The sequence below is a fragment of the Neobacillus sp. SM06 genome (genome assembly GCF_050496765.1).
In the GTDB taxonomy this organism is placed as follows: domain Bacteria; phylum Bacillota; class Bacilli; order Bacillales; family Cytobacillaceae; genus JAEVLT01.
The window spans coordinates 173015-230685 of sequence record NZ_JBNWEO010000013.1 but is presented as its reverse complement, the minus strand read 5'-3'; the positions used below and the strand labels follow the sequence as shown (position 1 = coordinate 230685).

General features: G+C 41.9%; 60 protein-coding genes, 2 pseudogenes and 1 other annotated feature (2 of these 63 running past the window's edge). Of the genes and pseudogenes, 56 read left to right on the top strand and 6 right to left on the bottom strand.

Annotation, left to right across the window (positions count from 1 at the left end):
* A protein-coding gene (locus tag ACQYAD_RS06220; RefSeq protein WP_430235185.1) for an IS630 family transposase occupies positions 1–871 on the top strand; the annotation gives its coding sequence in 2 pieces (ribosomal slippage) (positions 1–317 and positions 316–871; 1029 coding nt in all) (it extends 156 nt beyond the left edge of the window).
* Between the two features lie 176 nt (positions 872–1047).
* Here ACQYAD_RS06220 and ACQYAD_RS06215 read toward each other — a convergent pair.
* Positions 1048–1281: pseudogene (locus ACQYAD_RS06215) on the bottom strand (YugN family protein); the annotation flags it as partial.
* A gap of 218 nt (positions 1282–1499) precedes the next feature.
* Between ACQYAD_RS06215 and ACQYAD_RS06210 the strand changes: the two are divergent.
* Positions 1500–1934 carry a CBS domain-containing protein gene (locus tag ACQYAD_RS06210; RefSeq protein WP_430236406.1) on the top strand — a complete coding sequence of 145 codons (435 nt, stop codon included), beginning with the start codon at positions 1500–1502 and terminating at the stop codon, positions 1932–1934.
* 151 nt (positions 1935–2085) lie between these two features.
* Positions 2086–3162, top strand: a complete 1077-nt coding sequence (locus tag ACQYAD_RS06205; RefSeq protein ID WP_430236404.1) for a CAP domain-containing protein — start codon at positions 2086–2088, stop codon at positions 3160–3162.
* Between the two features lie 54 nt (positions 3163–3216).
* Here ACQYAD_RS06205 and ACQYAD_RS06200 read toward each other — a convergent pair whose 3' ends face one another.
* Positions 3217–3576, bottom strand: coding sequence for a hypothetical protein (locus ACQYAD_RS06200; protein WP_430236403.1), 360 nt, complete (start codon positions 3574–3576; stop codon positions 3217–3219).
* Between the two features lie 158 nt (positions 3577–3734).
* Between ACQYAD_RS06200 and ACQYAD_RS06195 the strand changes: the two genes are divergently transcribed.
* Positions 3735–4133 (top strand): YlbD family protein, encoded by a 399-nt coding sequence (locus tag ACQYAD_RS06195; protein ID WP_430236401.1) that lies wholly within the window; start codon positions 3735–3737, stop codon positions 4131–4133.
* 18 nt (positions 4134–4151) lie between these two features.
* Entirely contained in the window at positions 4152–4391 is a 240-nt protein-coding gene (locus ACQYAD_RS06190) for a YlbE-like family protein (protein ID WP_430236400.1), read from the top strand.
* Positions 4392–4628: 237 nt separating this feature from the next.
* Here the strand turns inward: ACQYAD_RS06190 and ACQYAD_RS06185 are convergent, their stop codons facing one another.
* On the bottom strand, positions 4629–6080 hold the full coding sequence (locus ACQYAD_RS06185; protein WP_430235218.1) for a transposase: 1452 nt from the start codon (positions 6078–6080) through the stop codon (positions 4629–4631).
* A gap of 345 nt (positions 6081–6425) precedes the next feature.
* Here ACQYAD_RS06185 and ACQYAD_RS06180 point away from each other — a divergent pair, with 345 nt between their 5' ends.
* The 6 genes from ACQYAD_RS06180 (at position 6426) to coaD (ending at position 10674) form a co-directional block, all read left to right on the top strand.
* Positions 6426–6866 (top strand): hypothetical protein, encoded by a 441-nt coding sequence (locus tag ACQYAD_RS06180; RefSeq protein ID WP_430236399.1) that lies wholly within the window; start codon positions 6426–6428, stop codon positions 6864–6866.
* 55 nt (positions 6867–6921) lie between these two features.
* Positions 6922–7368 (top strand): YlbF family regulator, encoded by a 447-nt coding sequence (locus ACQYAD_RS06175; protein WP_430236397.1) that lies wholly within the window; start codon positions 6922–6924, stop codon positions 7366–7368.
* Between the two features lie 83 nt (positions 7369–7451).
* Positions 7452–7727 carry a YlbG family protein gene (locus ACQYAD_RS06170; RefSeq protein WP_430236396.1) on the top strand — a complete coding sequence of 92 codons (276 nt, stop codon included), beginning with the start codon at positions 7452–7454 and terminating at the stop codon, positions 7725–7727.
* 148 nt (positions 7728–7875) lie between these two features.
* On the top strand, positions 7876–9300 hold the full coding sequence (locus ACQYAD_RS06165; protein WP_430236394.1) for a stalk domain-containing protein: 1425 nt from the start codon (positions 7876–7878) through the stop codon (positions 9298–9300).
* Between the two features lie 315 nt (positions 9301–9615).
* Positions 9616–10176 carry a 16S rRNA (guanine(966)-N(2))-methyltransferase RsmD gene (gene rsmD, locus ACQYAD_RS06160; RefSeq protein ID WP_430236393.1) on the top strand — a complete coding sequence of 187 codons (561 nt, stop codon included), beginning with the start codon at positions 9616–9618 and terminating at the stop codon, positions 10174–10176.
* Between the two features lie 12 nt (positions 10177–10188).
* A complete protein-coding gene (gene coaD / locus ACQYAD_RS06155; protein WP_430236391.1) occupies positions 10189–10674 on the top strand; it encodes a pantetheine-phosphate adenylyltransferase in 486 nt (161 codons plus the stop codon).
* Between the two features lie 40 nt (positions 10675–10714).
* Here the strand turns inward: coaD and ylbJ are convergent, their stop codons facing one another.
* Positions 10715–11929: a sporulation integral membrane protein YlbJ gene (gene ylbJ, locus ACQYAD_RS06150; RefSeq protein WP_430236390.1), complete on the bottom strand. Its 1215-nt coding sequence runs from the start codon at positions 11927–11929 to the stop codon at positions 10715–10717.
* A gap of 167 nt (positions 11930–12096) precedes the next feature.
* Between ylbJ and ACQYAD_RS06145 the strand changes: the two genes are divergently transcribed.
* Positions 12097–12879, top strand: a complete 783-nt coding sequence (locus tag ACQYAD_RS06145) for a patatin-like phospholipase family protein (RefSeq protein WP_430236389.1) — start codon at positions 12097–12099, stop codon at positions 12877–12879.
* Positions 12880–12886: 7 nt separating this feature from the next.
* Positions 12887–13906: a SepM family pheromone-processing serine protease gene (locus tag ACQYAD_RS06140; protein ID WP_430236387.1), complete on the top strand. Its 1020-nt coding sequence runs from the start codon at positions 12887–12889 to the stop codon at positions 13904–13906.
* An 87-nt stretch (positions 13907–13993) separates the two neighbouring features.
* On the opposite strand, the gene ACQYAD_RS06135 is transcribed toward ACQYAD_RS06140, so the two are convergent.
* Positions 13994–15199: a nucleotidyltransferase gene (locus tag ACQYAD_RS06135; RefSeq protein WP_430236385.1), complete on the bottom strand. Its 1206-nt coding sequence runs from the start codon at positions 15197–15199 to the stop codon at positions 13994–13996.
* Positions 15200–15428: 229 nt separating this feature from the next.
* On the opposite strand from ACQYAD_RS06135, the gene ACQYAD_RS06130 reads away from it, so the two are divergent.
* The 3 genes from ACQYAD_RS06130 (at position 15429) to ACQYAD_RS06120 (ending at position 17065) form a co-directional block, all read left to right on the top strand.
* Complete coding sequence (locus ACQYAD_RS06130) at positions 15429–15956, top strand: YceD family protein (RefSeq protein WP_430236383.1); 528 nt, start codon at positions 15429–15431, stop codon at positions 15954–15956.
* An 80-nt stretch (positions 15957–16036) separates the two neighbouring features.
* The gene (gene rpmF, locus ACQYAD_RS06125; RefSeq protein ID WP_007086250.1) at positions 16037–16210 is read left to right on the top strand and encodes a 50S ribosomal protein L32; all 174 of its coding nucleotides are present in this window, start codon (positions 16037–16039) and stop codon (positions 16208–16210) included.
* Between the two features lie 255 nt (positions 16211–16465).
* Entirely contained in the window at positions 16466–17065 is a 600-nt protein-coding gene (locus ACQYAD_RS06120) for an RsfA family transcriptional regulator (RefSeq protein WP_430236380.1), read from the top strand.
* Positions 17066–17131: 66 nt separating this feature from the next.
* Here ACQYAD_RS06120 and ACQYAD_RS06115 read toward each other — a convergent pair whose 3' ends face one another.
* Complete coding sequence (locus tag ACQYAD_RS06115) at positions 17132–17605, bottom strand: N-acetyltransferase (protein WP_430236379.1); 474 nt, start codon at positions 17603–17605, stop codon at positions 17132–17134.
* A gap of 192 nt (positions 17606–17797) precedes the next feature.
* Here ACQYAD_RS06115 and ACQYAD_RS06110 point away from each other — a divergent pair.
* The 40 genes and pseudogenes from ACQYAD_RS06110 to ACQYAD_RS05915 form a co-directional block, all read left to right on the top strand.
* Positions 17798–18270: pseudogene (locus ACQYAD_RS06110) on the top strand (carboxyl transferase domain-containing protein); the annotation flags it as partial.
* Positions 18259–18522, top strand: a complete 264-nt coding sequence (locus tag ACQYAD_RS06105) for a carboxyl transferase domain-containing protein (protein ID WP_430237216.1) — start codon at positions 18259–18261, stop codon at positions 18520–18522. The pseudogene ACQYAD_RS06110 and the gene ACQYAD_RS06105, both read left to right, overlap by 12 nt.
* A gap of 85 nt (positions 18523–18607) precedes the next feature.
* Positions 18608–19507 carry a 2-dehydropantoate 2-reductase gene (locus ACQYAD_RS06100; RefSeq protein WP_430236377.1) on the top strand — a complete coding sequence of 300 codons (900 nt, stop codon included), beginning with the start codon at positions 18608–18610 and terminating at the stop codon, positions 19505–19507.
* A 109-nt stretch (positions 19508–19616) separates the two neighbouring features.
* On the top strand, positions 19617–21251 hold the full coding sequence (bshC, locus tag ACQYAD_RS06095) for a bacillithiol biosynthesis cysteine-adding enzyme BshC (RefSeq protein ID WP_430236375.1): 1635 nt from the start codon (positions 19617–19619) through the stop codon (positions 21249–21251).
* A gap of 142 nt (positions 21252–21393) precedes the next feature.
* Positions 21394–21825: a division/cell wall cluster transcriptional repressor MraZ gene (gene mraZ / locus ACQYAD_RS06090; RefSeq protein WP_430237214.1), complete on the top strand. Its 432-nt coding sequence runs from the start codon at positions 21394–21396 to the stop codon at positions 21823–21825.
* A 70-nt stretch (positions 21826–21895) separates the two neighbouring features.
* Positions 21896–22828: a 16S rRNA (cytosine(1402)-N(4))-methyltransferase RsmH gene (gene rsmH / locus ACQYAD_RS06085; RefSeq protein ID WP_430236374.1), complete on the top strand. Its 933-nt coding sequence runs from the start codon at positions 21896–21898 to the stop codon at positions 22826–22828.
* A 23-nt stretch (positions 22829–22851) separates the two neighbouring features.
* The gene (gene ftsL / locus ACQYAD_RS06080; protein ID WP_430236373.1) at positions 22852–23217 is read left to right on the top strand and encodes a cell division protein FtsL; all 366 of its coding nucleotides are present in this window, start codon (positions 22852–22854) and stop codon (positions 23215–23217) included.
* Positions 23214–25364 carry a penicillin-binding protein gene (locus ACQYAD_RS06075; RefSeq protein WP_430236372.1) on the top strand — a complete coding sequence of 717 codons (2151 nt, stop codon included), beginning with the start codon at positions 23214–23216 and terminating at the stop codon, positions 25362–25364. The genes ftsL and ACQYAD_RS06075 overlap by 4 nt, the downstream gene beginning before the upstream one ends.
* Before the next feature lie 148 nt (positions 25365–25512).
* Entirely contained in the window at positions 25513–27432 is a 1920-nt protein-coding gene (locus ACQYAD_RS06070) for a stage V sporulation protein D (protein WP_430236370.1), read from the top strand.
* A 152-nt stretch (positions 27433–27584) separates the two neighbouring features.
* Positions 27585–29045, top strand: a complete 1461-nt coding sequence (locus tag ACQYAD_RS06065; protein ID WP_430236369.1) for a UDP-N-acetylmuramoyl-L-alanyl-D-glutamate--2,6-diaminopimelate ligase — start codon at positions 27585–27587, stop codon at positions 29043–29045.
* Positions 29046–29176: 131 nt separating this feature from the next.
* Positions 29177–30151, top strand: a complete 975-nt coding sequence (gene mraY / locus ACQYAD_RS06060) for a phospho-N-acetylmuramoyl-pentapeptide-transferase (RefSeq protein ID WP_430236367.1) — start codon at positions 29177–29179, stop codon at positions 30149–30151.
* Complete coding sequence (gene murD, locus ACQYAD_RS06055; protein ID WP_430236365.1) at positions 30152–31504, top strand: UDP-N-acetylmuramoyl-L-alanine--D-glutamate ligase; 1353 nt, start codon at positions 30152–30154, stop codon at positions 31502–31504.
* A 75-nt stretch (positions 31505–31579) separates the two neighbouring features.
* Positions 31580–32680 carry a stage V sporulation protein E gene (gene spoVE / locus ACQYAD_RS06050; protein WP_430236363.1) on the top strand — a complete coding sequence of 367 codons (1101 nt, stop codon included), beginning with the start codon at positions 31580–31582 and terminating at the stop codon, positions 32678–32680.
* A 156-nt stretch (positions 32681–32836) separates the two neighbouring features.
* A complete protein-coding gene (murG, locus tag ACQYAD_RS06045; RefSeq protein ID WP_430236361.1) occupies positions 32837–33940 on the top strand; it encodes an undecaprenyldiphospho-muramoylpentapeptide beta-N-acetylglucosaminyltransferase in 1104 nt (367 codons plus the stop codon).
* A 64-nt stretch (positions 33941–34004) separates the two neighbouring features.
* On the top strand, positions 34005–34913 hold the full coding sequence (gene murB, locus ACQYAD_RS06040; protein WP_430236359.1) for a UDP-N-acetylmuramate dehydrogenase: 909 nt from the start codon (positions 34005–34007) through the stop codon (positions 34911–34913).
* 174 nt (positions 34914–35087) lie between these two features.
* Entirely contained in the window at positions 35088–35876 is a 789-nt protein-coding gene (locus tag ACQYAD_RS06035; protein ID WP_430236357.1) for a cell division protein FtsQ/DivIB, read from the top strand.
* On the top strand, positions 35848–36561 hold the full coding sequence (locus ACQYAD_RS06030) for a DUF881 domain-containing protein (RefSeq protein WP_430236356.1): 714 nt from the start codon (positions 35848–35850) through the stop codon (positions 36559–36561). The genes ACQYAD_RS06035 and ACQYAD_RS06030 overlap by 29 nt, the downstream gene beginning before the upstream one ends.
* 102 nt (positions 36562–36663) lie before the next feature.
* Positions 36664–37344, top strand: a complete 681-nt coding sequence (locus tag ACQYAD_RS06025) for a DUF881 domain-containing protein (protein WP_430237212.1) — start codon at positions 36664–36666, stop codon at positions 37342–37344.
* Entirely contained in the window at positions 37344–37706 is a 363-nt protein-coding gene (locus tag ACQYAD_RS06020; protein WP_430236355.1) for a small basic family protein, read from the top strand. Before ACQYAD_RS06025 ends, ACQYAD_RS06020 begins: the two co-directional genes overlap by 1 nt.
* Positions 37707–37862: 156 nt before the next feature.
* Positions 37863–39146, top strand: a complete 1284-nt coding sequence (ftsA, locus tag ACQYAD_RS06015) for a cell division protein FtsA (RefSeq protein WP_430236353.1) — start codon at positions 37863–37865, stop codon at positions 39144–39146.
* A 40-nt stretch (positions 39147–39186) separates the two neighbouring features.
* The gene (gene ftsZ, locus ACQYAD_RS06010; protein ID WP_430236351.1) at positions 39187–40326 is read left to right on the top strand and encodes a cell division protein FtsZ; all 1140 of its coding nucleotides are present in this window, start codon (positions 39187–39189) and stop codon (positions 40324–40326) included.
* Positions 40327–40981: 655 nt separating this feature from the next.
* Positions 40982–41920 carry a sigma-E processing peptidase SpoIIGA gene (spoIIGA, locus tag ACQYAD_RS06005; RefSeq protein ID WP_430236350.1) on the top strand — a complete coding sequence of 313 codons (939 nt, stop codon included), beginning with the start codon at positions 40982–40984 and terminating at the stop codon, positions 41918–41920.
* 45 nt (positions 41921–41965) lie between these two features.
* Positions 41966–42685 carry an RNA polymerase sporulation sigma factor SigE gene (sigE, locus tag ACQYAD_RS06000; protein ID WP_430236348.1) on the top strand — a complete coding sequence of 240 codons (720 nt, stop codon included), beginning with the start codon at positions 41966–41968 and terminating at the stop codon, positions 42683–42685.
* A 168-nt stretch (positions 42686–42853) separates the two neighbouring features.
* The gene (sigG, locus tag ACQYAD_RS05995) at positions 42854–43633 is read left to right on the top strand and encodes an RNA polymerase sporulation sigma factor SigG (RefSeq protein ID WP_430236346.1); all 780 of its coding nucleotides are present in this window, start codon (positions 42854–42856) and stop codon (positions 43631–43633) included.
* Positions 43634–43736: 103 nt separating this feature from the next.
* Positions 43737–44003 (top strand): YlmC/YmxH family sporulation protein, encoded by a 267-nt coding sequence (locus tag ACQYAD_RS05990; protein WP_430236344.1) that lies wholly within the window; start codon positions 43737–43739, stop codon positions 44001–44003.
* A gap of 69 nt (positions 44004–44072) precedes the next feature.
* Positions 44073–44903, top strand: a complete 831-nt coding sequence (gene pgeF / locus ACQYAD_RS05985; RefSeq protein WP_430236343.1) for a peptidoglycan editing factor PgeF — start codon at positions 44073–44075, stop codon at positions 44901–44903.
* Positions 44900–45592, top strand: coding sequence for a YggS family pyridoxal phosphate-dependent enzyme (locus ACQYAD_RS05980; RefSeq protein ID WP_430236342.1), 693 nt, complete (start codon positions 44900–44902; stop codon positions 45590–45592). The genes pgeF and ACQYAD_RS05980 overlap by 4 nt, the downstream gene beginning before the upstream one ends.
* Entirely contained in the window at positions 45589–46029 is a 441-nt protein-coding gene (locus ACQYAD_RS05975) for a cell division protein SepF (protein ID WP_430236340.1), read from the top strand. The genes ACQYAD_RS05980 and ACQYAD_RS05975 overlap by 4 nt, the downstream gene beginning before the upstream one ends.
* 6 nt (positions 46030–46035) lie before the next feature.
* A complete protein-coding gene (locus tag ACQYAD_RS05970; protein WP_430236339.1) occupies positions 46036–46299 on the top strand; it encodes a YggT family protein in 264 nt (87 codons plus the stop codon).
* 14 nt (positions 46300–46313) lie between these two features.
* The gene (locus tag ACQYAD_RS05965; RefSeq protein ID WP_430236337.1) at positions 46314–47087 is read left to right on the top strand and encodes an RNA-binding protein; all 774 of its coding nucleotides are present in this window, start codon (positions 46314–46316) and stop codon (positions 47085–47087) included.
* Between the two features lie 86 nt (positions 47088–47173).
* Positions 47174–47689: a DivIVA domain-containing protein gene (locus tag ACQYAD_RS05960; RefSeq protein ID WP_430236336.1), complete on the top strand. Its 516-nt coding sequence runs from the start codon at positions 47174–47176 to the stop codon at positions 47687–47689.
* Positions 47690–47743: 54 nt separating this feature from the next.
* Positions 47744–47982, top strand: a binding site (T-box leader).
* Positions 47983–48032: 50 nt separating this feature from the next.
* Positions 48033–50804, top strand: a complete 2772-nt coding sequence (ileS, locus tag ACQYAD_RS05955) for an isoleucine--tRNA ligase (protein WP_430236334.1) — start codon at positions 48033–48035, stop codon at positions 50802–50804.
* A 140-nt stretch (positions 50805–50944) separates the two neighbouring features.
* Complete coding sequence (locus ACQYAD_RS05950) at positions 50945–51214, top strand: hypothetical protein (protein WP_430236333.1); 270 nt, start codon at positions 50945–50947, stop codon at positions 51212–51214.
* An 89-nt stretch (positions 51215–51303) separates the two neighbouring features.
* A protein-coding gene (locus tag ACQYAD_RS05945) for an IS630 family transposase (RefSeq protein ID WP_430235185.1) occupies positions 51304–52330 on the top strand; the annotation gives its coding sequence in 2 pieces (ribosomal slippage) (positions 51304–51776 and positions 51775–52330; 1029 coding nt in all).
* 293 nt (positions 52331–52623) lie between these two features.
* Positions 52624–53115, top strand: coding sequence for a signal peptidase II (lspA, locus tag ACQYAD_RS05940; protein ID WP_430236331.1), 492 nt, complete (start codon positions 52624–52626; stop codon positions 53113–53115).
* Positions 53087–53992, top strand: a complete 906-nt coding sequence (locus ACQYAD_RS05935; protein WP_430236330.1) for an RluA family pseudouridine synthase — start codon at positions 53087–53089, stop codon at positions 53990–53992. The genes lspA and ACQYAD_RS05935 overlap by 29 nt, the downstream gene beginning before the upstream one ends.
* A 217-nt stretch (positions 53993–54209) precedes the next feature.
* Positions 54210–54746, top strand: coding sequence for a bifunctional pyr operon transcriptional regulator/uracil phosphoribosyltransferase PyrR (gene pyrR / locus ACQYAD_RS05930; protein WP_430237210.1), 537 nt, complete (start codon positions 54210–54212; stop codon positions 54744–54746).
* A gap of 166 nt (positions 54747–54912) precedes the next feature.
* Positions 54913–56244: a solute carrier family 23 protein gene (locus tag ACQYAD_RS05925; RefSeq protein WP_430236329.1), complete on the top strand. Its 1332-nt coding sequence runs from the start codon at positions 54913–54915 to the stop codon at positions 56242–56244.
* Between the two features lie 262 nt (positions 56245–56506).
* Positions 56507–57445: an aspartate carbamoyltransferase catalytic subunit gene (locus ACQYAD_RS05920; RefSeq protein WP_430236327.1), complete on the top strand. Its 939-nt coding sequence runs from the start codon at positions 56507–56509 to the stop codon at positions 57443–57445.
* Positions 57408–57671 carry the beginning of a dihydroorotase gene (locus ACQYAD_RS05915; protein ID WP_430236326.1) on the top strand. Its footprint extends 1023 nt past the window's final position, so only the first 264 of its 1287 coding nucleotides appear in the window; its start codon is at positions 57408–57410; the stop codon falls past the right edge of the window. The genes ACQYAD_RS05920 and ACQYAD_RS05915 overlap by 38 nt, the downstream gene beginning before the upstream one ends.

Sequence of the window (57671 nt, the reverse complement as noted above, 5' to 3'; positions counted from 1 at the left end):
GTTCGAGCCTATAAAACTAACGGTTTGGAGGGATTAGTTCCCGGACAATCTCCCGGACGCCCTTGTCAACTAACAGAGGAACAAGAAAAGGAACTCTATCAGTTAATTGTTGAAAAAAAGCCAGCTGCTGTTGGATTTCCCGCAGAAATGAATTGGACTTCATTTCTTGTTCGCGATTGGATTAAGCAAACATTTGACATTGTTTATACGGACCGGGGTGTAAGGAGATTGTTGACTCGTTTGGGATTTAGTTACACAAAACCAACGTATACCCTAGCAAAGGCTGACCCCGAGAAACAGGAAGCGTTCAAACAAGAATTTGAAACGATTAAAAAAAATGATGAATGACGAAATTGATCGAATTCTGTTTCAAGATGAATCCATGATCAGGGACTACCAAGCTTTAGCCAATACATGGTTTCCTAAAGGGCAACAAAAAGTGATACCTACTTATGGAAAACATCACGGGGTTAAATTAATTGGTACCCTCGATTACGAAACAGGCGAAGTGTTTGTCACAGAAGAAGAACACTATGATGCTCAAGTTTTCCTATCTTTTCTTGAAAAAGTTGTAGTCAGATACAAGGGTGAGAAGATTGTAATGATACTGGATAATGCTAGAATCCACCACTCGAAACTGATTCAACCTTTTCTCGAAGCCCATAAAGATCATCTGCAACTTGTTTTTCTCCCACCATACAGCCCAGAGTTAAACCTAATTGAAGGACTGTGGGGATGGTTAAAAAAATCAATTATTTATAATGTTTTTTATAAAACGGTAGAAGAAATTAGAGTGGCTGTCCAGACATTCATTACACAAATCAATAAAGACCCTATGAAAATCGTTAATCGTCTATGTCTTAAGCTTTAACTATTGACTCAATTACACCTTTAGCCAGATTGCCAGGATCGGATTGAGCAATAAATAGCCTAAAACGATATTCGACAAACTCCGATGATTGCAGGTATATTGTGCTTAAATTTTGTAGAATATTGTCATTAATCTAGGAAATCGTTACAGAACCAAATTGTTTAGTTCCATATATATAGAATCGGCACCATTAACTGAATGGTCGCTTGATCTGCTCCTACATCTCCTTCAATAGCAAACCCTTGTACACGCAGGTAGTATACACCTTCTTTTAGCTCGAATTTGCGGTCATATGTAACCCGTTCATAATCCCATTGGCCTTCGCGAACAAGTCCGAACTCCAGCATGGTTTCATCAAGGCGGTTTAAGTCTGCTTTTACGAATTCAATCCCCGTTGCTTCAAATTTCAATCCCATTTCCCTCCCTAAAGCAATCACGCATTTTTGACATGAAGGCGTTACCATTTCCCTAATTTAATAATAGTTGAATTTTCAGTAACTTGCAATTAATTCTGTCGTCATGTTTTTGAATAAATTTTCCAAGGTTGGAAACGATAAATGTATAGTGATTCCGTTGCCCTGAGGTTTTGATTGGATGGCCAAAAGGATTGAAAAAAGGAGAATGGAAAATGGGAACTATTCGCGAAATAATGACAGATGATGTAGAATGTTGCTCTTTGTTGGACAATGTTTATGAGGTTGCTGTTAAAATGAAAGAATTAAACGTAGGAGCCATACCAATCGTCGACCAAGGCAAACTGGTCGGAATGATTACGGACAGAGATATTGTTATTCGCGGCATTGCCGAAAAACGGCCGGCTTCATCAAAAGTTGAAACCGTGATGAGCAAGCAGCTGATATCGATTACTCCTGATGCTTCGACACAGGAAGCTGTCAGATTGATGGCAGATCACCAAATCAGACGTCTGCCGGTAGTAGAAGGGGACCAATTAGTTGGAATTGTCTCACTTGGTGATTTTGCGGTTCGGGAATTGACGGATGACCAGGCAAAAGCGGCTTTATCGGAAATATCTGAAGCGACTTTTGATGAACTTCAACACTAATCGTATATTCTGTTAAAAACAGGTGCAGACAAACAGCGCCTGTTTTTCCGTTCTTCTCAAAAATGGTTTAAAACTATTAAATTGAATGATATAGGTGATATAATTAATTTTAGAGGACATATGATGATAGAAAGGGATTTGAAGGGGGGAAATGCCTCTGCGAATACTTACAAAAATTCTGATCCTTTTAGCCATTTTCCTTACGATTGGTTTTTATTCGGGTTTAAATGGGAAGGGCGGAAAGGAAGTTTTAATAAAGGACCATTCAACTCCGAAAATAAAAAAACAAGAAGTGAACAATGACACTCCCCAGACTAAAGCTCCGGTCTCTGTAAAAGCAAAGGAAGGTCTGTCGCTGTTAATAGGGAAAGATGTACAAACACTTGAAAAAGAGCTGGGTCAGCCCAAGCGGATAGACCCATCGATCTACGGTTATGATTGGTATATTTATAATCAAAGCTACAACAGTTATGTTCAGATAGGGGTACAAGATGGCCGTGTTGTGACAGTTTATGCTATTGGTCAAAATTTAGATGTTGCTCCGTTTGAAATTGGACAGTCAGTAGAGGAAATTTTTAACACCCATTATATTGATGCCAATGTCGATATTAAGCTGGATGGAAATACGTATCGTTTTGAATTGAATGATACCGATTTAAACTTGCGACCCTTGATTCAATTGGGGGACATATATGTGCAACTGTATATTGATAAGTTTACAGGGAGTCTTTCCAGTGTCCGCTTTCTGGATGCCGAAACGATTATCAAACAACGTCCATACGGGCTTGTATACCGCGGACAGTTAATCGAGATGCCAACACCAACTGACAGCTTGTGGAGAAGTGTGGAAAAGGGAGAAGAACAAGAAATTTTTGACTTGACAAATATTTTGCGGGTCAGACATAATTTAAAGCCGCTTAAATGGGATCAAAAAACAGCGAATGTCGCATATGAACACAGCAAGGATATGGTCGTTAATAATGATTTTTCCCACACTTCAAAGAAATTTGGAAGTCTCTCCGACCGGCTTAATACCGCCAAAGTTGTCTTTCAGTCTGCCGGTGAAAATATCGCTGCAAATTACAGCGATGCTCCTGCAGTTGTTGAGGGTTGGCTAAATAGCAAGGGTCACCGCGATGCGCTTCTGAACAAAGAGTTTAGCTACCTTGGCGTTGGAGTCTACCAAAAATATTATACGCAGAATTTTATTCAGAAATGGGAACAGTAACTTCGGATGAAACCCCCAAAAAGTGAGGAAATGGCCTTGCTTTTTGGGGGATTTTCACAGCACCATTTTCTCAACCCGGTTTACATAAAATTCGTCTCCAACAAATCCTCCGTATACCCGCACTTTTTCACCAATTTCAAAATGCTCTGGGATAAACGGTTTTCTTAATGGCGTTATTTTCTTTACCGTCATTCTTCCTGTATCTGTTTGTAATTTGAGCTCTTGAACGAAAAGATATCGGTTGTAATAGAACCGTTGTTTCTCATTTGTAATCTCTTTTATTTCGCCAGCAAAAACGGCCTCCTCTATGACATCGCCTGCTTTGAGCCATTTTTGCTCCTGCACTTTCATTTCTTTCCGGGTGATCCAAAAAAAGTAGATGCATAGAATTGGGATAATAACTGCGGTAACCATGGAACCTGTCCCTTCTTCAATCTTTCATTTGGGCTGCACAGTGAATCTGGTAACATCTTATCACTAAAAAGGCATTTTTTCACCAGGATTGCACTTCACCAAATGAACAAAAAGGCATATCGTAATATAGGCGAGGGAATTGGCAGAGGTGAGAAGAGATGACAAGCAAAAAATTGCATCCTTCCGTGCTAAAGTTCAAGGAATTTGTAAAAAATAATCCAAAGGTAATCCAGGAAGTGCGGAATGGAAATGCAACATGGCAGGAATTGTATGAAGATTGGTATTTACTAGGCGAAGATGACGAGCGTTGGAATTTGATTGGCACGGAAAAAAAAGCCGAGGCTGGTGTCTCGGATCAGAAAAATGATTGGATGGCCAATATTATGGGAATGTTGAAAAAAATGGATCCGAACCAAGTCCAGCATCATATGAATAATCTTAGCCAGGCAATCGGCGCGGTTCAAGGACTGCTTGCACAATTTCAAAACAGCAATCAGCAAAATGCGCCAAGAGGAAATGACGGACCCGCAAATCCTTTTTCTTTTCGAAAAGATTAACGGGAAGGATGAGAAAATGTGAGGAAAGATGTTGCTGAATATCTTGAACAGCGAAAGGATCTAAAGCAATTTATCCGGGAACAGCCACTGTGGTATCGAAAATTAACAAGAAATCCATATGATTTGCAATCATTAGAAATTGCTTCATTGCATTATTATCAAAGAACCATTCCCCACCAGGTTGAAAAGTTCTCCAATGGCGTCCAAATGGCATCCATGATGTTCCATATGTTTCAATCCATGCAAAATCAAAATTAACAAAGGCTCAAAATCAACAGGATTGAGCCTTTTTTTCTTGAGAGCAACAGGACTAAATTAAAATTGGGATAAAGCAACTTGAAATTTTTGGGATGGAGGAGAAGGCCTTAGATGATTTTTCTTAGTTTCTCGACTTCTTATTTATCTTTTTTGTAAATGGAACCTAAAAAAGGGCATACTTATCCCGTCATCAGTTTTCGCACTTACAATAACTGGTAGTTACGTTATTAAAAATTTCTATGCGGATAGTTTTGTCCACCCTCGATAGAGCTGTCCAGTTTCTTGAACGGACATATAAGCCAAGACGTGTGAGGTTATGATGCATCGATCTACATGGGCCTCTACTGCTACACGTCCCCGTTTGTGGACTCTACGTAAGCTAAGTCCTTCTTTGGCTTGTGCGTTAACTCGCTCGATGGCCGTTCTTTCCGAAAATTTTGTTTTAAATGATTGAAGATGTTGCGGAAATTCCGGATCTATTTGCGGCGTTTGCGATTGTTGAATCCGAATTGTTCTGCCTGTTTGGGCTCCGCTACAACATTGAATATGGCAGGCTTCCGAACAAGTGAGCCCTTCTTGTTTATACTTTGGATCAAATACGGGACATGTCCAAACGTATTGCTTTTTTGTTTCATCCAGCCCTTTCAATTTTAACTTATGTCCACTAATACAATGTGGAACACCATACTTATCGAGTTTTGCCATTCCACGGGCATCCAGTTCTTGATCCTTGATTTTTCGTGGATTAATCGGAGCCAATAGTTTGGTCTGAAGAATGTTTTTTGCATATTGTTGATTATCTTTACTTTGATAGATTCCATCTGCGCTTACGTATTGCACGTTTTCCAGAAATTTTTCAGGAAGATCTTGCTTTACCTTTTCCAAAGTCGGTTCGAGAGTTATGGCATCACTTTCTCCACCTTTAAAAACACATCTAGATAATGGGAGTTCCGATTTAACACCGCATACAAGCGCTACTTTATGGGCTATGTAAGAAACAGTATTGCTTTTTCTCATAAGTCCAACATTGTCATCCGTAGGGATTTTCGGACAATCGCATGGTTCAGAATGGCCACATTTGCGAACTGCATTTAAAGTGGCTTCGGCTTCGACATGTGTAGTATCGACGGCCAATTGTTCTTCTTTCTCTATAATTCCTTGTTGGATGTTGAAATTCACCATAAGCTGACGAGCCTTTTCCCATAATCCGTTTTCGATCATAATCTGATCAAAACGTTCAAAGGTCCTAAGGCACGGAGTGCTGGTAAAACCGCAAACCATTCGAAAATCAGAGTTCCCCACCACTTGGAAATGAACACTTGTGACCATGACTTCCACATAAAGAAGTGGGGCTAAGAGAAACGATTTTAACAGTACATAAAAGTCAATTCCCTCTCGTCCTCTAGACGATTTTTTTGGCTTCGCACTCACGTCCCTTGGCAAATGTGGAAATAATTCGACTTGAGATTCATCAGAATTCCTTTGATTCCTCTTGTCCCAATTTCGCTGAAACCTTGCATTAATGTACTCTTGTTCAATGGGAGCGAAAACCTCTTCCCAAGGGAAATCAAGCGCCAATTTTACATAAGGAAGGTGGCGCAAAGAGGAGAAGTTGTCTTGCGCAAATGAAAATGAGGGTTGAAGGTAGATTACATTTGAATATGATTTTGGTATAATAGAATCAGTCATAATGAATTCCTTTCGTAATGGTTGTGTTGGTACTTCTATTTTACCAAAGGAGATTCATTATGGCTTTTCTTTTTGTCTAAATAGGCAAAGTTTCTATCTTCCATTAAACCCCTGTAAAAAATTAGGGTAAAAAAATTATAAAACGACCGAATTTGGTCCTATTTCGTCTAAAGTGAGATTTGACAACTCGAAAGGCATTCGTTCCACGCAGTGACCGTGGAAACACTTTTTCAATTAATAATCAAATAAAGTCAATACTATCAAGGGTTCAGGATTTTTGTCCTGTGGCTCTGAGTAAAATCAAGTATTCTGGCAAACAATACAGGCATAGAAGGAGTGATTTGTTTGAAACGGAAAATTCCAATCATTGCGATACTGCTATTGTTTGCGGCGGGATGCCAGAAAGATAGTCTAAATCCTGAGATAAAAGCGAAAATTTTTCCATTGGCAGCAGATTTCATCCAGACAAGAACGGTTCAGGCAGAAAAACCACTAGCAGCTGTTTCTCCTTCCTTGTCCGTTCAATACGTGATAAAAGGGCAAAATGTGTTTGTCGAATGTATTGTGACCGGTATAAGTTTTCGTGAGAGTGACCGGGCGACACAGAAAATTGGCAAGATGCTTGTATGGGTAGACGGCCGCCAAAAACAGGAGGCAGACGGAGCAGCTTTTATTATTAAAGGTTTAACGGCCGGCAGTCATCATGTAAAGCTAGAAGTGGTAAACTTGAAGAATGAGCCATATGGCATAAGCAAAGAATTTACGGTTACAATCCCAACAATCTAGAAAATTTCGCATTCCCTCTTTATTCATGTTAAAATAATGGATGGAGGTGAGCGGTTTGCTTGCTACAACGGAAAGAGTGGAACTGCTAGAGTATGCGGAAGACTTGGCAAAAAAAATTTTGCAGTCTGATTTGGCCGAACAATACCACATTTGTTTATATAAACTTCAATCAAGTGACGAAGCGCAGCGGAAAATTCGTCATTTTGTCCGTCTAAAAGATCAATATGATGAAGTCCAGCGTTTCGGGAAGTATCACCCCGATTATAAGCGGGTTATGAGTCAAATTCGGGAGGCCAAACGGGAAATGGATTTGGATCCCTATGTAGCTGCTTTTAAGATGGCAGAAAACGATCTGCAATCCTTGCTTGATCAAGTAAGCGTCCTGGTCGGCGGTGCAGTATCGAAACATATCAAAGTACCGACCGGAAATCCCTTTTTTGATACATCGTCAAGTTGCAGCAGCGGCTGTGGGAGCGGCGGGGCATGTGGCTGTTCCGCCTAAAAGTCTTCCTTATTTTAAATTGAAAAACGTCATTTTGATATGGTAGACTAGGGTAAAATGATTCGGTTTGAAGGGGAAAAAATATGTTCAAGGAAAGACAGGGACTGGTTGTTTGGCTGTATTCTCTAAAGCAGGCTAAAATGCTCAGGCGTTTTGGCAATGTACATTACGTCTCCAAAAAATTAAAATACGCGGTTCTCTATTGCGATCAAGAAGATATCGGGACAACGATTGAAAAACTCAGTTCTTACTCTTTTGTGAAAAAAGTAGAACCATCCTATAAGCCGTTTTTGAAAGTAGAATTTGAAAATGCTGCACCCGATAAAGCGAAAGAATACGATTATAAAATGGGAATTTAAGGTGAGGGAGACGAAACCCTCACCTTTTATATGGCATAAGGCAAGATTGCTTACAATGCAGAGCAGAGCGTTAACGAAACCATTCATTCTATCTTAAAAAGCGTGTATTGAAATACTGGTAAAACAGGGATTAATGAGGAGATACAGTATGGCGAGGCATTTTTCAATGTGGTTTGTTTCAGCATTGGCTCTTATCATTGCAAGTGTTTTAGTGTGGCAATGGTATTTATATGCTGGACAGAAGCCGGTTGCGAAACAAGCGGCGATTGAATCAAATCAGGAAATTATCGTGAAAACCGAGGCGGATTCACTAAAGATCACACAAATATTCCGCGATTTGCCGGATACTTCTTCCTATAAAGTGATGGTTCCAGCTACCATTCAAAAATGGACTTGTGTCGATAAACAAGGGAAACCGTGCAAGTCTACTAAGGCAGATACCACATCATTACAACCGAAAAATGGTGAATTGCGGATTCAATATGTGCTTCCTCATCCCCTTAATCAAGACAATCTTTTGTTATCCGATTGGACAGCAGCACTTGCGAACGTGAGCATTGCTTCCACAAAAATCGAAATTGTTGACTCAGTTTACCGAAAAGGCACCTGGGTAACAGCTTTTCCGCAAATCGGGCATAAAGAGCTGATGTATATTGATTATACTGTTTTTGAAGGAGAGGGCAGCGCTACTTCGCTTTATTGGCAAAAAGAACCATTGTTTCTTGTAGGAAAAGACCGTCAATTGCAGCTTTTTTCTGAAAATCGGAGCGAGAAGCTGTCCTCGATTCTGTCGAAATCCAATGTAAAAAATGATGTACCGGTGTCCATTGTCAAAACCAATCGTGCCGTTTCACAATTTCTTGATGGATTGGTACTAACCGATCAAAACCTTTCTTTGGAAGCGATCCGAAAAATTGCATTGAAAAATGAATTGAACCATCGTTTTAGACAAAATGGTCAGGCATGCGATTGGCTTGTTGATGTATTTCTTTCATTGCAATTGCAGGAGCCTGCTGAAACGGAAAAGGGAAAGTTTATTTTAACAGAATTAAAGTCCAAACTAAATCAAGAACAGCTAAATGAATTAAGTGCAGAAGTTTCTCGTCGCAGTCAAATGAGCGCAGCCGATCTTGATGCAATTTTAGGCCGGCAGAAACAGATGGAGACGTTTTTTTTTAGAAGCAATTCAAAAGAAACCGCAATTTTGGCGGCGCTTATATTTTTTGACAAACGAACGCTTTATGTCGACGGAAAAAGAGCGAAGGGGATTCACGCGCTGATAATAGACAAAGAGTTATACTTTCCTTTTGTTAAAATAATGGAGCTGTTAGCCTTTCAAGTTCAGTCAAATCCGCCGGCAAACACCATTACACTAAAAAAAACCGGGAAAGATTATTCCTTTTATCTTAATGAAAATCGCTTTCAGCTGAATGGGGAGAAATACGGTTTGTTAAGCAATCCATTCCTTGTAAACGATGGAACGCTCTACATTAGCCAAGCAGGCTTTCAAAGCATATTTAAAACAGCAGTGAACAAATCCGGCAAGACTATTACAATAACAAGCAAAAATTAAAAAAAAGAAAAAACCCTGCAGAATTCTGCAGGGCCCTTCTATATCCTTTTACCGGATAGAAGGCAAAGGGAGAGGAGAAACCGGAGGAAGAACTTATGGGGAAACGTAAGTCTTCTCCGCGGTTGGCAACAACATCCTCGAATTGATGTTGTTACTTTCATTATCTCCATAAACAACTGTCTTATACACGCATGACAAATAAATTTTTTCGGCGTCCAAAATTCAAATCAAGCGTAAGAATATGTTTGGCGGATGGAACTGATTATGATAGGATAGGAAAGAAAAAGGATAATGTGAATTTGTGGTGATGTGGCAATGAGAGTCGTATCAGGCAACTGCAAGGGAAAGGCCCTTAAAGGAGTCCCTGGAAATACAACAAGGCCGACAACAGATAAAGTGAAAGAAGCCATCTTTAACATGATTGGCCCCTATTTCAATGGCGGCACGGCCCTTGATTTATTTGCCGGAAGCGGCGGTCTTGGGATTGAGGCACTGAGCCGCGGTGTGGATCGGGCTATTTTTGTGGATCGTGATGCAAAAGCGATTCAAATCATTCACGAGAACATAAAAAGCTGCCAGCTTGAAAACCGGTCAGAGGTGTATCGAAACGATGCCGATCGGGCCTTAAAGGCTGTTATGAAAAGAGGCGTCGTATTTGATTTTGTTTTTTTAGATCCGCCGTATAAAAAACAGCAATTGATCAATGTGTTGACGAAAATTGATGAATATTCCCTTTTGCATAATGGTGGAATGATTGTTTGTGAGCATAGCCGTGAGGTTGAATTGCCGGAGAGTGTCGGTCCATTTTTAAAAGCAAAATACGAAACATATGGGATGATTGCTGTGTCCATTTATCAAAATGGCGGCGAAGAATAAGGGGGAATTCATTTGGCGAGCATAGCTGTTTGCCCGGGTAGTTTTGATCCGATTACATATGGGCATTTGGACATTATCAAAAGAGGGGCAAAAGTTTTTGATCAATTGTATGTTGTGGTATTGAACAATTCCTCAAAAAATCCCCTTTTTACGGTTGAGGAACGGATTGATTTAATAAAACAAGTAACGAAAGAACTACCGAATGTAAAGGTAGACGAATTCCACGGTCTCCTTGTCGATTATGCGAAAAGTGTGAATGCGAGTGCGATTATCCGCGGTCTGCGAGCCGTTTCCGATTTTGAATACGAAATGCAGATTACTTCAATGAACCGCGTCTTGAATGAAGATATCGAGACATTTTTCATCATGACAAACAATCAATTCTCATTCTTAAGTTCAAGCATTGTTAAAGAGGTCGCTCAATACGGCGCAACTATTTCTGAACTCGTTCCCCCGCTGGTGGAACAAGCACTACATAAAAAATTTAATCGAGAATAGAGGGAAATCCGGGCGACAAAAATGAATGACCCGGATTTTTTCATTGGTTTTTATAACGATAAGAAAGAACGGCGACGTAAAGAAACAAGGAGGCAATCGTAATAATCGGTCCTGTTTGGATCATCGAGTGGTACAGTGCCGCAAGCCATGAATCGTCACCAATCAGACTTGCCGGAATCGCATTCATCGGCTGAACTGCCGCAGTTATCCGTTCTGAAAAGGGCTTCCATAGCAAAAAACTAAAAATGCTCGCCAGAAAGCCATGAATGATTCTCGCTGTAAAAAATGGCTGAAAACGAATGTCAGTTTGAGCAAGAATACTGGCAACCTGCGCTTGTACACTAAAGCCGCTGAAAGCGAGTATAAAGCTGGTAACCATCAGCTGTTGCAAAAGGGTAGCTGTTTGAACTTGGCTTGTTAACTTGCTCCCAAGTGTGATTTCGAACAGCCCCGAAATAAATGGAATGCTAAGCGTGGTTGGAAAAGATAGAGATGTAAGCAGCAATTCCACCCCTTTTCCAAGCACCGCAGTAATATGCAGATGGTACAACAGCCTGTTGACTACCGAAAACAGAATAATAAAGCCGCCAATCATCAACAATGTTTGAATTGAAGAGGTCACAGCATCGCCTAACAGCTTGCCGATCGGGCGGTTGTCTTTAATCCTTGTTTGATGAAGGGTTGAAAAAGCGTTCCGAAGATGGAAGCGCCTCTTTCTGCCACGGCGTTCTCCCAACTCTTCTTTTCCGTAAAACCTCATTATAATGCCAACGCAAATATTGCCTAAGTAATGGGACAAGGCAAGAATAATACCGATTTGCGGATTATGGAAAAAACCAACCGAAACCGCACCAAAAATAAATAACGGATTTGAGGAGTTGGTAAAGGAAACAAGCCTTTCCGCTTCAATTTGTGTTAACTGCCCTTCCTGGCGCAACCTGGCTGTTAATTTCGCTCCGGATGGATAGCCGGAGGCCATGCCCATCGCCCAGACGAATCCGCCAACTCCAGGAACTTTAAAAAGCGGCCGCATCAGTGGTTCTAACAAAACGCCGAGAAATTTCACTACACCAAATCCAATCAGCATTTCTGACACGATGAAAAATGGAAGCAGGGACGGAAATACAATTTCCCACCACATATTTAAACCGCGAATGGAAGCATCAAATGATTCTTGTGGAAAAGAGATCATCGATGCGGCCAAAACGGTAACCGAAACAGACAAAATAATTGTCTTTAATTTTGAACGAAACAAGTGTTTAAAAGCCTCCTCTCCTGCAAAATCCTTGTCCTATCCTCATATAAAACAATATACTCATAGAATGCTATTTTAGACCATATGATTGAAGGAGATTTCTGAGCCTTGGCCGAACAATGGATTGGTAAGCAATCATAACGATGGATTGGTAAGGAGGGAATGGTGTGGGACGTCGTCCGCGGATTGGCTTAGCACTTGGTTCTGGGGGAGCGCGCGGTTTTGCCCACCTCGGAATCATCAAAGTGCTGAAAGAAGAAGGAATTCCGATTGATCTTATCGCCGGCAGCAGCATGGGAGCGCTCGTTGGATGTTTCTACGGGGTGGGAATTGAGATCGATCACCTGTATAAATTATCAGGGGCATTTAAAAGAAAATATTATTTAGATTTTACAGTTCCCAAAATGGGTTTTATAATGGGCAAAAGGGTAAAAGAATTTATTCGTGTATTCACCCATGGGAAAAATATTGAAGAACTTTCCATACCAGTTGGGGTTGTTGCAACCGATTTGTTAACAGGGGAGAAGGTTGTATTTCAAAAAGGGCCGATTGCTGAGGCCGTAAGAGCAAGCATTTCGATACCGGGGATTTTTGTACCTGAAAAATACGAAGGCAGACTCCTCGTGGATGGAGGCGTTGTTGATCGTGTTCCGGTTTCGGTTGCAAGGGATATGGGTGCTGATTTTGTTATTGCTGCAGATGTATCACGGGTGAAGCGCAATGCCGAGATAACCTCCATTTATGATGTGATCATGCAGAGCATTGACATTATGCAGATCGAGATTGTCAGCCACCGCGTGATGGACTCTGATTTCATGATCTGTCCAAGCGTGGAAATGTACAGTTCCACTTCCTTTACTAATGTGGCAGAAATTATTGCAATCGGCGAAGCTGAAATGAGAGAAAAGATTGATGAATTAAAGTGTTTGATTGAGCAGTGGAAGGAGTAATAGTTGAATGCGGAAAAAAGCGTTTATCGGTTCCCTTTTCCTCATTGTTTTGCTACTGGTTGGCGGAATGTTTTATACGTTGCCATACTATGTGACAAAACCGGGAATGGCGAAGGTTTTGAAGCCGATTGTCAAAGTGAAAAATGGCTACAGTGAAAAAGGGGATTTCATGTTAACGACTGTACGAATGGGGAGAGCGAATATTTATTCATTGGCGGAAGCGAAGTTAAGCCAATTTGAAGAAATCTACCCTGCCGATCTGATATTGGCGAAAAATGAGACAGAGGAAGAATTTAACGTTCGCCAGCTGTATTTAATGGCAAATTCAAAGCAAAATGCAATTGATGTTGCCTACCATAAAGCGGGTCTTCCTGTCCGCTACAAATACAATGGGATATACGTGTTAAATGTGATGCCGGGAATGCCGGCCTATGGCAAATTGCAGGCAGGGGATCGAATTTTTAAAGTGGATGAACATTCGTTTTCCTCTTCAAAAGAATTTACCGCCTATATTGAAAAAAAACGAGTAGGTGACCAAGTCAAGTTCACGATTTTACGAAAAAAGCAAACGAAAGATGTCAAACTTACCGTACAGCGATTTAAAGATCAGCCGAACAAGGTCGGCATTGGAATTGCGCTTGTCGATGATAAAGACATTCTTGTTAAGCCGGATGTTGATGTCAAAACCGATGAGATCGGCGGGCCATCTGCCGGCTTGATGTTTTCGCTTGAAATCTACAATCAGCTAACGAAAGACGATCTGACAAAGGGTTATAAAATTGCTGGTACAGGTGAAATTGCACCAGATGGTTCTGTCGGGCCGATTGGGGGAATTGACCAAAAAATTGTCGCTGCCGACAACGCGGGCGCGGAAATCTTCTTTGCACCGAACGAACATGGCAGCCAGAAATCGAATTATCGCGATGCGGTCAAGACGGCGAAAAAGATTGGCGCAAAAATGAAAATTGTTCCCGTCGATTCGTTTAATGAAGCTGTCAACTATTTGGAGAAATTACCTGCAAAATAAGAGGATGTCCTTTTTAGGGCATCCATTTTTGATTGCATAACAAGGGTTTGTTCTATCGTTTGTTGATTTTCGCCTGCGAAGCCCTCCTTATTTTAAATAAATCGGCGGCTGCGTATATTCCTGCTGGAGGAGTGCTTTTTTGTTTTTGACTGGAAGGACGGCAGCATAAATGCGAGCAGCACGAATGTCAAGGTCAATCTCCTTGTGACGATACGAAGAAAGCTTGGAAATGACCGGAACACTGAACTTTGTTTTCTCCTTGTTTAAATAAGTTTTTCCTTTTTCACTCATACCAAGTAATCGCAGATAGGATGCCTTTTCTTCATCTTCCCGCATTTCAGATTTACTGGCGTTTGTTAAAATATGCGTGCTGATTCTCTGCAGCCTTGTCCATGTATAGCGTTTTGTTTTGACCATTTCCATAAATTCTTGGAAACTGCCTGCTTGACTGGCCGCTTTCATTAGCCGGTTTTCAATTCCTTCTTCCATCTCATAGATTTGCCTGAGTTCCGCGGGAGCGGCTTGAAGGAGGCGAAACTGGAGCAATGGCCAGTAATCTTCCCATTGATGCAGCTGGCCATACTCGTTTAAATAACTGTTTAAAAGTTCCTTTGTATAACTAGGGATAAACGAGTCGATTTTGCTTCCGTTGGAAAAAATCGCCTTCCTGATGCTCGTTGCGCTTGCAATTGTGGCCGATGCAAAATGCTCATCGTGGTAACCGGCACTTTTCCGCGCAATCGTAAAAGGATTTAAATGGCTTTTTTGTTTGCGGATCGCGCGTATGTATTGGTATCCAAGAATATTGTTTGGCATTGTTAAATTTACATAGTCAGGAGAATCGGTAACGGAATCATAGACCAAGGATAACGCTTTTGGGTAGCTAATGCCTGTTTTCATGCATTGCTTGATTTCCTTGTCAAGCTGGTTCTGCATTGTTTCAATCCTACCAGCCGTTTTTAGAAATGCATTTATATCGCCGCTTTCACTTCCAAAACAGATCGAGGCACATCCGGCTGCATCAAGTAGTGAAATGGCGCCATTGGCAAAAGTTTCTGCCTTTTGAGTTGCAAACCGGTAAGGCAGTTCAAATACAAGATCAGCACCGCCCATTAACGCCATTTTCGCGCGATACCATTTGGAAACAATGGCTGGCTCTCCTCTCTGAAGAAAGTTGCCGCTCATGACCGCAATTACAAGATCACTTCCGGAAATTTCTTTTGCTTGTTGGAGATGGTAGGCATGACCATTATGAAAGGGATTGTATTCAACAATCAGACCAACAGCTTTCATTGCGAACGCTCCTTTATATAGGCTTCATAAGTATTCACATTATAACAATATTTTTATTAAATGGTTATTCCCTAGGTGAAAAAGTCAGATTGAAATGGACATGCTAGTAAGAAGAATGATTTTGACCGTCATTTTTCATTTGGATTCACCGTCGGGGTGTAAAGAAAAACACATTGACAAAAATAATATCGAAGGCTATAATTACCTTTGTTGCCTTGAGGTGATTGAATTGAAGTGGACAATAAGCCAGTTGCAAAAATATCGAAACAAGGATTTTTATATTGATGAAACCATTCGGGTTGATGAGATCAAAGAGAGTGATCCATCGATCAGGGAAGTATCGCCGATCCGTGTAACAGGTCGGGCTGATATTGGTTCAACAAAAGTGACATTTCATTTAACAATCGAAGGTCATTTTATTCTTCCTTGTTCCCGTACACTAGTCGATGTCAATTATCCAATCCATGTCGAAACAACGGAGACCTATCTTCTCCATGTTTCTGACTACGATGTGGACGAGGAAGCACATCAGCTTAAAGGCGATATGATTGATCTAATGCCGGTCATTAGAGAGATTTTATTGCTCGAAGTTCCAATGCAAGTCTTTTGCGATGAGAACCATCGTGAAGGAGCTGCACCGCAGTCCGGTAAGGATTGGGAAGTTGTTCGTGAAGAAGAGCAATCGAAAAGGATTGATCCACGACTCGCGGGACTTGCTAAATTTTTTAATGATGATGATACTTCTTCCGATTCATAATCGGTTTTAAAAGAAGCAAAGTGAAGTCATAAGCATGACGGACTTCATTCCTTTCTTAATACTTTAAGGAGGTGGGAAGAATGGCTGTACCTTTTAGAAGAACTTCTAAAACTGCGAAAAGAAAACGTCGTACACATTTTAAATTAAATGTTCCTGGTATGGTAGCATGCCCAAACTGCGGTGAAATGAAACTTGCTCACCGTGTATGTAAAGCTTGTGGAACATACAAAGGGAAAGAAGTTGTTAACGACTAATCTCGTTCGTTTCTAAAGCACAAGGAGAGTTTTACTCCTTGTGCTTTTGCCGTTTTAAGAAGAAAATAGATTTCGTGAAAGAATAGAAAAAGAATTTCTCAACTGCTCGGGTCCAATGGGAATGTGATGCCCACCATTCATATGTGAAAAATTTTATCGGCAAACAGAATAAACTTTAAAAGTGTAAAGGGATATCAGTCTATCTTTTCTAGTAGATGCATATGTATGAATAAAAACACTAGGAGGGATTTTCTGATGTCACCAACTCGCCAAGATGCATGGTCGCAAGATGAAGATTTATTGCTTGCGGAAGTGGTGCTTCGGCATATACGGGAAGGTGGGACCCAGCTTCAAGCTTTTGAGGAAGTTGGCCGGCATCTTTCCCGTACGGCTGCGGCTTGCGGTTTCCGCTGGAATTCGTATGTCCGGAAGCAATACAAATCGGGAATTGAGCTTGCTAAAAAGCAGCGGAAAGAAGTAAAGAAGCATTCGGCTAATTCAGTGGAAGCTGTGCAATCACAAGGGGCTGAACCTGTTTCTGAATTTCCAAAAGAGGAATTTACCGAAGCAGCCGGACAGCTTGGGTTTGATGAAGTCATCCAATATTTGCAGAATTTATATCAAAAGGCGGAAGCGTCGGCTGCTGTTCTCTCGGATCAGGAGGAATCACAGGGAAAAATAAAAGAGTTAGAGACAAAGATTGCCGATCTTACAGCCGAGAATGAAAGACTTGAAAAGGAATTGCAGGCGCTAGAAGCCGATTATCGTTCCTTAATTGAAATTATGGAACGAGCCAGAAAGATGGTGGTTAAAGAAGATCGATTGCAGAAAGGAAAAGTGGAAACGGTTGAATAGGGAAAAAGCGGACACTTTTGTCCGCTTTTTATCATGTATTTACAAATTGGAATACTTCGCAAAAGTTCATTTTAAATGTTCCTGCGGGGTAACACCTTCCGGATACCAGACAAGCGGATTTTCCCCGCGATCGCGATCCATTTCATATTCGACGCTAGTAAAGCCCATCTTTTCCCAAAAACCATTTGATTTTACACGCGGGTTCGTTTTAATCGGCAATCCAAAACTTTTGGCAAATTCGACAAGCTCTTTGCCATAGCCCTTACCTTGATAATCTGGGAGTACCTCAAGCTTCCAAAGTTCCAGATAATCTTGCGGAGGATAGAAATAGCGGTCAAATTTCGCCTGGATTTGATACAAGCTCATGCGCGCGACTAATTTATCGCCAAAATAGATTCCGTAAAAGGGTGAATCGCTATCATCTTCAACAATATTTGCTTCCAAGTCTTCAAGCATGGAAAGTTCTTGAAGTCCATATTCCTTAAATTGTTTAAACTCTTCAAGCGTTTTAAAATTTACTTTTAATCTAACGACCGTCATCAAAATCCCCCCAAATAAGTTCGTATTTCTTTCATTCGTATAGATTGGCTGATGGTTGAATAAATATGAATCAGAATAGAGTAGTTTTAGCTTATTTTGATAATGAATACATTTTCATTATATAACAAATAAACAAAAAATTCTGGTATAAAGCTTAAATTCATTTTTGATTTTTAGGGAAGGGGAAAGAAAATGGCGGGTTTAAAGAATAACAGTGATCTGCTACAAGCAAAACGGAAGGAAATCGAAGCTGGAGGTCCATTGAAATATCATCAAAAATTAAAAGAACAGAATAAGGTATTTGTTCGCGACCGCTTGCGATTATTGTTTGACGAAGGTAAATACGAAGAAGACGGGATGTTTGCGAATATAACAGCTGGGGGTTTGCCAGCAGATGGAGTGGTAACGGCAATTGGAAAAATTAACGGGCAGACCGTTTGTGTAATGGCAAATGATTCAACAGTAAAAGCCGGTTCATGGGGAGCAAGGACAGTTGAAAAAATAATTCGGATCCAAGAAACAGCGGAAAAATTGCTCGTGCCGCTTTTGTATCTCGTCGATTCTGCTGGGGCGCGAATAACCGATCAGATTGAATGTTTCCGAATCGGCGCGGCGCAGGAAGAATTTTTTACAATCAGGTTAAGCTGTCAGGAATGGTTCCGCAAGCGGCAGTGAATGCCGTGTACTCCAATAAACTAAACGAAATAGAAGAGATCCATGAGCGCCAAGCGTTTATTTTGGCAAAACAACAAGAATATAAAGAGCATATTGATATTTACAAGCTTGCTTCCGAACTGATTGTCGATGAGATTGTCGATCCATCGGAACTTCGCACGGTTTTAATTGAACGTTTCCGCTTGTACGAAACGAAAGAAAGGATTTTCAGTACGAGAAAACACCCCGTCTATCCTGTTTAACCAAACCATCCCCTTTTCAAAACAAAAAAGAAAAGGGGATGGCTTTTTGTTAAAATAAAGAAAAAACAGCAAATGGGGCGGAAGTATGAAAATTGATGTTATTGGCGGAGGAGCAATTGGGCTATTGTTTGCCGCGTATTTAAGCAAATCGTTTGCTGTGACTATTTTCACAAAAACGTCACAGCAGGCAGCTGAATTGAATAAACATGGTATAGTTCTAGTGAAGGATCAGCAATCTGTGTCTTTTCGTGTACAGGCAAAAAGCATGGATGAATATGAAAAACCGGGCGATTTGGCGATTCTTGCTGTGAAGCAGTATCAATTGGAAACGGTACTGGCCAAGCTTTCGGAAATACCGGCCTGCGACAGTTTGTTGTTTTTGCAAAATGGGATGGGGCATTTAACGTTTTTGGAAAACGTCTCTGCAAACAATGTTTATGTCGGATCGGTTGAACATGGCGCGGTGAAAGAAAATTCCTATACGGTTCGCCATCATGGCGAAGGCATTACCAATGTCGCCGTATACAATGGCAGCCTTTCGCCCTTGTCCCGGTTCATGGAAAAGGCGCCAAGCGGCTTTCCATTTATCTTTCAAGACAACTACTATGAAATGCTATTAGACAAACTGATAGTGAATGCGATGGTGAATCCGTTAACAGCCATTCTTCAGATCGAAAACGGCCTGCTGATCGCAAATTCGTTTTATTATCAGACTTTAAGAATTTTTTTCAGCGAAATTGCAGGCATCGTCAAGTTGAAAGATCCCGAAGCTTCCTTTGAAAAAGTAGTCCATGTCTGTCGGCAAACAGCAAAAAATCGTTCGTCAATGCTGAAAGATATCGAGGCCGGGAGAAAAACAGAAGTGGAATCCATCCTTGGATTTTTGCTGAAAGAGGCAGAAAAACAGAAAAAGAATGCTCCGCTTTGCACCGTATTTTATCATCTTATCGAGGGAAAAGAGAGGGAAACAGAAGAAGGCAAATAATTCGGGTACCGATATTTTTTCATTTTTGTGTGCAAAGTTTTTTTTCAAATCATGCTGTTAATGCTATACTCGATAAAGTACACAATCGTTTTAGAAAGGAAGTTCATGAATGGAGATTTTCCATCTCTCTTTACCGGCTACAAACCGTTTTGCTTCAGAATATTTACAACAAACAGCTACGATTCAGCCATTTTTCCATTATCCATTTAATCAACCAAGCGCAGATGGGGAACGACTTGCTGAATTGAAAAATCGGCCATTTCCCCGAAATGAAATGGCCGAATATATTGAAAATTTTATGGCTCATTTTCCGACATCTTCAAGAGTCAAAACCTCATTAGAGAAATTGCGGCATCCGGATAGTGTAGTGGTGATCGGCGGACAGCAAGCTGGAATTTTAACAGGGCCGCTCTATACGTTACATAAAGTGATTTCCATTATAAAACTGGCGGAACAGAAAGAGAAGGAACTGAATGTTCCTGTTGTACCGGTTTTTTGGATTGCGGGTGAAGATCACGACTATCAGGAAGTGAACCATGTCTTCTTGCCAATGGATCAGAAGGTCGATAAATGGATTTACCCTGAAAAAGTACAGCACAAGAAGATGGTGTCAGACATTGATCTTTATAAAGAGACATGTCTGTCGTGGGCGAAAAATGTAATTGAAAATTTCGGTGAAACCGAGCATACGAATACATTGCTCGATTTTGTCGGAAAACAGCTTGCAATGTCCAATACATTTGTTGATTTCTTCGCTTTTATAATAATGGAGTTGTTTAAAGACTACGGGCTTTTAATTGTTGATTCGGGTGACCGCGAGCTGCGCCAGCTGGAGAAAGAGTGGTTTAAAAAACAAATCCATCATCACGACTCAATCACGCATTCTTTATTGGAACAGCAACAGAAAATAAGTCAAAAGGGATTTCCGATCACGCTCGAGGTAAGTGAAAATGCCGCCAATCTTTTTTATTATGATCAAGAACGAAATGAGCGGATTTTGCTGGAATTCGACCGCCACAATGACCGATTTATGGGCAGAAACGGCACCGTATCGTTTTCAAAAGAAGACCTGCTTCAGTTGGCAGATGAACAGCCGGAGAAATTGAGCAACAATGTTGTGACGCGGCCGCTGATGCAAGAGTGGTTGTTCCCAACGATTGCTTTTATTGCAGGCCCAGGTGAAATTTCTTATTGGGCTGAGCTCAAGCTTGTGTTTGAACATTTTGGCATCAAGCTCCCGCCAATTGTTCCCCGTTTGAATATTACTTTGCTTGATCGATCGACAGAAACGGATTTGGCAGAATTGAATTTGGATTTAGCAGCCGTTTTAGCCCGGGGAACGGAACACGAGAAGCAGCGGTTTCTTGAATCGATAAAGGATCAGGAAATTGACTCATTGTTCACGACTGCAAAAGAGCAGTTGCATCAGCAGTACAAATTAATTGAAGCAAAGACGAATGAGCTTGATAAAGGCCTATTGCCACTGCTTGAGAAAAATGAAGGGCGAATACGAAAGCAAATAGACTTTATGGAGAAAAAACTAGAAGAATCGGTCCAACTGCAGCACCAAGTCGTTCTGAATAAATTTGCCCGCGTTGATCTTGCGTTACGGCCGGACGGTTTTCCTCAAGAACGGATATGGAATGTCTTTTATTATCTCAATCTGTATGGTTTAGCACTTATCGAAGATTTGATGGAGCTGCCATTTGTCTTTGACGGAACACATAAAGTGATCAAATTGTAAAAAACTTCACCATAAGGTGAAGTTTTTTCTTTTTTTAACAGGATTTTTAGAACAAAGGGGAGAATTATAAAAAAACAGGTGGAGGAAAGTGGGGGATTGTGGTACATTTTATTTAGATGGTGGGGCAATGGGGGTTACGGGTATGTTCATGGGTGAATATCACCATAGCATTGATAATAAAGGCCGAATGATCGTGCCCTCTAAATTTCGTGAAGATTTGGGGGATGTATTTATCATGACGCGCGGTTTGGATCAATGTTTGTTTGGCTACCCACTGTCAGAGTGGAAGGTGATTGAAGAAAAACTCAAATCATTGCCGCTGACGAAAAAAGATGCCCGCGCCTTTACCCGTTTCTTTTTCTCCGGCGCTACCGAAAGCGAATTGGATAAACAAGGAAGAATCAATATCCCTGCACCATTGCTTCAATATGCAAAATTAGAGAAAGAATGTGTGATTTTAGGAGTTTCCAATCGAATTGAAATTTGGAGCAAGCCGATTTGGGAAGAATATTTTGCTCAATCTGAAGAATCTTTTGCGGATATTGCTGAAAATATGATTGGGTTTGATATATAATGGGAAAGTTATCTTAATATAATTTATCCATACCCATTTCGCGAGCTTTCGATTGGAAAGGTGGAAAAAGATGTTTGAACATACAACTGTATTATTAAAGGAAGCGGTCGACGGACTGAAGATCAATCCGGACGGCATCTATGTGGATTGCACGCTTGGCGGAGCAGGTCACAGCGCCAATATCCTCTCCCATCTTAGTCAGAATGGAAGATTATTTGCGTTTGACCAGGACGAGCTTGCCATTGCACACGCTAAGGAAAAATTATCTGCCTTCAATGAGCAACTGACCGTGATTAAAAGCAACTTTTTATACTTGGAAGAGGAGCTTGGAAAAAGAGGCATTGACCAGGTTGACGGAATTCTGTATGATCTTGGCGTTTCATCCCCGCAATTGGATATGCCGGAAAGAGGTTTCAGCTATCACCATGATGCGCCCCTCGATATGAGGATGGACAGGGAGGCGAACCTGTCCGCATACGATGTGGTCAACAGCTGGGCGTATGAAGACCTTGTTCGGATTTTTTTTCGCTATGGGGAAGAAAAGTTTTCAAAACAAATTGCCCGCAAAATTGAAAACGCAAGGGAAAAAAAGCCGATTCAAACAACAGGCGAACTGGTTGAACTGATTAAAGAAGCCATTCCAGCACCAGCACGGAGAAAAGGCGGACACCCGGCAAAACGAATTTTTCAAGCGATCCGCATCGCTGTAAATGATGAATTGGCGGTGTTTGAAAAATCGTTGGAACAGGCGATTGAACTGTTGGCACCTGGCGGAAGAATCTGCGTGATTACGTTTCATTCGTTGGAAGACCGGATTTGCAAGGCAGCTTTTAAAAAGGCAAGCGAATTGCCTGACTTGCCCCCGGGACTGCCGATGATACCTGAAGAATACAAGCCAGTCTTGAAGCTTATAACAAGAAAGCCTATTGCTCCTTCTGAAGAAGAATTAGAGCGAAACAATCGGGCACGGTCTGCAAAGCTTCGAATTGCAGAAAAACGATAAAGAAGATTTCAGGAGGGGAAAGAATGAGCAATCTTGCAAGAGAATTACAACATCAGCAACAGCAGCGAGGACAAGAAAATGTTCGCCCAAGTAAAGCAAAAGACAGATCGACATTTTGGCTGACTCCTGGAGAGAAACTGCTTGGATTAGCCTTTGCCGGGATGGTCTGCTATGGGGCAATTCAAATGATTTCCAATCAATCACAAATTTATCAAGTAAACAAAGACATCCAGCAAGTGCAGACATCCATTAAAGAACAGCAAAAAGTTAATGGAGATCTTCAAGTTCAGGTAAGCGAATTAAGTTCATATGAACGCATCCGTGATAAAGCAAAAAAGATGGGGCTTGTCCAAAATGAGAACAATGTTAAGGTTGTGCAAGAAAAATGATGAAGAAACAGCCATATATGAATGCAGGAGCAGCGTTTATTTTTGTAATATTCAGCCTGCTCTTTTTTATATTGATTTTCCGTTATTTTTCGATACAAATTTCCGGTGAGATAAACGGGCAGCCGCTCGCTGCAAAAGCGCAAGCAAAGCATAGCCGAGTGGGAATTTTGCCGGCTGTCAGGGGGACTATTTATGACAAAAACGGGGAGGTCATTGCCGAGGATACAGCTTCTTATACCCTGGTTGCCATTCTTGATAAAAAAATGACGCTCAATCCGAAAAATCCGAAACACGTCGTAGACCCGCAGATGACGGCGGAAAAACTGGCGAAATACATAAAGATGAGCCAGGAGGATATTTATAAAATCTTAACAAAAAAGGGCCTGCTGCAAGTTGAGTTTGGCAAAGCAGGACGTGATATTGATCTTGAGACAAAAAAGAAAATAGAAGATTTGAAGCTTCCCGGAATTACCTTTATGCGGAGCTCGAAGCGCTTTTATCCAAATGGCATTTTTGCCCCCCATGTTATCGGCTATGCGGATCAAATGAAACAAAAAGACGGTTCGATGAAGACGGTCGGAATAGGAATAGAAAAATCATTTAATACCGAACTGACCGGCAAGGATGGGCAAATCGACTACCAAAGTGATTTGTGGGGGTATTTACTGCCAAGCGACAAACCAAAAGTGACTCCAGCAAAAGATGGGGACGATATTTATTTAACGCTTGATAAAAATATTCAGATTTTTTTAGAGGATGCGCTCAACAATGTAGAAAAAGAATACAAGCCGGCTAAAATGGTCGCAATTGTTGCCGATCCGAAAACAGGAAATATTTTAGGAATGGGCCAAAGGCCTACTTTTGATCCTAAAACAAAAGTAGGGATTACTGAAAGCTGGTATAACCAAGCACTTGAACCGTTTGAGCCGGGTTCAACAATGAAGGTATTTACACTATCTGCAGCACTGCAGGAAAATGTGCTTAATTTAAATGAGACCTATCAATCGGGAACATACAATGTTACGCCGGAAAATCGGGTGAAAGACTGGAATGGTATCGGCTGGGGACCAATTACCTATTTAGAAGGCGTTCAGCGCTCATCGAACGTAGCGTTTGTGAAAATTGCCAAAGAAAAGCTAGGATTTGACCGTTTTCGCGAATATTTAAGCAAGTTTGGCTTGGACAAACCGACAGGGATTGAACTGCCAAATGAGGCATCGGGGAAAATTCCGTTCCGCTATCCAATCGACAAGGCTACGACAGCCTTTGGGCAGGGAGCCGCAATTACTCCGCTTGAGCAAATCCAAGCGGCCACAGCTGTGGCCAATGACGGGAAAATGATGAAGCCACATATTGTTGAACAAGTGGTCAACCATGATACGGGGAAAACAATCAAGCAAACGGAACCAGAGGTTATCGGCAATCCAATTTCAGCAGATACAGCGAAAAAAGTTCGCGATGTGCTGGAAACGGTTGTGACTTCTCCAAAAGGCACAGGATACAATAAATATGCAATTCCTGGGTATAGTGTAGCAGGAAAAACCGGAACGGCACAAATCCCGGGTCCGGGCGGAAAATATTTAACCGGGGCCAAAAATTATGTGTTTTCATTTCTCGGAATGGCTCCGAAGGACGATCCAAAGCTGATCGTTTACGTAGCAGTTCAGCAGCCGGAAATAGATGACTATTCAAAAGGATCGATTCCTGTATCGGAAATTTTTAAATCGGTGATGACAAACAGCCTGCAATACTTAAATATCCAACCGACCAAAGTGGATAAACCAACTTCCAATAAGCTGCCTGATTTGGCGGGCCAGCCGGTTGGCGATGCAGCGAAAAGTTTAAAGGATAAAGGATTTGATACGGTGGTGCTGGGCAAAGGTACAACCATTACCAGCCAACTGCCAAAAGCCGGAACAACCATTCTGGAAGGAGAAAAAGTCATCATGAAAACGGATGGTGAAATTACCGCTCCCGATCTGACAGGCTGGTCGTTAAGAGACGTTATGAAAGTAGCAAAACTTGCCGATGTTAACTTAAGTACTAGTGGAAACGGCTATGTTATTGGTCAGAGCATTAATGCAGGCGCTCCATTTGCGAAAGGAGACAACCTAAAGGTAACCTTCCAACTCCCTGCAGCGCAGTAAACCAATCGCTCCCCGTTCTATTCCAAATGGTACAAGCATATACATGAACGAGAATGTAGAGAGAAACTTTCTGCCACGGTTTATTCCTCAAGTAGCATAGGGGTAAGGCGCTCGAAGTATCGCGGGTAAAGGAGGACTCGTTCAAAGTATGCGTGTTTCAAATGTAACCGTTCGGAAGCGTTTATTGCTAGCGTTGTTAGTAGGGATTTTAATTTTCTTTATCATTGATGTGCGGCTTGGATATGTGCAATTTTTCTTAGGTGGATCGTTAACCGAAAAAGCAAAAGGATTGTGGAGCAGAAATATTCCATTTGAGCCGCAGCGCGGAGAGATCGTTGACCGTAATGGTGTTGCATTGGCAACAAACATTAGTGCCCCAACCGTCTATGTTGTACCGCGGCAAATTAAAGATCCAGCCTATGCGGCTGAAAAGCTTTCCACTGTATTGAAGGTGTCAAAAGAAAAAGCATACCGGGAAATTACTTCCAAGGAATCAATTGTAACCATTAAGGAAGGAAAGAAAATTTCCCATGAAAAAGCAAAAGAGGTGCGTGCATTAGGTCTTGATGGCGTTTATATTGGCGAAGACTCGAAGCGCTATTATCCTTTCGGCAGTTACCTTTCGCATGTTCTCGGCTTTGCCGGTGTGGACAACCAAGGCCTGATGGGTCTTGAGCTTTATTATGACAAAGAGCTGCGCGGGAAAGAAGGAGCAGTGAAGTTTTTTGCGGACGCAAAAAGCCGGCGTATGAAAAACATGGCTGACGACTATCAGCCCCCGGTCAACGGACTTAACCTAAAACTGACGGTGGATACAAAAATTCAGACAATTGTCGAGAGGGAATTGGATATTGCCGAAGCGAAATACAATCCGGACAGCCTTATCGCCATTGCAATGAACCCGAATACTGGAGAAATCTTAGCAATGTCAAGCAGGCCAAGCTTTGACCCGGCTAATTTTCGCAATGTTCCACAGGAAGTATACAACCGCAATCTACCTGTGTGGTCAACATATGAGCCGGGTTCTACATTTAAGATTATTACCTTGGCTGCTGCTCTTCAGGAAGGAAAAGTTGATTTGGAGAAAGACAAATTTTTCGACCCCGGCTATGTTGAAGTCGGCGGAGCGCGGCTAAAATGCTGGAAGCGGGGCGGCCATGGCAGCGAAACGTTTTTACAAGTCGTCCAAAATTCATGCAACCCCGGTTTTGTTAAATTAGGGGAACTTTTGGGGAAAGATACGTTGTTCAAATACATCAAAAATTTTGGCTTCGGCCAGAAAACCGGAATTGATTTGCAAGGAGAAGGAACAGGCATCCTATTCAATTTGAATCGTGTCGGTCCGGTTGAATTGGCAACAACTGCTTTTGGGCAAGGCGTTTCTGTTACCCCGATTCAGCAGGTCGCGGCAGTATCGGCCGCAATTAATGGCGGTATCCTTTATAAGCCGTATATTGCCAAGGAACTCATTGATCCGGTTACAAATGAAGTTGTTATGCGCAACACGCCGGAGGCAAAAAGAAGGGTAATTTCTGAAGAAACTTCTAAAAAAATCCGCTATGCACTTGAAACCGTTGTTGCCCAAGGTACCGGAGGAAAAGCCTTCGTTGATTCTTACCGGATTGGCGGCAAGACAGGTACAGCGCAAAAGGCAAAAAACGGCCGCTATCTTGAAAATAACTACATCCTTTCCTTTATTGGTTTTGCGCCTGCTGATGACCCGCAGCTTGTCGTTTATGTTGCGGTCGACAATCCAAAGGGGACAGTTCAGTTTGGCGGCCAGGTGACAGCGCCGATTGTCGGCAGCATTATGAAGGATAGTTTGCAGGCAATGGGCGTGCCGCCGCGTAAAAACCAGGTTGAAAAGAAAATGACATGGCAGGACACTCCCTACATTGAAATTCCTGATTTTGTCGGAATGACGAAAACGGAGCTTCTCGACCAAATGATCAATTTGAAAATTGAACCTAGCGGCCAAGGGGATGTCGTTGTCGGTCAATCACCTGAAGCCGGGACAAAAGTAAAAGAAGGATCAACCATCCGGATATTTTTTGATAAAAAACAATAAAGTAAAAGAACTAAAGGCGGTGGACTACTTTCACCGCCTAAGTTTATTTTTAAACAAAATAGAAAAATAAACGCATTTCATGTAAAATAAGAAGGGAATTTTAAGGACATTCTTTTATGAACACTGTGATGCAATGAGAGGATTTGAGAAATATGAAGCTTGCGCAACTGCTTTCGCATTTGCACCCGCTCGCTCCGTTTACGGGAGCGAATCCGGAGATTCAATCAATTGAGAATGATAATCGAAAAGTGCAAAAAGGGAGCCTATTTATTTGTATTAAAGGATATACAGTTGATGGACATGACTTTGCTCAATCAGCTGTGGACAATGGAGCCTGTGCGGTAATAGCCGAACGTCCGCTTAATTTGGACGTACCGGTCATTGTTGTAAAAAACACGAGCCGGGCAATGGCGGTTCTTGCCGATGCTTTTTATGGCCAGCCAACGAAGAAGCTCCAACTAATCGGAATTACCGGTACAAACGGTAAAACAACGACAAGTCACTTAATCGAAAAAATTCTTGCCGATGCCGGGAAAAAAACAGGGTTAATCGGTACAATGTATACGAAAATCGGTGATCAAAAGCTAGAAACCAAAAATACAACTCCGGAGAGCCTAACATTGCAAAAAACGTTTAAACAAATGGTAGACGCTGGGGTGGAGTCCGCTGTAATGGAAGTTTCGTCACATGCATTGGATATGGGCAGGGTTCATGGCTGTGATTATGACATTGCCGTTTTTACAAATCTGACTCAGGACCATCTTGATTATCATCATACGATGGAAGATTACAAACGGGCCAAGAGTTTGTTATTTTCTCAGCTTGGAAATACATATGAAAAAGAGCATCCAAAGTTTGCGATTTTAAATGCTGATGATCAGGCATCCGAACTGTACGAAAAATCTACCGCCGCTCATGTCGTAACGTACGGGATTGACATGGCAGCGGATATTATGGCAAAAAATATTCAAATGACAGCTGCCGGTACATCCTTCCAGCTTGTTTTGCCAACAGGGAAACATCCGATTGCCATCAAACTGATCGGTAAATTCAGCGTTTATAATGTTCTTGCAAGTACGGCAGCGGCCTTAGTCAGCGGCATACCGATTTCAGACATTATTCGTTCGCTCGAAGAAATTGATGGGGTTGCCGGCCGGTTTGAATTGGTCAATGCCGGTCAGGATTTTACCGTTATTGTCGATTATGCCCATACGCCTGACAGCCTTGAAAATGTATTAAAGACCATCCAGCAGTTTGCCCGAAAAAGGATTTTTGTTGTCGTTGGCTGCGGCGGCGACCGTGATCGGACAAAACGCCCGGTTATGGCACAAATTGCTTGTAACTATGCAACAGATCCGATCTTTACTTCAGATAATCCAAGGAGTGAAGATCCGCTGGCAATTTTAAAGGATATGGAAGAAGGCGTTAAGGGAGAAAGCTATCGAGTAATTCCTGACCGTAAAGAAGCGATTACTGCTGCCATCAACGATGCAGAAAGCGGGGACGTTCTTTTAATAGCCGGCAAAGGCCATGAAACGTATCAAATTATCGGCAGCAATGTGTATGACTTTGATGATCGTCTTGTTGCCAAAAAAGCGATCGAAGCAAAATGAACAGATTTTATAAAAAATGGAGACAATTGAGTGAAAAATGGATATTTTAAATAAAAAACTTCTTAAGACAAGAAACCAAACATATGATATAGCTGTGATGTCAAAAAAAGAATGTGAAAGGGGGGAATAGAATGCTGGAGCAAGTTATTTTTTTCACCATTTTAATGGGGTTCCTGATTACTGTTCTGCTTTCTCCTATTTTTATTCCCTTCTTAAGAAGGCTGAAATTTGGACAAAGCATTCGGGAAGAAGGACCGAAATCCCATCAGAAAAAATCTGGGACACCAACAATGGGCGGGGTAATGATTTTGTTTTCAATCGTGATCACGACCTTTGTGATGACAGGAAAATTTGCAGAACCGACCGTTAAAACATGGCTTTTGCTCATCGTTACCTTTGGTTTTGGCCTGCTTGGCTTTCTGGATGATTTTATTAAAGTGGTGCTGAAACGGAATTTAGGTTTGACTTCAAAGCAGAAGCTATTAGGTCAAATCATTGTTTCGGTCATTTTTTATTTGCTTTATAAACAAAGTGGTTTCACAACAGATATTCGTCTCCCATTTGGTGACTATACGCTAAATTTGGGCTGGATGTTTGTTCTGTTTATTATTTTTTGGCTCGTTGGGTTTTCAAATGCAGTTAATTTGACGGATGGCCTTGACGGTTTAGTGTCAGGTACTGCTGCCATTGCTTTTGGCGCCTATGCCGTGTTAGCATGGAACCAATCTCAATTTGAAATTGCCATTTTTTCGGTAGCCGTCGTTGGTGCCGTCTTGGGGTTCCTTGTTTTTAATGCTCATCCGGCGAAAGTGTTTATGGGGGATACCGGTTCATTGGCGCTTGGCGGCGCTATCGCTGCTGTTGCGATTTTAACCAAGCTTGAACTTTTGCTCATCATCATTGGCGGAGTTTTTGTGATTGAAACCCTTTCAGTTATTCTTCAAGTGATTTCATTTAAGACAACTGGGAAGCGGATTTTTCGGATGAGTCCACTCCATCATCATTACGAGCTTTCAGGCTGGTCTGAATGGAGAGTGGTCGTAACGTTTTGGAGTGTTGGACTTTTATTTGCCATTTTAGGAATTTATATCGAGGTGTGGTTGTAAGTGAAGCAGATTGAAACGTATCAGTATAAAAAAATTCTTGTCCTCGGTTTGGCCAAAAGTGGGGTAACGGCATCTTCGCTTCTTCACAAACTTGGCGCATTTGTCACGGTGAATGATAAAAAACCATTGTCGGAAAATCCGGAGGCCCAAGGGCTGCTTGAACAGGGAATAAAAGTGATTTGTGGAAGCCATCCAATTGAATTACTTGATGAGGGATTTGAGTTGATCGTTAAAAATCCGGGAATCCCGTATTCCAATCCGATGATTCAGGGGGCACTAAAAAAAGGAATTCCGGTTATTACAGAAGTGGAGCTGGCCTACCAAATTTCCGAAGCTCCATTTATCGGCATCACTGGAACAAATGGGAAAACAACAACCACTACACTGGTTTATGAAATGCTGAAGAGTGGTGAAAAACAACCGCTTATTGCAGGAAATATCGGGACTGTTGCTTCAGGTGTTGCCCAAAAAGCTACAGCTGAAAACACCATTGTTATTGAATTATCATCGTTCCAGTTAATGGGGATTGATACGTTTAATCCCAAAATTGCTATTATAACGAATATTTATGATGCCCATTTGGATTATCACGGAACAAAACGCGAATACATAAACGCAAAAGCCAATATAACGAAAAATCAAACGCCTGCTGAGTTTTTGATTGTGAATGTTGAGCAGGAAGATGTGATGGAAATTGCCCGCCAATCGCAAGCAACAATCGTTCCGTTTTCGACAAAATCCGTTCTTCAGCATGGCGCCTATGTAGAGGATGGCTGGATTTGTTTTAATGGCGAACAAGTGATGGAGGTGGCTGAGATTGCCCTTCCAGGTGCCCATAACCTGGAAAATGTTTTATCTGCAACAGCGGCAGCCAAGCTCTCAGGTGTTGAAAATTCAGCGATTCAAACCGTCCTCAAGACCTTTACAGGTGTAAAGCATCGGTTGCAATATGTTGCTGAAGTAGCCGGAAGGAAATTTTATAATGACTCAAAGGCAACAAATAGTTTAGCAACGGTAAATGCACTGGCTGCTTTTGAACAGCCGATTGTATTGCTTGCCGGCGGGCTTGACCGCGGCAATGAATTCGATGAACTGATTCCTTATTTGAAAAATGTGAAAGCAGTGATCACGTTTGGGCAAACGGCCGGAAAAATTGAACGTGTCGCTAAAGAGGCCGGAATAAAAAGAATCGAGCGTGTCGATAATGTTGAAAAAGCCGTACCCGAGGCGTTTAAACTCTCAAATGCGGGCGATGTGATTTTACTGTCGCCAGCTTGCGCAAGCTGGGATCAATACAAAACTTTTGAGGTAAGGGGAGACATTTTTATCGAAGCGGTGCATAAGCTTAAGTAAGGGCTTGTCTATGCCAGCACGTTTTTTTTGACAGCACAGCTGCAGGTCCCAATACTTGCGTCCGAGGTGTGAAGAGTGCCGACAAAGAAAACAACTCCCGATTTCATATTATTAATTGTAACATTTATGCTGTTGACCGTTGGGCTAGTTATGGTATACAGCGCAAGTGCAGTTTGGGCGGAATTTAAATTTCAAGATGCCTTTTTCTTTGTAAAACGGCAAATGCTGTTTGCTGGAATTGGCATCATGGCAATGTTTTTTATCATGAATGTCAATTACTGGACATGGCGGACGTGGGCAAAGACGATTTTACTTGTTTGCTTTGTTCTCCTTGTACTCGTCCTAATCCCGGGGATTGGAAATGTCCGCAATGGTTCACGAAGCTGGATTGGCGTAGGCGCGTTTTCAATTCAGCCTTCTGAGTTTATGAAGTTGGCGATGATTGCGTTTTTGGCAAAATATTTGTCAGAACGGCAAAAATTTATTACTTCTTTTCGCAAAGGGTTATTGCCCTCATTAGCCTTAGCGTTTGCAGCATTCGCCATGATTATGCTGCAGCCTGATTTGGGGACGGGCACAGTGATGATTGGAACGTGTATTGTTATGATCTTCGTTGCCGGAGCGCGGGTGCGCCATTTTGTGATCCTCGGTCTGCTGGGAATTGCCGGTTTTGTAGGGCTGATTATTTCAGCGCCGTATCGAATGAAACGGATCACATCGTTTTTGGATCCGTGGTCAGATCCGCTCGGAAGCGGGTTTCAAATTATCCAGTCGCTTTATGCGATTGGACCAGGTGGATTGTTTGGACTTGGTTTAGGTGAAAGCCGCCAGAAATTTTTCTACCTTCCTGAACCGCAGACAGACTTTATATTTGCCATCCTTTCAGAAGAATTGGGCTTTATTGGCGGATCGTTCGTGCTGTTGCTATTTGCGCTATTGTTGTGGAGAGGTATTCGCATTGCGCTTGGAGCACCGGATTTGTACGGAAGTTTCCTTGCGGTGGGCATTGTTGCCATGGTTGCAATCCAAGTTATGATCAATATCGGCGTTGTCACTGGATTAATGCCCGTTACCGGCATTACGCTGCCGTTTTTAAGCTATGGCGGATCCTCCTTAACGCTCATGCTAATGGCGATTGGCGTTCTATTGAACATCAGCCGCTATTCCAGATATTAACACACCCTGTTCCTTGCAGGGTTCTTTTTATTACAAGTTTTTAACAATCTGATTTCATTGCCGATTTTAATTGAAGCGTTATAGTAGAATGAGTAAAGTCGTAATCATCCGGCAATAGCCAGTAACCACAATTATTTGATTTAATGGGGTGGAGAAATGAAAATCGTAATAAGCGGTGGTGGAACCGGTGGCCATATTTATCCGGCACTTGCCCTTGTAAGAGAAATACAGGAAAAAACAAACGATGCCGAGTTTTTATACATAGGAACAAATAAAGGATTGGAAAGCCAAATCGTTCCGCGGGAAAACATCCCATTTCGTTCCATTCATATAACGGGATTTAAGCGGAAGCTTTCTTTTGAAAATATAAAAACGATCTATCGGTTTTTAAAGGGAACAAGAGACAGCTCGCGAATTTTAAAGGAGTTCAAGCCTGATATTGTCATTGGAACAGGCGGATATGTTTGCGGACCGGTTGTGTATGCTGCGAGCAAAAGACGGATTCCGACGATTATTCATGAACAGAACAGTGTTCCCGGCTTAACCAATAAATTTTTAAGCCGCTACGTGGATAAAATCGCGATTTGCTTTGATGAAGCGAAAGAATATTTTCCAAGTTCCAAGGTTGTCTTCACCGGCAATCCGCGTGCATCAGAGGTCACTGGTAAGGATGGGATTCGCGGGCGGTTGTCTGCCGGGCTTAGCACCACATTGCCAACCGTGCTGATTTTTGGCGGCAGCCGGGGTGCAAGGCCGATTAACGAGGCTGTTGTCAAGTCGTTTGCCGATTTTGCAAATAAGCCCTATCAAGTTTTATACGTAACAGGCGATGTCCATTTTGAAGCGGTAAAAAAGGAAGCCGATTTGATCGGCAATCCTGGAAATGTCGTGATCAAACCATTTATCCACAACATGCCGGAAGTTCTGGCCGGAGCAAATCTTGTTGTTTCCAGAGCTGGAGCGACAACGATTGCAGAACTGACATCACTCGGTGTTCCAAGCATTTTAATCCCGAGTCCGTATGTGACCAACAACCATCAGGAGAAAAATGCCCGCTCACTTAGCGAGCGCGGTGCAGCCGTATTGCTTTTGGAAAAAGATCTGACCGCTAAAAGCCTTGTCACCTCCATTGATGCTATTTTGCTTGACAAAGAAAAGCAAAAGCAGATGAAAGATAAGGCGCTGAAATTGGGCGTACCCGACTCAGCCGAGCGGCTGTTTCGTTTAATGCAACAGCTTGCCGGCAAAAAACAGCAGTAGCCCATATTTAGTTCACTGCATAAAATAGAATAGCTCCGTTTTTAGAAAGAGTAGGAGGATCTGAATGAACGAACTGTTAAACGAATTGCAAAATGCGAATATTGGAAAAGTAAAAATAAATGAGCCGCTCGCTCCCTATACAACTATTAAAATTGGCGGACCAGCTGATCTTTTCATTGAACCGTCATCATTTGAAAATTTACAGAAGGCAATGGAAATCATCCGAAAACATGGCGTAAAATGGCGGGCGATTGGCAGAGGATCGAACCTTCTTGTTTCCGATAACGGAATTGAAGGGGTCGTCATCAAATTGGGTGCAGGCATGGATCAATTGGCAATCGACGGGGAACAAATCACGGTTGGCGGCGGCCATTCCCTTGTAAGCCTTTCAACTTTGATCAGCAAAAAAGGCTTATCGGGGCTGGAATTTGCAAGCGGAATTCCGGGTTCTGTCGGCGGTGCCGTCTATATGAATGCGGGCGCCCACGGCTCCGATATCAGCAAAATTTTAACAAAAGCCCATACTCTTTTTGCTGATGGGAGGATGGAGTGGCTGTCAAATGAAGAAATGGCGTTTTCCTATCGAACCTCTGTTTTGCAAAAAAAGCGGCCGGGGATTGTCCTTGAGGCTGTCTTTCAACTGAAAAAAGGCGATCGCGCCGAAATCGTGTCTGAAATGCAAAAAAATAAAGATTATCGCAAAGAAACGCAGCCATGGAATTTTCCTTGCGCAGGCAGTATTTTCCGCAATCCGCTTCCACAGTTTGCCGGAAAATTGATCGAGACGGCAGGCTTGAAAGGTTATCAAATCGGCGGTGCGAAAATTTCGGAAATGCATGGGAATTTTATTGTGAACGCAGGCGATGCATCGGCATCAGATGTGCTTGCATTAATCGACTATGTAAAAGAAACGGTCAATCGTTTGTATAATGTAAAAATGGAAACAGAAGTGGAAATAATCGGTCGAAAATAACTGGAAATTTCGCTTACGAATATTCAAGAATGTGGTATAATGTTTCATTAGAAAGAAACAGTTATGAAGCTATGTGGCGGCATGAGAATTCGTGCCGTTGTTTTGACTTTAATGATAAATTCTTTTTTACATGGACAAGCATTGAATACTCCAAAAAGTACATGGGAGGGGAGTATGGAACAAGGTAAAATCGTTGATCTTGAGGATCGGATTCCAAAACTGAAACAACAAAGACGAAAGAAAGCAAACAGAAGACTAATACTCCTTCTCAGTTTATTTTTTTCCTTAATTGCCGTTATTGCCTATATTCAATCACCTTTAAGCCGCGTAAAGCATATCACCGTGACAGGCAATGAGTTTTATTCAAGCGAAGAAATCCTTCGGAAGACAGGAATTTCGCAACAAACGAATATGTGGAAAGTAAAAAAAACGGAAGTTGCAGCAAAATTGGAGAGCCTGCCGGAAATTAAAAAAGCGACTATTCAAGTGAAATGGCCGAATTCAGTCTTTATTCGAATTCAGGAACATAAGCGGGTGGCCTATTTGAAGAATGACCCGTTTTACTATCTGATTTTGGATAATGGAAAAGTCTTGGGATCTCGTAAACTAACGAATCCACCTGTAAATGCTCCAATCCTAATGAATTTCAAGGAAGGAGCAGAACTGAATGAACTTGTTGCCGAACTGCAGAAATTGCCGGAACAGATTACAAATTCAATTTCCGAAATTCACTATACTCCCCATAAAACAGATCGCGATCATATCTCGCTGTTTATGAATGATGGCTTTGAAGTAAGCGCGACGATCAGGGGCTTTGCGGATAAAATGAAGCACTATCCGTCTATTATGAGTCAGCTTGACCCAAACAAAAAGGGGATCATTGATTTGGAAGTCGGTTCATTTTTCAAGGCATTTGGGTCGGAGGGGAATGCAAATGTTGAAAAAAACCAAGCGAAAAGGTAGCCATGTTATTCTCTTATTAGTCTTCCTTTTCTTGGGTTATATGTTAGCATTTTCCTACCATTATACCCAAAAAAAAACGGTGTCGAATGATAAGCATTTGACGGATCGGCAATGGAATCAAACGATCAGCTTGCGAAATGAGCTGATTTCCCAAGAAGAAACAAATCGCAAACTGCAAAAAGAATTAGAGGCAAAGCAAACGAAAGTACTCGAAAATGAAAAAAGCCTATCAAAGGAAACCCAGGTCAATTTCAATCTGGCGGAAGATGCGGAAAAATACAGGATGTTTCTTGGCCAAGTAAAGGTTAAAGGAAAAGGGGTAAAAGTGACGCTGAGCGATGGCGCCTACAATCCGAAAGTGGACAATGTGAACAGCTATCTTGTCCATGAATATCAAGTTTTTAAAGTTGTCAATGAGCTATATATATCCGGAGCAGCCGCTGTGGCAATAAATGGACAAAGATTAGCAAGCAATTCGTACATAGTATGCACAGGTCCAGTTATTACGGTTGATGGAAATGAGTATCCCGCTCCATTTGTCATCTCGGCAATTGGGGACCAGGATGTTTTAGCATCTGCTTTAAATCTTACAGGCGGTGTGAAGGATCAACTAGTCAATGATAATATTGTTTTTTCCCTTGAAAAAGAAGATGAGATTGTAATGGGGCCAATTTTGCGAAATTAAGATAAGCGTCTGTCCACGATTAAGGGAGAAGGCCGGGTGAAAAGAGTGGGCAAGTTACAAAAAAATTTAAGTTTTACCGCAATTGCTGCTATTGTTGGATTTATGATTGCCATCCAATTTCAAACGGTCAAAAAACCGGTTGAAAGAGATACAAGGGATATTTGGCAATTGCGTGAGGCATTGCTGAAGGAAAAGGAGCTGCAGTCGCAATTATTGACTGACATCCGCTCAAATGATGCGAAATTAGCTGTGTATGAATCAAAAAAAAAGCAAAGCAAAGAAGAAGTGTTAAGGGAGACGTTAACTGAATTGAAACGGGAGGCTGGTTTGACGGAAGCAACTGGTCCCGGGGTTGTACTGACAATTGAACCGGTTACAGAGGCAATTAAACTTGGCGAACCGGTAGCAAAAGTCGTTTCACCCGATCTGTTGAAGCGGCTTTTAAATGAATTGAATTTGGATGAAGCAAAATATGTTTCCATTGATGGTCAGCGAATTATTAACACAACCGTTATTCGCGACATTAACAAAGAGACGAAAATTGATGGCCATTCAGTAAGATCATTGCCGATTGAAGTGAAGGTAGTCGCTGAAAATATGAGCAAGGCGGAAAAACTTTATAACCGTATGAAAGCATCAAAATCGGCAGAGGAATTTTTTATTGAGAATTTGCGGCTGACCGTTTCAAAGCCAACTGCGAGTGTTACGGTTCCTGCATACGAAAACCCAATACGCATTCGCTATATGGAACCAGTGAAAGACGGAAAGGGAGGCAATCCATAATGTGGCTTCCAGTTTTGGGGTTAGTTGTCGGCATCGTTTTAGGACTGTTAACAGATATCCGGGTTCCTGAGGAATATTCCAATTATTTGTCCATAGCTGTCCTGGCGGCATTTGATACACTGTTTGGCGGAATTCGGGCACATTTGCAAAATATCTACGATGAAAAAGTGTTTGTCTCCGGGTTTTTCTTTAACATTTTACTTGCCGCAAGTTTAGCTTTTCTAGGTGTCCATCTTGGTGTAGACTTATACTTAGCAGCCGTTTTTGCATTTGGAGTAAGATTGTTTCAAAATATTGCAGTAATCCGGCGAATTTTATTAACAAAATGGTCAACAAGCAAAGAAAAATTAGAAAAAAAGTAATTTTTTTAAAGGGAATCATCTAGTTGTGACGAATATTTCTATAAAGATATGCACACAAAGTTCATCTTATTATAGGAATCTAATTTCAAATTTCAAATTAGCAAACAAAACCATTTGTTGTTCTGTTTAAAGGAATGCTAAAGGAGGTGCCAAAGAATGAACAGCAATGAAATTTATGTTAGCCTTGACATCGGTACATCCAGCGTAAAAGTAATCATTGGGGAAATGGTTAATGACGCGTTAAATATAATTGGCGTGGGAAATGTGAAATCTGAGGGATTGCGCAAAGGCTCAATCGTAGATATCGACGAAACCGTTCATTCAATTAGAAAAGCGATCGAGCAGGCAGAGCGAATGATTGGAATGGAAATCCGTCAGGTGATTGTTGGGGTTTCCGTAAACCATGTTGTTCTCCAGCCATGCCATGGAGTTGTCGCTGTTTCAAGCCAAAACCGTGAAATTACGAATGAGGATGTTACACGAGTTATTGATGCCGCTCAGGTCGTTTCGATTCCTCCTGAACGGGAAATTATTGGAGTTGTTGCCAAGCAATATATTGTAGACGGTCTGGATGAAATTAACGATCCACGCGGAATGATCGGCGTTCGATTGGAAATGGAAGGCACGATCATTACCACCTCTAAAACATTGTTACATAATACTCTTCGCTGTGTAGAGCGAGCAGGTTTGGATGTTTTAGATATTACCCTACAACCGCTTGCTTCAGGCTCATTTGCCCTCTCTAAAGATGAGAAAGATCTTGGGGTTGCGCTTATTGATTTAGGTGGGGGTTCGACAACCATTGCGTATTTTGAACAAGGTCAATTAAAAGCCGCAACGATGCTGCCTATCGGCGGAGATCATATTACAAAAGACCTTTCGATCGGATTGCGTACGTCAACCGAAGATGCTGAAAAAATTAAAATTAAGCATGGACATGCCTTTTACGACGATGCTTCTGAGGATGAGGTTTTCAGTGTTCCGATTATCGGAAGCGATCAGCATCAACAATTCAACCAATTGGAAATTTCCGACATAATCGAAGCGAGGCTGGAAGAAATTTTTGATTTTATCGTGGAAGAAATGAAACGTCTCGGTATTCGCGATCTCCCCGGGGGATATGTTTTAACTGGCGGAGTCGCTAATATGCAAGGGATTTTGGAACTTGCAGAAGAAGTATTGCAGAACAGGGTACGCATTGCGGCTCCGGATTATATCGGCGTCAGGGAACCGCAGTATACTACGGCAGTAGGACTGATAAAATATGCCTATAAGACTGCTAGATTGCCAGGGGGAATGATTTCGTCTCCGTCATCTGTATCCGAGTCAGCGGAAAGCCGTGCTCCTAAGCAACATCAACCAAAAAACAAGCCGGAAAAACAACCAGAAGAAAAAATGTCATCAAGAGTAAAAAAATTCCTTGGATACTTTTTCGAGTAGATCAGCGAAAAGGACTATCGACGAATTAGGAGGATTTGTCATGTTAGAGTTTGATACAAATTTAGATTCCCTTGCTACCATAAAAGTAATTGGTGTTGGCGGCGGCGGCAATAACGCAGTGAACCGAATGATTGAACACGGTGTTCAAGGTGTAGAGTTTATCGCAGTTAATACCGATGCACAGGCATTGAATCTTTCAAAAGCAGAAATCAAAATGCAAATCGGCGCGAAATTAACGCGCGGTCTTGGCGCAGGTGCTAATCCTGAAGTTGGAAAAAAGGCGGCCGAAGAAAGTAAAGAACAAATTGAAGCAGCATTAAGCGGGGCGGATATGGTGTTTGTGACTGCCGGAATGGGCGGGGGAACAGGAACAGGTGCTGCTCCTGTTATTGCACAAATTGCCCGTGAACTTGGGGCCCTTACAGTCGGAGTTGTGACGAGACCGTTTACGTTTGAAGGAAAGAAACGGGCAACGCAAGCATCCGGCGGAATTAACGCAATGAAAGAAGCGGTTGATACATTGATTGTCATTCCGAATGACCGTCTTCTTGAAATCGTTGATAAAAGTACGCCAATGCTTGAGGCGTTCCGCGAAGCGGATAACGTTCTTCGCCAAGGTGTGCAAGGCATTTCCGATTTAATTGCCACCCCTGGGTTGATCAACCTTGATTTTGCAGATGTTAAAACAATTATGTCAAGCAAAGGATCGGCTTTGATGGGAATCGGTGTTGCCGCTGGGGAAAACCGTGCAGTCGAAGCGGCAAAAAAGGCTGTAAGCTCGCCATTGCTTGAGACTTCAATTGACGGAGCGCAGGGAATTTTAATGAACATTACCGGGGGCATGAACTTAAGCCTGTATGAAGTTCAGGAAGCGGCAGATATCGTTGCCTCTGCATCCGATCAAGAAGTAAACATGATTTTTGGATCGGTTATCAATGAAGATTTAAAAGATGAAATCATTGTGACGGTTATTGCAACAGGCTTCAATGAAGAAGTGATCCAATCCAAAGTGAGCCGCCCGTCTTTTGGCCAAGCCAAGCCGGCAATGGGTACGGTAAAAAGAGAACCGAAAAGGGAAGAAGTTGCGCAACAGCCTGAACAACCGCGCAACCCTTCTCTTACCCAAGAAGATGCACTTGACATTCCAACCTTCCTGCGCAACCGAAATCGCCGCAGATAATGACGAAGTAGTATTTAAAAAAGCACTGCTCTTGATGAGGAGAGTGCTGAAAAAGCTCTTTTTAAGGTAAAGCTTTTTAAACTTGTCTATTAAAATTAGCATTGAGCTTTTAATAGCTATTAAAAAAGGTATAATATCCCTTTTATTGAGGGGATTATACCTTTTTTCTATAATTACTGATAAATTAAAAACCAATACCATATAGAGAAGTAATAACCCAGCAGACAAGGCCTGATAAGTCGGGTGTTTTAAGTTTTGAATTACAATTTATGAAGATAAATAAAAAAAGATTATTTCATACATGCATCTCTCCTTAATAAATTTCCAAAAAACATCAATTTTGAAGGTTATAAAATAAAAAGGTGAAAAAAATTATAATTTTTTTCACCTTTTTATTTGCGTGCCAAGTGTAAATGGACTGACGAGACTTTTTGTAGCACCATAGGGCATAGGACGCTAAACTCTTCTCAGATTGAAAAAAATCTGACAAATTCCGTAAGCAATAGTGAAAATTTCTGTTTTTTTGATTACAGGAAGTGACAGCATCGGCCTAATCAAATACGATATACTTTTTCATAAACAGAATAGAAGAATCATTTGCGAGTTTGCTAATTGTTTCTCCACCATCTTTGGTCACATAGGGGGGAGCCGCTCATTGACCGTTTATTTGGACGTCATTTGGCTGTTAAATTTTTTGTTTGATACCTTTTTGCTTTATTTGACAGCAATCATTTTAAAAAGAAGCATACGGGTTTGGCGGCTTTTGGCCGGCGGCTTGATCGGATCACTGATCATTCTTTTATCGTTCACACCGACTGCGCCCATTACAAACCACCCAGCATCAAAATTGCTTTTTTCTGTATTGATGGTGTTGACCGTGTTCGGTTATCAGCGGTGGCGGTTTTTTATAAAAGGGCTGTTTACCTTGTATTTCTCGACCTTTTTGCTTGGTGGAATTTTGATCGGTGTTCATTATTTTATTCAATATGATTCAGAATTAACAGCAAAAGTTCTTTTATCCAATGTAAAAGGCTTTGGCGATCCGATTAGCTGGCTGTTCGTTTTGCTTGGCTTTCCAGTTGCGTGGCATTTTTCAAAAACAAGAGTGGAGAGCATTGAAATGACAAAAATTCAATATGATCAAATGGTAAAAGTCGTCTTGACAATTGATCAAATAGAGCTCTTCTTTACAGGCCTGGTTGACAGCGGCAATCAATTGTATGATCCAATTACGAAAATGCCCGTCATGATTGTTTCCGTAAAAAACAATGACGGCTCACTGCCGGATCCGATTCGGAAGCTTGCAGAAGAGGGGGAGTCGATCGTAACTGAAACCATCGATCTCCCGGATGAATGGCAAAATCGGTTAAGGATTGTACCTTGCCGGGTGGTTGGACAAGAGCATCAGCTCATTGTTGCGATCAAACCGGATGCGATCAAAATTGTGAAAGAGAATGAAGCCTATTTTTACGAGAAGGGGCTTGTGTCATTTACGTTGCAGGAACTTTCCGCAGATGGAGCATTTCAATGTATTGTTCATCCAAAAATGCTGACGGGCCAAAAGCTATCCGGTGATGCAGTGAAAGTAAGTTAATAATACTATACTCAGTACATTCAACATTTAGAAGGAGGAACTTCCGTGAAAAAATGGCGATTTCGCTTATCTTATTATTGGTATAAAATTTTAATCAAACTTGGTCTGAAGACAGATGAAGTGTATTATATCGGCGGAAGCGAGGCACTGCCTCCTCCTTTAAGCAAAGATGAAGAAGAGCTACTCTTGAAAAAACTCCCACATGGTGATAAAGCGGCAAGATCGATTCTAATTGAGCGGAATTTGAGACTAGTCGTCTATATTGCCAGGAAGTTCGAAAATACGGGGATCAATATTGAAGATTTGATCAGTATAGGAACAATCGGCTTAATCAAGGCGGTCAACACCTTTAACCCGGAAAAGAAAATCAAACTGGCTACATATGCATCTAGATGTATTGAAAATGAAATTCTAATGTACTTAAGACGAAACAATAAAATCCGCTCAGAGGTATCATTTGATGAACCGTTAAATATCGATTGGGATGGAAATGAATTATTGTTATCCGATGTGCTTGGAACCGATGAAGATATTATAACAAAAGATCTGGAAGCCAATGTGGACCGCAAGCTCCTTATCAAAGCACTTCACCAGTTATCTGACAGGGAAAAACAAATTATGGAGCTTCGCTTTGGCTTACATAACGGTGAGGAAAAGACACAAAAAGACGTTGCCGATATGTTAGGCATTTCCCAATCGTATATCTCACGATTGGAAAAAAGAATAATAAAACGATTGCGAAAAGAATTTAATAAAATGGTGTAACGGCTTTTGCGAAATAATTTTTTTACGTAAAAAAACCGGTTGGACGTGGGAAATAAAGGATTTTTTAATATTTCCCACGTTTTCTGTAGGAAATAGCCGGTGCATATTTTTCCTTCCCGGGGAGATACTGTTTTTTGTACAGCAGCTCCTGTGAGGAGGGAAAACAGATTGACTCGAAATAAAGTTGAGATTTGCGGTGTCGATACATCAAAACTTCCTGTTTTAAAAAACGAAGAAATGAGATTGCTCTTCAAGCAAATGCAAGCGGGCGATATTAGCGCTCGGGAAAAGCTCGTCAACGGAAACTTGAGACTTGTTTTAAGCGTCATTCAACGCTTTAATAACCGGGGCGAGTTTGTTGATGACCTGTTCCAGGTCGGCTGTATCGGTCTTATGAAATCAATTGATAATTTTGATCTATCTCAAAATGTTAAATTTTCCACTTATGCAGTACCGATGATAATCGGAGAAATTCGCCGATACTTGCGCGACAATAATCCGATACGCGTTTCAAGATCACTACGGGATATTGCCTATAAAGCCCTGCAAGTGAGGGAAAGGCTAATGAGTGAAACATCAAGAGAACCAACGGCCGAAGAAATTGCCCGCGTTTTAGAAGTTCCGCACGAAGAGATTGTGTTTGCCCTTGATGCTATTCAAGATCCTGTTTCGTTGTTTGAGCCCATCTACAATGATGGCGGGGATCCGATTTACGTTATGGATCAATTGAGTGATGAACGAAATAAGGACACGCACTGGATAGAGGAAATTGCCTTAAAAGAAGGAATGAGACGGTTAAATGAGCGGGAAAAAATGATTCTCCGCAAGCGATTTTTCCAAGGTAAAACGCAAATGGAAGTCGCAGACGAAATTGGAATTTCCCAAGCACAAGTATCCAGACTCGAAAAAGCGGCAATCCGGCAAATGAATAAAAACATTCAAAGTTAAGCTGTCCACTAAAGGACAGCTTTATTTTTTGGACGAAAAGGTCTTTTAACCGCAAAGGTTCACATATATTTTTTATAGAGTCAAAAGGCGGGAGGAAACAGTAATGGTGAAAATTTCGGAATTTCAAATCAAAGATGTTGTAAATGTTGCAGATGGAAAGAAACTCGGCAATATTGATGATATTGATATTAATTTATCAACAGGGAAAATTGAAGCAATTGTTATTTCGGGAGGCGGGCGCGTCCTTGGTTTTTTTGGCAAGGATGAAGAAATCGTCATCTCTTGGAAAAACATTTTAAAAATTGGCCATGATGTCATTTTGGTTCGCTACAAAGGCAACGGTGAAAATGCAGTAAATGATTCTGACTAACAGCAGAATGAGACATGACCAATTTACCATCATATGGTACACTAAAGAAAACTTAAATGAGGGGAAAGTATGGAACCATTTGTTTTACAAAAACAATCTTTTTTTTCGATTCAACCATGGACGGAGCAGTTTCCCGGACTTACCGCAGGAATGACGACAAAATACGACGGAGAGAGCAAAGGCCCATATTTCAGCTTGAACCTTGGTTTTCACGTCGGCGACGAAATCGCAGCTGTCTGCGCGAACAGGGAGAAGGTAGGAGAGCAGATAGATTTCCCGGTTCGAAACTGGGTTGGAGCCGAACAGACCCATGGATTCGTTATTCAAAAAGTTACAAAAGCGGACCGCGGAAAAGGCTCCCTTTCCTACGATGAGTCCTTTAAAGATACAGATGGATTTTATACAAATGAAGACGGCATCCTGCTTACGCTTTGCTATGCAGATTGTGTTCCGCTCTTTTTCCTTGCACCAGAGAAAAAAATGATTGGCATCGCGCATGCAGGTTGGAAAGGAACGGTAAAGCAAATTGCTGCCCACATGATAAAATTATGGGGACAGGAAGGGATACAGCCAAAAGATATTTTTGTCGTAATTGGCCCATCAATTTGTGAAAAATGTTATATTGTAGATAATCGTGTTGTTGATTTAGTTCAAAATATACTAGAAGATGTCGACGAAAAACCATATAATTTAATCACAGCAGGTCAATATTCGTTAAACTTGCAAAAAGCAAACAAACGGCTGCTCGAAAAAGCAGGAGTGCCGACCCAGAATATTCTGCTGACTGGTTACTGTTCAAGCTGTGACAACGGCCATTTTTTCTCCCACCGCCGCGACAAGGGACAGACAGGGAGAATGGCAAGCTTTATCGGTTGGAAGGAGGATCAATCAGTATCATGAAAGTTGCTGCAAAACTTGAAGCCATTCAACAACAAATCGCTGATGCCTGCTTCAAGGTTCACCGGAATCCCGAAGAGGTAAGGCTGATTGCCGTAACAAAATACGTCAGCACCAAAAGAGCACAAGAGGCACTCGATGCAGGGGTTTGCGAACTCGGCGAAAACCGGGATGATGGGCTGCTTGAAAAGTGGAGTTTGTTAAAGGACAAGCCTGTTTGGCATTTTATTGGCTCATTACAAACGCGGAAAGTTAAAAATATCATTGATAAAATCGATTATATTCATTCACTGGATCGGATTTCTTTAGCTGAGGAAATTCAAAAGCGTTCCCCCAAAAAGATCAAATGCCTTGTCCAGGTGAATGTTTCTGGTGAAGAATCCAAGCATGGGTTGCATCCTGATGAGGTCATTCCGTTTATTGAACAGCTTCAAGCATTTGATAAAATTGGAATCGTCGGTTTAATGACGATGGCTCCGCTGACAAACGACGAAGAAGTGCTTCGCAACTGTTTTCGGCTCTTAAGAGAACTGCGTGAGCAAGTAAAGGCTCGTCAATTTGCTTTTGCACCTTGTGACCATCTATCCATGGGGATGTCGAATGATTTTCACATTGCGGTAGAAGAAGGGGCAACAATGGTCAGAATAGGAACCGCGCTTGTCGGTGAAGATGAAGAGAGGGTGACGAAATGAGCATTAAATCAAAAATTAAAACATTTTTCTTTCTAGACGATGAATATGATGAGAATGAAGAATATGAAGAAACGCCAGAGCCGGTAAAACAACCACAAAGGAACCAGCATCAGGTAAAATCGCCCAATGTCGTCAGCTTGCAAAGCGTACAAAAATCGGCAAAAGTTATTTTGGTTGAGCCCCGTGTGTATGCAGAGGCACAGGAAGTTGCCGATCATTTAAAAAGCCGTCGGGCGGTGGTTGTAAACCTGCAGCGGATTGACCATGATCAGGCGAAGCGGATTGTTGATTTTTTAAGCGGAACTGTGTATGCGATTGGCGGCGATATTCAACGGATTGGCACAAGTATCTTTCTTTGTACGCCAGATAATGTGGAGATAGCAGGTAATATTTCCGAGATCGTTCAAGAACATGATTTTCAAGATAAGAGGTGGTAAGCAGATATGACAACTGTTTTTGTCATTTTAACAAAATTGATTACGTATTATTCTTATGCATTGATTGTTTATATTTTTATGTCTTGGTTTCCAAACGCAAGGGGTACTGCCATTGGCCAATTTCTTGCAAGGATTTGCGAACCCTATCTCGAACCGTTTCGCAGATTCATTCCGCCGATTGGAATGATTGACTTTTCCCCGATCATCGCTATTTTGGTGTTGAATTTTGCAGCCTCGGGACTGGCGCAAATTTTTAACTGGATCGCCTAGTTAGTGGAGTAGTTATGAATATTTATCAGCATTTTCGACCGGAAGAAAAAGAGTTTATTGATCAGGTTCTGAATTGGAAAAACAGTGTCGAGAGAACGCATGTACCGAAGCTGACTGATTTTCTTGATCCGCGCGAACAACAGATTGTTAAATTGCTTGTTGGGGAGAATTCGGATGTACAGGCGGCGTTTTTTGGCGGAACTTCTGTCGCCGAACGGAAAAGAGCGCTGCTGCTCCCCGATTATTTGCCTGCCGCTGACAAGGATTTTCACATTCGCTTATATGAAGTTGACTATCCAAGCAAATTCATCACCATCGAGCATCCTCAAGTTTTAGGCACTCTAATGTCAGTCGGGCTGAAACGGGGGAAATTTGGCGATATACTCGTTAAAGACAAACACATCCAGTTTTTTGTCAGTGAAGATGTGGGTGATTATGTTGAATTGCAAGTAAAATCAATTGGCAAGGCAGCTGTTCAGCTGCTGTTGCAGCCGCTTGAGAAAGCACTGATTATAGAAGATTTATGGACTGATCAGGATTTGACGGTTTCATCGCTTCGTCTCGACACTGCTGTCTCCGGGATTTATCATCTAGCGAGGCAAAAATCGCAAACGCTGATTCAGGCAGGACTTGTCAAAGTCAATTGGACGCCCGTTGAAAATCCTTCGTTTGAAGTAAAAGAAAGCGACATGATTTCCGTGCGTGGTCACGGCAGAGCGAAAATTTTGTCTATTGAGGGAAAGACAAAGAAAGAAAAATGGCGAATTCGAGCCGGAAAACAAAAATAATTTGTTTTTCTAGCAGGAATTGCTTGAAAATTGTCGAATGAATCTAGTATACATAAAAGCTGACAATTCATTATGGAGGTGGCACTATGCCATTAACGCCGTTGGATATACACAACAAAGAATTTACAAAAGGTTTTAGAGGCTATGACGAAGATGAGGTAAATGAGTTTCTTGACCAGGTCATTAAAGATTATGAATTGGTTTTGCGTGAAAAAAAGGATTTGGAAGAACGCCTGGCGGAAATGAAAGAGCGATTAAGCCATTTTTCCAATATTGAAGAAACACTGAACAAATCAATTGTCATTGCTCAGGAGGCTGGAGAAGAGGTTAAACGAAACGCGCAAAAAGAAGCAAAGCTGATCATCAAGGAAGCGGAGAAAAACTCCGATCGGATCATCAATGAGTCCTTGTCGAAAGCAAGAAAAATTGCTCTCGAAATTGAAGAGCTGAAAAAGCAGTCGAAGGTCTTCCGTACCCGCTTTAAAATGCTTGTTGAAGCCCAACTCGATCTGCTTAACAATGATGACTGGGATCATTTGCTTGAATATGAGCTGGATGCAACTGAATTGAAAGCCAATCAGGCGGAAGATTCGCTGGCATAACTTGACGGACAAGCATCCTTTCGACTATAATTTTTCAATAAACAATATAGCCGTTCAATGACAGTGAAGGGGACAGTACATTTTTCGAACCTTTTTCATAGCGAGCTGGGGATGGTGAAAGCCTGGCAAAAAGAGAAAAATGGGATCACCCCGGAGTTCCGTGCTGAAACTCAAAATGATCGGGAATTAGGCATCGGCGGGTTGTTCACGTTACGAATAGACGAAGAGGGCAGCGTTTTGCAATGCTGTCAATCAGGGTGGTACCACGGGAATCAAACCTTCTCGTCCCTATTTGGGATGAGAAGGTTTTTTTGTTTGGAAAAAGGAACAGGAGGAAATGGTAATGGAATACAAAGATACGCTATTAATGCCGCAGACCGATTTTCCGATGCGCGGTAATCTTCCAAATAGGGAACCTGAAATTCAGGAAAAATGGGAAGGAATGGATATTTATAAACAAGTTCAAGAGCGGACAAAAGACCGGCCAATGTACGTGCTGCATGATGGCCCGCCGTATGCCAATGGTGATATCCATATGGGGCATGCGCTTAACAAAATATTAAAGGATTTTATTGTTCGCTACAAATCGATGAGCGGCTATCATGCCCCATATGTACCAGGTTGGGATACGCACGGACTGCCGATCGAACAGGCATTAACAAATAAAGGTGTCAAACGGAAAGAAATGACCGTTGCAGAATTTCGAAAGCTTTGTGCGGAATATGCCTTACAGCAAATCGACAACCAGCGTTCCCAATTTAAACGTTTAGGCGTTCGCGGCGACTGGGAAAATCCTTATATTACACTGAAGCCTGAATATGAAGCACAGCAAATTAAAGTGTTTGGCGAAATGGCGAAAAAAGGCTACATCTATAAAGGGAAAAAGCCTGTTTACTGGTCGCCTTCGAGCGAATCTGCATTAGCAGAAGCAGAAATTGAATACAAAGACAAGCGCTCTCCGTCCATTTTCGTTGCCTTTAAAGTAAAAGATGGAAAAAATGTTCTTGATTCTGATACAAATATCGTCATTTGGACGACAACACCATGGACAATTCCTGCCAATCTCGGCATTTGCGTTCATCCGGATTTAACCTATGTAGTGGTCAACGTTAGCGGAAATAAATATCTGGTTGCCGAAGCCCTTTTAGAATCAGTTACAAATGAAATTGGCTGGGAAAATCCAGAGATTGTTCAAACGGTAAAAGGAACGCAGCTTGAGAACATCCTTGCCGAGCACCCATTATATGGTCGCGATTCGCTTGTGATGCTTGGTGAACACGTAACAACCGATGCTGGTACAGGATGTGTTCATACAGCACCCGGACACGGGGAAGATGACTTTTATGTCGGGCAAAAATACGGGTTGGATGTTCTTTGTCCTGTTGACGATAAAGGCTGCATGACAGAAGAGGCGCCAGGGTTTGAAGGTCTGTTTTACGACGATGCAAATAAAGCAATCGGCGAAAGGCTGGAGGAAGCGGGCGCATTATTAAAGCTATCTTTCATCACCCACTCGTATCCGCATGATTGGCGGACGAAAAAACCGGTTATTTTCCGAGCAACGGCTCAATGGTTCGCTTCCATTAAAGATTTTCGCAACGACCTGCTTGAAGCGGTAAAAGAAACGAAATGGGTTCCGGCATGGGGGGAAACGCGGCTTTACAATATGGTTCGCGACCGCGGCGACTGGTGTATTTCAAGGCAGCGTGCCTGGGGCGTGCCAATTCCGGTGTTTTACGGAGAAAATGGCGAAGCGATCATCAATGATGAGACTATTAACCATATTTCGCAATTATTCCGCGAACACGGTTCAAACGTTTGGTTTGAACTTGATGCAAAGGAATTGCTGCCAGAAGGATTCACCCATCCAAGCAGCCCAAACGGCCAGTTTACAAAAGAAACGGATATTATGGATGTTTGGTTTGACTCCGGTTCATCGCATCAAGCCGTATTGGAGGAGCGGGAAGATCTCAAGCGTCCGGCCGACCTTTACTTGGAAGGCTCTGACCAATACCGCGGCTGGTTCAACTCTTCTTTATCAACAGCGGTTGCCGTTACTGGCAAAGCTCCATATAAAGGCGTGCTAAGCCATGGATTTGCGCTTGATGGCGAAGGAAGAAAAATGAGCAAGTCGATTGGCAACGTTGTTGTACCGGCAAAAGTAATGAACCAGCTTGGTGCAGATATTTTAAGGCTTTGGGTTGCCTCGGTAGATTATCAGTCCGATGTCCGCGTTTCGGATGCAATTTTGAAACAGGTAGCTGAAGTATACCGAAAAATCCGCAACACGTTCCGCTTCTTGCTTGGCAACCTGGCCGATTTTCAACCGGAAACGGATGCGCTTCAATACGAGGAATTAAGAGAAGTGGATCAATTTATGCTCGTTAAATTAAATAAATTGATTAAATATACGAAAAATGCATATGAAAACTTCGAATTTGCCGGCATTTATCATGCAGTCAATAATTTCTGTACACTTGATTTAAGCGCCTTTTATCTTGATTTTGCCAAAGATATTCTTTACATTGAAGCGAAAGATCACCATGATCGCCGTGCCATCCAGACGGTTTTATATGAATCATTGCTGGCATTAGCGAAGCTCGTTGCACCAATCCTTCCGCATACAGCAGATGAAGTGTGGAGCTTCATACCGTCTGTAAAAGAAGCGAGTGTTCAACTGACAGACTTGCCGGACTACCGGGAATTGGCGAATGCCGAAGCACTTGAAGCAAAGTGGACTGCGTTCTTGAAACTTCGTGATGACGTATTAAAAGCACTGGAAGAGGCGCGCAATGAAAAAGTAATTGGCAAATCCTTAACGGCGAAAGTAACAATATATGTTAATGATAAAACAAAAGCGCTTTTGGATTCTATTGATGAAAACCTTCAGCAGCTATTCATTGTCTCAGGATTTGAGGTTGCCGGAACATATGATCAAGCTCCTGAACATGCACTTAAACTTGACTCTGCTGCCATTGTGGTGACAAAAGCGGAAGGGGAGACGTGCGAACGCTGCTGGGTGGTTACGCCGGAAGTTGGCCAGGACCATGAGCATCCAAGTCTTTGTCCGCGCTGTGCAGAAGTTGTCAAAAAACACTATGCTCATTTGGCATAAAATAATGAAAAGGTCCCTATTGGGGCCTTTTCTGTTTTTTTCCTCAGCCGTTAATTGCTGTAGCACCTGTCAAATGTTGTCCCGTGTTAGTCCTTTTTCTCGGGAGAAAATAGTAAAAACGATGAAGCGGAGGTATCATCATGAATGCAATCGAAGATATGCTCTATGTAGAACTCCGTCAAACCGAAAAAGAGATTCTTTCTTCTTTAAAGAAAAAGAAAATGGATGATTGGCTGAAAAAAATAGTAGAAGCTGAATTAACAGATGTACGTTCGGCGATCCATAAAGTAAAAAACGGATGTTTTGGGCAATGTGAACTATCAGGAGAGCTGTTTCCGCAAGAACTTCTGGCCATGATGCCTACAATCAAAACGAAAGAAGATTTACAAAAGTTATATAAATGGAATTAAAGGATTTTAAGAAAATTTGTCCAATTCTTATAGGTAAATAAAACCTTTAGGAAGGCGGACACATAATGAAAATCCTTCAAAATGAAAACATGGATTCAATTCAGGAAGTTAAAGCTTGTATGCATGGTTTAAGGGATCTACGGATGTTTAAACGTTATCAGGCTATCCTCATGCATTTAAAAGGACGGACTTATGTAGAAATCGCTGACCTTTTAGAATGTACGGAGCAAACTATATATAACTATGTTCGAGCCTATAAAACTAACGGTTTGGAGGGATTAGTTCCCGGACAATCTCCCGGACGCCCTTGTCAACTAACAGAGGAACAAGAAAAGGAACTCTATCAGTTAATTGTTGAAAAAAAGCCAGCTGCTGTTGGATTTCCCGCAGAAATGAATTGGACTTCATTTCTTGTTCGCGATTGGATTAAGCAAACATTTGACATTGTTTATACGGACCGGGGTGTAAGGAGATTGTTGACTCGTTTGGGATTTAGTTACACAAAACCAACGTATACCCTAGCAAAGGCTGACCCCGAGAAACAGGAAGCGTTCAAACAAGAATTTGAAACGATTAAAAAAAATGATGAATGACGAAATTGATCGAATTCTGTTTCAAGATGAATCCATGATCAGGGACTACCAAGCTTTAGCCAATACATGGTTTCCTAAAGGGCAACAAAAAGTGATACCTACTTATGGAAAACATCACGGGGTTAAATTAATTGGTACCCTCGATTACGAAACAGGCGAAGTGTTTGTCACAGAAGAAGAACACTATGATGCTCAAGTTTTCCTATCTTTTCTTGAAAAAGTTGTAGTCAGATACAAGGGTGAGAAGATTGTAATGATACTGGATAATGCTAGAATCCACCACTCGAAACTGATTCAACCTTTTCTCGAAGCCCATAAAGATCATCTGCAACTTGTTTTTCTCCCACCATACAGCCCAGAGTTAAACCTAATTGAAGGACTGTGGGGATGGTTAAAAAAATCAATTATTTATAATGTTTTTTATAAAACGGTAGAAGAAATTAGAGTGGCTGTCCAGACATTCATTACACAAATCAATAAAGACCCTATGAAAATCGTTAATCGTCTATGTCTTAAGCTTTAACTATTGACTCAATTACACCTTTAGCCAGATTGCCAGGATCGGATTGAGCAATAAATAGCCTAAAACGATATTCGACAAACTCCGATGATTGCAGGTATATTGTGCTTAAATTTTGTAGAATATTGTCATTAATCTAGGAAATCGTTACAGAACCAAATTGTTTAGTTCCATATATATAGAAATGTATTATCGAAAATCAATTCATTGATCGTTGCTTACAGTAGGATTGGCTCATCCGTTAAAATTATGCTAAAATGCTAAGGAAGTCACGAGCAGATGCGGAGGTTTTCTTAGTGTTTTATTATTTGATTGCAGTTTTCATTATTGGATTGGATCAGGTTACGAAGTGGCTCGTTGTGACCAAAATGGAATTTGGCCAAAGCATAACAATTATCGATCAATTTCTTTATATTACATCACACAGAAACCGGGGAGCCGCATGGGGAATCCTTCAGGGACAGATGTGGCTGTTTTATGTCATCACCCTTGTTGTGATTGTGGCAATTGTCTATTATATTCAAAAAGCAGCAAAAGGGAAAATCCTGCTAGGTGTTTCACTTGCTCTTATGCTTGGCGGGGCAATTGGCAATTTCATCGATCGAGTCGTGCGAAAAGAAGTCGTTGATTTTATTCATACATTCATTTTCAGCTACGATTTTCCGATCTTTAATGTTGCCGATTCATCTCTTGTCATTGGCGTTGGGCTGTTAATGATTCAAATGCTCCTTGACGAGCGAGAAACGAAGGAGAAAACGTATGGAGAAAATGGAACACATCGTTCATGAGGATCAAAAAGGAGACCGGATTGATAAAGTTCTTTCCTTATTGAATGAGGATTGGTCAAGAAGCCAAGTTCAGCAGTGGATTAAAGAGGGCTTGGTACTTGTCAATCAGCAGCATGTCAAAACGAATTACAAAGTTTCTTTAGACGATCATATCGAGATTCGTCTACCAGAACCGGAAGTACTCGATGTTGCACCTGAAGAAATGGATCTCGATATTTATTATGAGGACAGCGATGTTCTTGTCGTTAACAAACCTAGAGGAATGGTTGTACACCCGGCTCCCGGCCATTTAACCGGCACTCTTGTAAACGGCCTGATGGCTCATTGCAAAGATTTGTCTGGAATCAATGGAGTATTGCGGCCGGGGATTGTCCACCGGATTGATAAAGATACATCCGGATTGTTAATGGTGGCGAAAACTGACAAGGCACATGAGAGTCTGGTGAATCAACTGGTCGAAAAAACCGTCACCCGGAAATATAAGGCAATTGTTCATGGTGTAATCCCACATGACTTCGGAACGATTGATGCGCCTCTTGGCCGCGATCCAAAAGACCGGCAAAGTATGACAGTGGTTGATGCGGGGAAGCATGCTGTCACCCATTTCCAAGTGCTTGAACGGTTTCAAAATTATACGTTCATTGAGTGCCAATTGGAAACGGGACGAACGCACCAAATTCGCGTGCATATGAAATATATTGGCTACCCGCTTGCAGGCGATCCTAAATATGGTCCCAAAAAAACGCTAGATATCGATGGACAGGCGCTGCATGCGGGGATTTTAGGATTTGTGCACCCGAGAACTGCGGAGTATTTGGAATTTGAAGCGCCGCTGCCAGATGATTTCACCCGCTTACTTGAACAGCTGCGAAAATAATAAAACGAAAAATAGCATTGACAAAATGTGTCGATTTAAGCTATGATATCTATAGTTGAATATGCCTTTAAGAACAGTCCCGTGAGGCTGAGAAGGAAACGGTTTAGATGGAGAAGCCAGAAGTACTGTGATCTGTAGCTTCTCTATGCAAATGAACAATCAGCCTCTCGCCGGATCGGTGGGAGGTTTTATTTTTAAACAAAAGCAGGTGACAATGATGAAACAAAAAGCTTTGGTGCTGGATGAACAAGCGATTCGCAGGGCATTAACACGAATTGCCCATCAAATAATTGAAAAGAATAAAGGTATCGAGGACTGTGTCCTTGTAGGTATTCGCACCCGGGGAATCTTCTTGGCTAGACGGCTGGCAGAAAAAATCGCCGAAATCGAAGGACGTTCAATTACGGTGGGTGAACTCGATATCACACTCTATCGCGATGATTTAACGAAGAAAAGCGATTATCCGCTCGTAAAGGGTTCGGATATTCCGGTTGAAATCACGGATAAAAAAGTCATCCTTGTTGACGATGTTCTTTTTACGGGAAGAACGGTCCGGGCAGGTATGGATGCAATTATGGATATCGGCCGGCCTGCATCAATCCAGCTTGCTGTTCTTGCTGACCGCGGCCATAGGGAACTGCCAATCCGGGCAGATTTCGTCGGGAAAAACATTCCGACATCAAGTTCTGAAAAAGTTGTCGTAGAATTGATGGAAGCAGACAACATCGACCAAGTAAGCATTTACGATCTATAACTAAACAGCCCTTTTAATGGCAGTCCTGTGAGGCTGACAAGGGGAAAAGCCAAAAAAAACGGCCTTTTCTACCTCTTTGTCCAGCAGCAGGCAAAGAGGTTTTTTATTCCTAACTGCTTTAGTATCGTTCACCATGAATTTAAATGGATTGTAGGGGGAAGCTATAATGAAAAATCAACCAATTTTAGATATAAAAGATATTCCGAAACCGAGTCAGTGGCTGACCTTAAGTTTGCAGCATCTGTTTGCAATGTTTGGAGCGACCATTTTAGTGCCATATCTTGTCGGTCTCAGTCCATCCATCGCGCTGATTTCGAGCGGCCTGGGAACACTTGCGTTCCTGCTGTTAACAAAATGGCAAGTGCCGGCTTATTTAGGATCCTCTTTTGCCTACATTGCCCCGATCATCGCGGCGAAGAAAGAATGGGGCATTGGAGGAGCCATGTTGGGCACCTTTCTTGCCGGACTCGTCTATGTACTTGTAGCACTCATTATTAAAAAAGCGGGTTATCGCTGGATTATGAGGCTGCTGCCGCCCATCGTGGTTGGGCCAGTCATTGTTGTCATCGGCTTGGCGTTAGCCGGAACGGCAGTTGGCATGGCGATGAACGATCCTTCCGGAAAATACAGCCTGCTTTATTTCTCGGTGGCACTTGTAACACTTGCGGCAACCATTATTTTCTCGATTTACTTTAAAGGAATGCTGAGCATCATTCCAATCTTGGCTGGGATTGTGGTTGGCTATATTTATGCACTGATTGTCGGAATTGTCGATTTTAAACCGGTGCTGGAAGCAAAGTGGTTTGAGCTTCCAGACTTTGTCTTCCCGTTTGTCCATTATCAAGTAAACTTTACTTGGGATATTGCGCTGCTGATGGTTCCGGTGGCGGTTGTTACCTTGTCCGAACACATCGGCCACCAGCTTGTTTTAAGTAAAGTTGTTAGCCTTAATTATATTAAAGAACCGGGTCTGCAGCGTTCCATCCTCGGAGATGGTACTGCCACACTGATCTCCGCACTTGTGGGCGGCCCGCCGAAAACAACTTATGGCGAAAATATCGGAGTGTTGGCGATCACCCGTGTATTTAGTGTATATGTCGTTGCAGGTGCAGCGGTCATTGCGATTATCTTCGGTTTCGTTGGAAAAATAACAGCACTGATCCACTCGATTCCAACACCAGTAATGGGCGGTGTTTCGATCCTACTCTTCGGGATTATTGCTTCATCCGGCTTGCGGATGCTCGTTGACAGTAAAATCGACTTTGGCGATAAACGCAACCTCGTCATTTCTTCCGTCATTCTCGTCATTGGGATTGGCGGGGCGTTTGTTAAAGTAACCAACTCTTTTCAAATCCAGGGAATGGCGCTTGCCGCTATCTGTGGGATTGTCTTAAATCTCGTGTTGCCAGGCAGACCTAATGAGACAGGAGACGACATGTTTGCAGAAATGACAGAGAACCCGCAGATCGATGAAGCGTACGAGAATGAAAAAGTATAAGTTGCCTTACAAGGCTTAAATGTGAATAAACAATCGGATTTTCCAGGAAATAAAGCCGACCTTTTAAATAAGTCCATGAGAGTCTTAAAAGGGTGTCAAGCTTTGTCCAACTTCAGTTGCTAGGGGGAAACAAGATCCTTTCAGCATGGACAGTAGACAGCACCCTGATCAGTGGATTGGGGTGCTGTTTTTATATATACTGCGCTTGCCGATTTTGCTAATCCATTGGAAATTGAATGTAAAAAAACAAGGGGGAATCACGGTGAAACATTTATTGACAACGGCTGAATTAAGTGTTGTTGAAATAGTGGAGATTCTTGCTGACGCCCAGCGTTTTGCTGATGGAATGGTGTGGAGACCAAATGGCATCAAGTTTGCAGCAAATCTTTTCTTTGAACCAAGTACAAGAACAAAAAGCAGTTTTGAAATGGCGGAGAGAAAACTTGGTTTGGATGTGATTCCGTTTGAAGTAAGTACTTCCAGCGTTCAAAAAGGAGAAACATTGTATGACACTGTGAAAACATTGGAATCCATTGGTGTATCAGCTGTTGTGATTCGCCATCCGGAGGATCGCTACTTTGATTCATTAGCCGGAAAAGTTTCAATTCCCATCATTAATGCCGGTGATGGCTGCGGTCACCATCCAACCCAATCTCTTCTTGATTTACTGACGATCCAGCAGGAATACGGCAGCTTTGTTGGCAAAAAAGTCGCAATTATCGGCGATATCCGCCATAGCAGAGTAGCGCGTTCAAATGCTGATGCATTAACGCGACTCGGTGCAGAGGTCATTTTTTCAGGACCGCCAGAATGGTTTGATTCCCGGATTATGGGAAATGGCCGATACGAAACAGTTGACGATGCTATTTCAGAAGCTGATGTCGTCATGCTTCTGCGCGTTCAGCATGAACGCCATCATGGAGGAGGCTGCTTCAGCGTTGAAGAATACCATCAGCAATATGGGTTGACGGTTGAGCGTGAACAGAGAATGAAACCGGGCAGTATCATCATGCATCCCGCTCCGGTCAATCGAAATGTTGAAATAGCCGATGGTCTTGTAGAATGCAAGCGATCAAGAATTTTTAAACAAATGCAAAACGGTGTTTTTGTAAGAATGGCAGTAGTAAAAAGATTACTAGAAAACGTCCAGGGGGGATCAAGCAATGAAACGGCTAATCAAAAATACGAGATATATAGTTAATCACGGTAAAATCAAGCAGGGAGATATTTTAATTGAAGATGGAAAAATAAAAGAAATCGGTTTAGAACTTAAAGCAGACGCTGATCAAATCATTGACGCCACAGGGTTGGTTGCAGCTCCTGGATTTATCGATCTACATGTCCATCTTCGCGAGCCGGGCGGCGAGAAAAAAGAAACGATTGAAACCGGTACGCAGGCAGCGGCGAAAGGTGGTTTTACGACTGTT

Bases quoted from the DNA above. Each gene is read 5' to 3' on its own strand.
- ACQYAD_RS06135 (WP_430236385.1), bottom strand. From the start codon at position 15,199: ATGAAAGCTGTTGGTCTGATTGTTGAATACAATCCCTTTCATAATGGT.
- pgeF (WP_430236343.1), top strand. From the start codon at position 44,073: ATGGAACCATTTGTTTTACAAAAACAATCTTTTTTTTCGATTCAACCA.
- ACQYAD_RS06035 (WP_430236357.1), top strand. From the start codon at position 35,088: ATGGAACAAGGTAAAATCGTTGATCTTGAGGATCGGATTCCAAAACTG.
- rpmF (WP_007086250.1), top strand. From the start codon at position 16,037: ATGGCTGTACCTTTTAGAAGAACTTCTAAAACTGCGAAAAGAAAACGT.
- ACQYAD_RS05950 (WP_430236333.1), top strand. From the start codon at position 50,945: ATGAATGCAATCGAAGATATGCTCTATGTAGAACTCCGTCAAACCGAA.
- mraZ (WP_430237214.1), top strand. From the start codon at position 21,394: ATGTTCATGGGTGAATATCACCATAGCATTGATAATAAAGGCCGAATG.
- pyrR (WP_430237210.1), top strand. From the start codon at position 54,210: ATGAAACAAAAAGCTTTGGTGCTGGATGAACAAGCGATTCGCAGGGCA.
- mraY (WP_430236367.1), top strand. From the start codon at position 29,177: ATGCTGGAGCAAGTTATTTTTTTCACCATTTTAATGGGGTTCCTGATT.
- ACQYAD_RS06105 (WP_430237216.1), top strand. From the start codon at position 18,259: ATGGTTCCGCAAGCGGCAGTGAATGCCGTGTACTCCAATAAACTAAAC.
- ileS (WP_430236334.1), top strand. From the start codon at position 48,033: ATGGAATACAAAGATACGCTATTAATGCCGCAGACCGATTTTCCGATG.
- ACQYAD_RS05975 (WP_430236340.1), top strand. From the start codon at position 45,589: ATGAGCATTAAATCAAAAATTAAAACATTTTTCTTTCTAGACGATGAA.
- ACQYAD_RS06185 (WP_430235218.1), bottom strand. From the start codon at position 6,080: ATGACTGATTCTATTATACCAAAATCATATTCAAATGTAATCTACCTT.
- ACQYAD_RS05925 (WP_430236329.1), top strand. From the start codon at position 54,913: ATGAAAAATCAACCAATTTTAGATATAAAAGATATTCCGAAACCGAGT.
- ACQYAD_RS06170 (WP_430236396.1), top strand. From the start codon at position 7,452: ATGTTCAAGGAAAGACAGGGACTGGTTGTTTGGCTGTATTCTCTAAAG.
- ACQYAD_RS06075 (WP_430236372.1), top strand. From the start codon at position 23,214: ATGATGAAGAAACAGCCATATATGAATGCAGGAGCAGCGTTTATTTTT.
- ACQYAD_RS05960 (WP_430236336.1), top strand. From the start codon at position 47,174: ATGCCATTAACGCCGTTGGATATACACAACAAAGAATTTACAAAAGGT.
- ACQYAD_RS06025 (WP_430237212.1), top strand. From the start codon at position 36,664: ATGATTGCCATCCAATTTCAAACGGTCAAAAAACCGGTTGAAAGAGAT.
- rsmH (WP_430236374.1), top strand. From the start codon at position 21,896: ATGTTTGAACATACAACTGTATTATTAAAGGAAGCGGTCGACGGACTG.
- ACQYAD_RS05970 (WP_430236339.1), top strand. From the start codon at position 46,036: ATGACAACTGTTTTTGTCATTTTAACAAAATTGATTACGTATTATTCT.
- ACQYAD_RS05935 (WP_430236330.1), top strand. From the start codon at position 53,087: ATGGAGAAAATGGAACACATCGTTCATGAGGATCAAAAAGGAGACCGG.
- ACQYAD_RS06205 (WP_430236404.1), top strand. From the start codon at position 2,086: ATGCCTCTGCGAATACTTACAAAAATTCTGATCCTTTTAGCCATTTTC.
- ACQYAD_RS06030 (WP_430236356.1), top strand. From the start codon at position 35,848: ATGTTGAAAAAAACCAAGCGAAAAGGTAGCCATGTTATTCTCTTATTA.
- ACQYAD_RS06195 (WP_430236401.1), top strand. From the start codon at position 3,735: ATGACAAGCAAAAAATTGCATCCTTCCGTGCTAAAGTTCAAGGAATTT.
- ACQYAD_RS06115 (WP_430236379.1), bottom strand. From the start codon at position 17,605: ATGACGGTCGTTAGATTAAAAGTAAATTTTAAAACGCTTGAAGAGTTT.
- ftsA (WP_430236353.1), top strand. From the start codon at position 37,863: ATGAACAGCAATGAAATTTATGTTAGCCTTGACATCGGTACATCCAGC.
- ftsZ (WP_430236351.1), top strand. From the start codon at position 39,187: ATGTTAGAGTTTGATACAAATTTAGATTCCCTTGCTACCATAAAAGTA.
- ACQYAD_RS06140 (WP_430236387.1), top strand. From the start codon at position 12,887: ATGCGGAAAAAAGCGTTTATCGGTTCCCTTTTCCTCATTGTTTTGCTA.
- ACQYAD_RS05990 (WP_430236344.1), top strand. From the start codon at position 43,737: ATGGTGAAAATTTCGGAATTTCAAATCAAAGATGTTGTAAATGTTGCA.
- ACQYAD_RS06120 (WP_430236380.1), top strand. From the start codon at position 16,466: ATGTCACCAACTCGCCAAGATGCATGGTCGCAAGATGAAGATTTATTG.
- ACQYAD_RS06020 (WP_430236355.1), top strand. From the start codon at position 37,344: ATGTGGCTTCCAGTTTTGGGGTTAGTTGTCGGCATCGTTTTAGGACTG.
- ftsL (WP_430236373.1), top strand. From the start codon at position 22,852: ATGAGCAATCTTGCAAGAGAATTACAACATCAGCAACAGCAGCGAGGA.
- ACQYAD_RS06065 (WP_430236369.1), top strand. From the start codon at position 27,585: ATGAAGCTTGCGCAACTGCTTTCGCATTTGCACCCGCTCGCTCCGTTT.
- rsmD (WP_430236393.1), top strand. From the start codon at position 9,616: ATGAGAGTCGTATCAGGCAACTGCAAGGGAAAGGCCCTTAAAGGAGTC.
- ACQYAD_RS06100 (WP_430236377.1), top strand. From the start codon at position 18,608: ATGAAAATTGATGTTATTGGCGGAGGAGCAATTGGGCTATTGTTTGCC.
- murB (WP_430236359.1), top strand. From the start codon at position 34,005: ATGAACGAACTGTTAAACGAATTGCAAAATGCGAATATTGGAAAAGTA.
- ACQYAD_RS05980 (WP_430236342.1), top strand. From the start codon at position 44,900: ATGAAAGTTGCTGCAAAACTTGAAGCCATTCAACAACAAATCGCTGAT.
- bshC (WP_430236375.1), top strand. From the start codon at position 19,617: ATGGAGATTTTCCATCTCTCTTTACCGGCTACAAACCGTTTTGCTTCA.
- ACQYAD_RS06210 (WP_430236406.1), top strand. From the start codon at position 1,500: ATGGGAACTATTCGCGAAATAATGACAGATGATGTAGAATGTTGCTCT.
- murG (WP_430236361.1), top strand. From the start codon at position 32,837: ATGAAAATCGTAATAAGCGGTGGTGGAACCGGTGGCCATATTTATCCG.
- ACQYAD_RS06070 (WP_430236370.1), top strand. From the start codon at position 25,513: ATGCGTGTTTCAAATGTAACCGTTCGGAAGCGTTTATTGCTAGCGTTG.
- ACQYAD_RS06165 (WP_430236394.1), top strand. From the start codon at position 7,876: ATGGCGAGGCATTTTTCAATGTGGTTTGTTTCAGCATTGGCTCTTATC.
- ACQYAD_RS06200 (WP_430236403.1), bottom strand. From the start codon at position 3,576: ATGGTTACCGCAGTTATTATCCCAATTCTATGCATCTACTTTTTTTGG.
- ACQYAD_RS05965 (WP_430236337.1), top strand. From the start codon at position 46,314: ATGAATATTTATCAGCATTTTCGACCGGAAGAAAAAGAGTTTATTGAT.